Below are 57,671 nucleotides of genomic sequence, written 5' to 3'. Positions count from 1 at the left end.
TTCTCCGTCACGTTTATTAACTTGTCTATAATGTTAACTGTTAATGAAAGCGGTGTCAACAGAATCTTTTCACATTTTCGTCACTTTTTTTGGTAATGTTTCCATAATTCTTTTTTCGATGTCGTAATCGCTGTCGCACCAGCATGTAAAGCTCTTTCAACATCCTCCACAGTACGAATAAAACCACCCGCTAAAATCGGTACACCTGTACGCTCTTTTACTTCAGCGATCACATCCGTTAGCGCACCAGGAAGCACCTCTATATAATCCGGTTTCGTCTTTTCTAACAAATTACAGCTCTTTTCCATCGCACTAGAATCAATCAAAAAGATGCGTTGAATGGAGACGACACCCTTTTGCTTCGCCTTCATAATTACGCTCGCCTTTGTTGACAATAACCCGTACGGTTTATATTCTTGGCATAAAAACTCCGTCGCATGCCCATCACTTTGTAACCCATGGATCAAATCAACATGTAAAAACACCTTTTTACCGTGTTGCTTCGCGAGTGAAACAACACTCTTCAATTGACCAACATGAATATCTAAAATAACAATATATTCATACGAACTATGTAATAGCTTTTCCAAGTCTTTAATTTGCCTCACTGCTGGCAAAATTTTTTGTTCATGAAATTCCATTCTAAATGTCCCCTTCTTTATATCATCCTATCCTTTATAGTACACAATTTATACGAAAAGAACAGCTAGTGTAGGGAATTTCTTTCAAACCTTTCCTCTATTTATATATTTTCTTCAACTTATCAGAAACCGCGCCACCTATAATCATTAATATAAGAGGTAGAAAGTTCATCACATACGGTGCGTCTGCTACAATTGTAACGCTCGCTCCTGCAAACTTATTTAACATCCACACAATGATTTTTGTAACAAACAAAAATACGCCCATCATAAATAGACTATCGAAAAACACCTTCCATTTTGGATATGCCAATTGCTTACTATCTTCAATAACTTTCTGTGTCAACTCTTCATCACTCCTCAATAGCTCATCAATCGTAATACCGAACAAATCACTTAAATGAATAATAATTTCAATGCTCGGATAGTTCTTTCCCGTCTCCCATTTCGAAACAGATTGCCTACTTACATGAAGTTTTTCCGCCAAATCATTTTGGGACCAATTCCGTTTTTCTCGTTCTTCTTTTAAACGCTCACTAAAGATCATACTGTGTTTATCACCTCTCTACGCCTAGTATGGTCAAATAAATGATGAAGAGTAAAGCTAGTTATCGTTGCATAACCAACGCAACTTATGCGTTACCCCTTAACATAGAGTCATTGCGCACTTTATGTCATGCAAATTTTTTATACTTTTCTTCTATAATAATTTCCCGAACAATAATATACATAATGGATCCCAATAAAAACAGGACTAAACATAAAAACACGCCCTCTGTTTTAGAATAATAAACAGAAAGCGTTCCTTTTTTATAAACTGTATTTAGAAATTATTATTTAAGATATTTCCCCAAATCATCTAAGTTTCTCGTATGATTTAGAATGATTACATACTCAATTTCAACTTCTGTTACTACCATTTCTAATACTTGATGGACTTCAATATAATCATTTTCATATTCTTTTGCCGAAGCTACAATCTCTTCTAAGGTTCTTACAAATGTTTCAGCACTCCAGTCTTTTGTTGACAACGCCACATAGGTTTGAAATTTTTTTGTATTCATGTTAGTTCACATCCTTTTTAAAATTAATAAAATTATATATTAGATAAAAAAAATATAAAATACTCTCTTGTATAAATCAATTACCTTTTTATTTAGTACATCTTCAATTTTAAAATGACAGCTAATAAACGAAGCATACACTTTTCTCTTATACAAATATTTCATACAACAAAAAAGAAGAGAAATAAAATATATTCCTCTTCTTTACAATCTCTATTAAAGTAATACCGAATCTTTATCACTATCCTGATTACGTTTCTCACGCTCTTCTTCTAAACGTTTCATATATACTTCGCCTTCTTTTTCAATAAACTCATTATCCATCTCTTGCTCTTTTTTCGAAGTATATAAAACCATGTAGCCACTTAGTACAATCCCAACAATTACAAGATACACCCACCATGGTAAAATTTCCAAATCACTTCATTCCTTTCTTTAGACAAGCCTTATTAGTTTCACTGTATGAGGAAAGAAGTGGATTTATGCTTAAAAACTTTTTATTGTGGATGCTTTGAGAAAAATGCTTGTACATATTCCATAAATTCGATTGGCTCTTGGCGGAACGGAGCATGGTATCCTTTTTCAATAATATGAAATGTACTATTTGTAAATAACTGATGATACAGCTCACCGTTTTTCCAAGAAACGCTCTTATCATGTCGTCCCCATATAATTAAAGTCGGTACTTTAATTTTATCGGCCTCCATCGCAATGCGGCGCTCTCTCATTTTCGTAAGCTGATCGTAATGCTCTTTATCATCACGACTATTTTTCACTTCATTTTTATTATAATCCGTAATCTCTGTTACTGTTTGAAGATCCGTTGATAGGGGCGGCACTTCATAACTTTCTTTTTGCTGGAAAGACTCGATTCCTGTAGAATCCGCCAAAACGAGATGTGTCACTGCGTCCGGATATAAATACGCTAAATTAAGGGACATCTCTCCCCCCATCGAATGACCAAGTACCGCAAACTGATCGTATCCGAGCTTCTTCATTAACTTATAATATAAATTCACTTGCGCAGGAAACGAATACTGAAAATCAACCGGCTTAGAAGAACGCCCAAATCCTAAAATATCAACTGCAATAATCGTATGATCTCTCGCAAGTTCCGGATAAATATCACTAAACCCATCTGAAGAACCACCAAATCCATGAAGCATAAGTAAAGGCGGCTTCCCCTCACCAATTTGCTTAAAGTAAATCGTCTGCCCATCAATCTGTGCCATACTCTCTTTCGTATTCAGCTTCATCATAACAGTATCTTTCACTTCTCTAACCTTCGCAATCGGCTTATCGACGAAGTTACATACTACTAACAAAACGAGCACAATACCGCTAATCATATAAAACTTAAACCGTTTCAAAATTTCCGTCTCCTTTCTCATGTTGCTATTTAAAGTTTTTACATTTTTTGGTTGTTTTATGATTGATTTTTTAATTGTAACTAAATCAGTTACAATTATATTAAAAAAATATAACTCATCTCTATTACTGATGGTTATTTTGTAACTATTATAGTTACATATTAAAAGTAAGTCAATTCTTTTCTCTGCATGGCCAAAAAATAAAGAAGGGACTTCCATATGAAGTCCCTTCTTTATTTTTATTATAGTTGGCTTACTCCGCCGCCGTCGCCTCTATTATCTGCAGGTGCTCCACCCGTGTCTCCAATGTTAACGTAGTCTGGTCTTGCTGGCGCCCCTCCTGTGTCTCCTATATTAACGTAGTCTGGTCTTGCTGGTGCTCCTCCCGTGTCCCCTATATTTACAGCTTGATTTGTAAAAGAACTATTGAATCCAATTGATAATACCCCTACTAATGCAGCCCCAACAATAGCTAAACGAAATTTCTTCATTATTTTAACGCTCCCTTTTCCAATATATTTTTTTGAGCCTTATTATTCATATAAAAATATTTACTTGCCTTAACATGATCATCAACTTCATAAAATTTCATTGCTAAAATTTCAGTGTATTCTTGAATACAATCCCATAATCTTTCTCTCTCAAAATAAGAAAGGCCTTTTAAAATTACATCTTCAATAATTGATATAGAAGAATTTCCATTGAGTTCTTTCAAAATTTTAAAACGATGTTGAAATTCTTTTTCGCCTAAATCAATACAAATATTTAAACCTTTTTCAACAATTGGATTCGCTAAATTATATTCTCCTAATTTGTAATGTTCACGTGCTTCTACAAACAAGGCTTTAAAATGTTCTGGGTAATTTTTTGTCACCTCAGATATATGGCGAATCGCTAATTCTGAAAGGTTTTGACTGGCATAAAGCCAAGCTAAATTATGTCGAACCATTAGCATATATTTTTTTTGATTTGCTTTTTGCAATACTTCCATAGCAGCATTAAAGTTCTCTTCCGCTAATTCATAGTGATCTATGTCTACGCAACATAGCCCAAAAGCATTTTCACATAATCCTACTTTTATTTCATAACCTGGATATTTCAAAAATGCCGCTTTGGCTCTATTCAAGTAATCTATTGCATGAACTTGGTCATATTTTTGGTAATAAAAATTCCCCATTCGATAATTAAACTCCGCATGCTCTATCGGATCTGCAATATATTTCAATAACTTCTCAGCTTGTTCATACTGTTCTTTCGCTTCGTTATAATTTGAAATTAATGTACAATGAAATCCTTTAAAGAAGTGATAGTAATACGCTAGAAAGCCTTCTGTCGGAATTTCGAAAGATTCCACTTTATCAAAACTATCTTCTCTAACCCTAATCCAATCAACTAATGCATCGTATCTAAAGTTCAATAACGCATGATAAAGTAATACATCTTGATCCACTTCCAAACCACTAATCTTACTATCAATCTCCTCTTTCATTTCCGTAACTTGCTCTATTTGTTGCTGCAACATTACACGATACCAATCATCTAAAGAATGTTTCATTTGCTCCTTCGTTACTATATTCGTTCCCATACCTTCGCCTCTCCCTTGCCAAATTATAAATTTGGGATATTTATACAATTATCCAAATTGTATATTATCACCTCTTTCTATGTATTGAAAAATAATTATCAGAAAATTTATAATTTAAAATCATTATACCAAATATTTCTATTTCGAAAACTTGAGAAACATTTGTCAGAAAATTTTATAAACCAAATAAAAAGCAAGCAATTTCAGCGATCCGCTAAAACTACTTGCTCTTCTACTTATTATATCTAAACAGCAACGTACATTTTTACTCTTTAATAAATTCCTTCGTACTTCTCACTGTATCAATTGGACGAACTAATTTTTCAATTTCTTCACGTTTTGGCTCTAGGAATGGAGGTAAAGATAATTTTTCTCCAAGTGTTTCGTATGGCTCATCTCCCATAAACCCTGGGCCGTCTGTTGCGAATTCAAATAAAATTTGCGGTGCCACTCTTGCGTATAATGACTCGAAGAAGTGACGGTTTACATAACCAGATGAAGGGAGACCAACGCTACCTATTCTTTCAATCCATTCTTCTAATACCGCACGATCTTCTACGCGGAATGCAGCATGGTGAACTGTACCAAAACCTTGTTGTGCTTCAGGAAGAACTGTATTATGTTCTACGATGATAGATGCACCGTTTCCACCTTCGTTCACTTCAAATAAATAGAATTCTCCTTCTTGCGCAATCTCTTTAAATAATAGAACTTTTTCTAACACTTCTTTAAAGAAGCTAAAGTTCGCAATACGAATGAATACAGGTCCTAAACCAGTAATTGCATATTCTAATGGAACTGGACCGTTTTGCCACGGTGTACCTGATTCTATCCCTTTATCAAGTTCATCCGAGATTAATTGATAGTGTTGATCATCAAAATCAACGAAAGAAAGAGTTTTCTTACCAAATTGCTCTTTAATTCCTGTATGTTCCACTTCAAGACGGTCAAAGCGTTTCACCCAATATGATAATGCTGCATCAGTTGGAACGCGGAATGAAGTTTTTGAAATTTCATTTGTACCGTGTACTCCTTTTGGAACACCTGGGAAGTCAAAGAATGTCATATCTGTTCCGGCACTACCTTTATCATCTGCAAAGAATAAATGGTACGTTTGAATATCATCTTGGTTTACCGTTTTTTTAACTAAACGCATTCCTAAAACATGAGTGAAAAATTCATAGTTCTTTTCTGCACTACTCGTAATCGCTGTAACGTGGTGAATTCCTTTTAATTGGTTCATTTTATATTCCTCCAGTGGTTTTCATTTATATATTAAGGTTGTATTTTTTCTTCTATTACTTCTCTTCAATCGGAGCTAAATTTGCTTCAATTTCTGCTCGCTGATCTTCTAAGAACGGTGGTAAATCAAGTTTTTCTCCTAAATGCTCCACATCTCCGTCAACTGTAAATCCTGGTCCATCTGTCGCAATTTCAAATAGAATTCCGTTTGATTCACGGAAATATAAGCTTTTAAAATAGAAGCGGTCAATGATTCCTGAAGAATGGAAACCTCTTTGTTTCACCTGTTCTTCCCAATAAGCAAGCTCTGCATCGTTTTTCACACGAATCGCTAAATGGTGAATGCTACCGCGGCCCGGCTTTTCAGAAGGACCGTCCAAATATTTCACAACGATTTCCCCAAAGGCCTCTCCTTTAATAGACTGAAAAATTGCTTCTTCGTCATTTCGGCTAACCTCTGTATAACCAAACATCTCTGTAAGTGTACTCGCCATTTTATCAAGTCTACGCACTGTCATTTCCACAGCACCCATTCCTTGAATTTGATGCTTTGCAGGAACTTCTGATTTCTCCCACGTCTCCCAATGCTCCACTTTTTCTCCGTTTGAAACGAGTAGTACTAAGCGAAGACCTTCAGCATCCTCAAATTGCAAAGCAGGACGATTTGCATATGTTGTCATTTCACTATGTTTCACATCAAATTTCTCAAATCGTTCTTTCCAGTAATGTAAGCTTTCCTCGGAAGGGACGAGTAATCCAATTCGAGTAATTGCATTCGTACCACGATATGTTTTTCCTACTAAAGGAATTTCAAAAAATGATAGCTCCGTACCTGGGCTTCCTGTTTTATCTCCATAAAATAAGTGATACATTGACGGATCGTCTTGATTTACCGTCATTTTCACACGACGTAAACCAAGCACGTTTTTATAAAAGTGATTATTTTCATTTGCGTTTTTCGTAACCATTGAAATGTGATGATGCCCTTTAATTTCATACATCGGTCATTCCTCCGTTTCATTTTACTAGTCAAGTGACAACAAAAAAATAATATGCTTCTTAGCTTTTCAATTTATTCTCATTATGTTTTTATAACTTAGTCGTAGTGTTTACTAAATAAGCTGCATTGAATTCATTCATAAATTACTTTGTCTTGTAAACCGAAAGTAACTGAGTATATGTTTTTCAGATGACTCATTTGCTTTCGTTACTATCACTTTACAACTCAAGTGATTAAAAAGCAAGTAAAAAATCTCGAATTTGAGATATTTTTTTAGTTAAATAACATTTAGGGTGTAAAATCATTAATTTCTATGTGGGATAGCGTCACATCACTATCAAGCTAAAGACTCCAGGCTCCCCATGCCCCAAAACAAAAATTTTACCTCACCACAGTTGGTTGTTTATGAGAATTCAGTGTACTTTTGTCGTTTTGGAGAATAATGAAATTCTTAATCTGATGGCGATGAGGAGTTATATTATTTTTCTTCCTACCACAAATGAGAGATACTAACTCAGAGAAGATCTTCTGGTGCATAGCCTACTCGTTTTAAAATCACTTTCTTTCATATCAAAGTATTCTAATCCTACTACATCACCCGGCAACGTATCCGATGTAAATTGAACACGCTAAAAAGCCCCATCAATACTTTTCGCAAGAGTTTTGGCTAATGTTATTTTCCCTGTTCCTGGTACGTCTTCTAATAAAACATGTCCATTTGCAACTAATGCAATCATCGCTAAATCAATTACTCCTTCCTTTCCTACAATAACCTTTGAAACGTTTTCTTTAATTTTTTCTAATATGTTCATATTCCTTATCTCCTTTATATTATTTGATTTTTCTGATATTTTATCATGATAAACATTTCCCATAAACTAGAAAATATAGATTTTGTTAGTGCTATCCCTTATTTTGAAGGGCTGTTCTTTTAAGATCTAATAACTAACGTTCTTGGACTAAAAACACGCGAGGTTCTTGGTTTGAGGACATTATAAAATCCATAAGTTGATGGATGTAGGATATCGCCAGCATTTTTGAAAAAACACGCTAAGAGTATGCAAGTACAGTTTTTCAGCTAATTCAGCAACAAACGAGGACTCTAAAGCCGCTCCAGGATAGGAATGTATAAAAAAATGCATAGATCCATAAAACAAAAAAGGAAGTTCCCTTGTGAGAATAGGGGTTCCTCCTTGTCCTTGCTACCGATAATAAGACGTTATGTTAACCTTACATGAATATCACATACAACCAAAATTATACAACATATCACTCCCTCTAAATGGTACAATTAGGAAAAAGGGGAGGGAAGTATGAAAAATAAAATACCTCTAATAACATTCATTTTAGCTGCTTTATTTGTAGCTGGAGGTTTTGCGTTCTTCTACTGGATCAAAATATTCCCATTCAACTAAAGAGACCTAACTACCGATAACACTGATTATATGAACGAAAAGCCCCTTGAGAAAATCTGAAGGGGCTTTTCTAGGTTTCTAGATAGATTGACTCCTCATAATGAGACGTTATGTTAACCCCATATGTATAGAATATACAGTTAACTAAAAATGAAAAGTTTACATTTTTTATTGTTTCTTATAAGTGGATTATTTGCATTCCTGTTTATATAATTTAAACGAATAAATAGCTCCAATAAAGAATACAAAAGCTTCAAATAATATAAAGATTTGACGGAAATTCTCAATATCTTTACCAACTAAAGAAATAAATATAGCATTCATTAGAATCTGAATAGTAAACATACGAGAAGTAATTTTTAAATAAATAGTATTTGTTCTTTCATATGGTTTACCAATTTTTTTGTAAATAATAATAAGTGCAATTACTGAACCCAAAAATAGAAGTGCTGTAAGTCCTACAACGATATTGAAATTGCCTGTACTTTCTAACATCCATTTATTTAATAGATCAATCATTATTATCTTCCTTTCCTACATAAGAGAATATTTCGTTCTTCTTTTTCACTATAATAAAAAAAGAAAAAGGAAAACATCGAACTTTCTTACAAACATTCGTGTATTCTTACAGTTTTGTCATTTTGTAAATGTATTCAGCGCCTTGCCTTTCGCTAACTGGCGGTTCAGCTTGGCGAAAGCTAAAAACCCGCCGAAAATAAGAGCCAGCAAATGAAATTTATATTACCTAATGCTTAAAACTACTTCCTATATCGAGAATTATGTAAATAAGCTGCCCATATGGACAGCTTATTGTATTTTTTGCTTAGCATATTTTTTCTGAAATGCTGGCGGTACTCCGATCTAGTCGAGGAAAGGCACCTTAGGGTGTCTTTTTTTATATAGGGATCCCTCCCACCTTTTAACAAAAATATATGCTAAACAAATTTCAACTCTTATTTTTAGGCCTATTGTACAGGCTGAAGCGATTCTAAGTATCTGCCATATTAAAGTTGATATGCTCCCATTCTAGTGGTGAGATATGTTTTAATCGTTCTTCGTTAACCCCATGCGTACTTCTTAACTATTTCATTTAATTTTTAATACAAAAACAGCCTCACTAAGCTTTTAACGCTTAATGAGGCCATTCTATTTACAATCTTAATTATGGAACGTCGGTTTATAGAATGAACGATTATCAAGTGCGAAGACACGTTCAGTGTATTCACCTGGTTTTGTGCGTCCTAATGCGCGGTCCATCATATTCATTTTTGCATCTAAGTTGTCGATGTAGTGCAGAATTTCTGCTTCTTTTACTAATGGTGGTTTTGGGCTACCCCATTCTGCTTTTCCGTGGTGAGAAAGGACGATGTGCTGCAAGATTAATACTTCTTCTGCATCAATTTGCAATTCGTCTGCTGCTTTCCCAATTTCGTTCACCATGATAGAAATGTGGCCTAGTAAATTTCCTTCTAACGTATACGTTGTAGAAATTGGACCAGATAGCTCAATTACTTTACCAAGGTCATGTAAAATAACGCCTGCATATAGTAAGTCTTTATCTAACGATGGGTATAGAGCCGAAATAGCTTTCGCTAAATCTAGCATCGATACGACGTGATAAGCTAGTCCAGATACGAACTCGTGATGATTTTTCGTCGCTGCTGGATATTCTAAAAACTCATTTTGATGCTTATTTAATAAATGTCTTGTTAGACGCTGAATGTTCGGGTTTCTCATTTCAAATATGTATTGCGTAATTTTCTCAACCATATCTTCTTTTTTCACGGGTGCTTTTTCTACGAAGTCCGAAATATCTGTTACTTCATTTTCATTCGCAACTCGAATTTGTTTCACACGTAATTGAATACGTCCTTTGTAGTTTAAAATATCTCCAGCTACTTTAACGATTGTTTCTGCTACATATTGTTTCTCAACTTCTGGTGATACATCCCATAGCTTCGCTTCAATATCTCCACTTGGATCTTGTAAGATTACTGTTAAAAACGGCTTTCCATTACTTGCGAGACCTTTTGTCGCTGTTTTAATTAACAAGAAAACATCGACTTGTTCACCAACTTCATATTCTGCAATTTTCTTTTTCATTCGAATTCCTCCACCAAATCAGTTACTTTTAGTATAGCACACTACAACTCATTTTCTTTACGCTTATGCGTTAATTTTATAATCTGTTCTTCTGTGAAATACGTTAACAAATGCGCATGACATGTAAAGAAGATGACTTGTCTATCTTTCGCAATTTCCTTTATTAGTTCAATCGTTCGATTCGTCCTTACCGCATCAAAATGCACGAAACTATCATCAATAATAAATGGATAATCATGCTCAAATGTTTTCGCTAATGCAAATCGTAACGATAAATACAATTGCTCCGCTGTCGCTTGGCTTAGTTCATGACTGTAAAAACGTATACCGTCGTTACGTTCAACAATGAACGGCTCCGCCTCTGACGGTGAAAAGATTTTACTATAGCGCCCGCCCGTTAAATAGACGAAATACTCTTCTGATTTTTGTAAAATACGAGGCAAATGTACCTCATGATAGTATTGCTTCGTTTTCGTTAACACCGTCTTTGCTGCCGCATAAGCAGCCCACTTTTTCACTTGTTCGCGCACTTGCGCTTTTTTCATTTCCCATTCATGCATTAAATCACCGTACGTACTGCCTTCTTCTAAATTCTCAATTTCCATACGATGTTTCGCAATGCGCTCTGTCAGTTCTTTCTCTTTTGCAAGACAGTTTCGCACGACTGTCATTTCTCGCTTTAATTTTTCCTCATAACCTTCAGCTTCATAATGTTCAGCTAATGACAAACTCGTTAAACGCTGCTCTAAAAGCTCAATTTGCGGTAATAAACGCCCCACTTGTTTCTCTGCATCTTCACATTTCTCTGCCAGTTTACCTGCTTCTAAAAACATCTCTTCATCTGTAGCCTCTGCAATATTCCATAATGCATTTCGTTCTACTAGCAGTTGTTTCAATTGCTCTTGCATGAACTCATATTCTTCTTGCCATTCCGTCAGCTTCTCTTTTAGTTGCTTACAAGTTTGGCGCTTTTCTTTCTCATTTTGCATACGACTTTGTGCCCCGTGCAGCTTATTATACTCCGCGCTACCGATAACAGTTTCTAGTTTATGTTCAAAGTGCGAAATCATTTCATATAATGAAGATTTCCTCGTGCTTTGTTTCTCTACTTCACGATACAGTTGCTGCATTTTTTCAATCCGCTCAAATGCCGGCAATATGTGTGCATACGTATAAAATTCAGGGAACATATAGCGCGTTTTATACGCATCGACTTGTTCTCCTGCGCGGAACGTTTCTCTCTCCCATTCCTCATACGATGAAACGACTTTATCATAAGCTCGTTCCATTTGCTGTAACTTATATGACTCGCGCTCAAATAGCTTACGGATCTCTTCATCTTTTTCTAATTGATAGCGAACGGACATCGCTTCTTCACTTTGTCTTCCGCCAGCACTTTGCTGAAGAGTAAGAAGTTCTTCTTGTAATCCACTTGACGGATCTTTATACAAAACAAGGGCGAGAACAATCCCTACAAAAACAATGACACTAATAAATAAAAGCTGGCGGTTATCTATAAATAAGCTCGTGAATAAAACACCTGTGTTAATAAGAAGTAACAAAAGACAAACTCTTTGCCACTGCTTTTTCTTTTGCATAGCCGCTCCTGCTTTTTCCTCATACTTACGCTTCATTCTCTCAGCACCCATACCGATAAACGCCGCATCTTGGAACGATTTTTCTTTCTCAGCTAACGTATTTCGCTCTTCATCAGCTAACATTTGTTGCTTAATCTGTCTTATGTTTTCCTCTTGTTCTTCTAATTGCTCCTGCGCTACTTTAAAGCGATCATCAAGCTGTGCTTTTTGCGTTTCTAATTCACGCGCATTTTGCACTGCTTGCGTAATTAACTCTTTCGTTGCCAAACTCATATCAAACGAAAGGACTGTTTCTTTTTCAAAAGTAGCACCGATTTGTTGCTCTAATTCTGCTATTTCTTCTTTTATATTCGCAATATTCCCCGTCATATCTCGCATTTCTTGGCGTGCATTTTCATACGACATATGCTGCATGCGAAGTTCTTCAACATAACTTTCTTTTTGTAAAAACTCTTCATCTATTTGAATCGAGGCAATTTCCAATTGCACATTCTCGATTTTCTTATGGAGCGAATCAACTTGTAATTGAATTGGCTCCATCTTCGCCTTTATCGCTTCATAGCGCGCCGTTCCGTTTACAGGAAATTGCCTTTTTTCATATTCTAACACTTTCTCATGCGCATGCTTTTCAATAACGAGAGGCTCAAGCGCTGCTAATATTTCATAATCTTGCTTTCGCTTTTCCGCGTTCTCCTTCTCCGCACGAACAGAGGCAAGCTTCTCTTCATCCTCTTTTAACTGCTCGACCTGTTTTTCATACGTGCCAATTTTCCCTTGCCACTCTTTCATCTTCTCTTCAAGCTTCTTCATCTCTTGCAGTGACATATTAATCTCTGGCTTACGACCACTCGGCTTAAAGCGCTGATCCATTTCTTTCTCTAGCTTTTTATCGAGCTGTAATAACGCATCGCTTCCAACTGCGCTTGCTGAAAATAAATAATTGCCGATATCCGATTCGCCGAGCTGATGAATATTTTGAAGACCGTGCATATCAAATGAAAAGACCGATTCAAATAAACTTTCATTCATCCCACTTAATATATCGTGTAAAATCTCCTCGCCGCCCGTTTTCCCGTCTTCAAAATAAACGGTCACCTCGCCAGCTGCCGTCTTTGGCAATCGTTCAATTTTCAAACGGCCATACTTCTCTGTTTGTACAGTCATGGCACCGCCATACTTGCCGCCTTCTTTCGGCTCATAACGGCGCTGTCCTCTCGTTGGAAAACCGAATAAAATACTTTTCATAAATGAACGAATTGTTGATTTCCCAGCTTCATTTTCACCGTATAGCACCGTCAGCATCGACAGATCCAGATCCATTTCCACATTTTCTAATTTTCCGTATCCATAAATATGGAGTTTTTCCATTCTCATTTCTTATCCCTCTCTTGCTGGAATAATTGTTCTAAAATAATATTTTCCGCTTCCTTTTGAATCTCTTTCTTCTCTTCTTCTGTAAAAGATTCAATACTATTACGCGCTACAGGAGATGTCCAAATGGTGCGCAACACGCCGTCCATATTTGTGAAAGCTTCTAACTCTTTCAGTACACTACCGACAAAATGATTTTCTTCTTTCAAACGCTCTATTTCTGCAAAAGAAACCGTCTCATTTTTCCACTTCATCGCATATACGAAATCTTTTCGCTCTTCTCCAGATGCTAAAATGTGAAAGATCTCTTCCACACGCTTTTCGTCACGCAAATAAGGAGAAAGCGGCCCTTGTCCTGTAAATACGACAGTTAGTAGCGTCCCTCCCTCTTCTCTTCGACACTCATTCATCGCAGTAGATATGCTCGTCATAATTTCATCAACAGTTTCAAGTCCATCAATATTCACTTCTATTTCATCCCATACAACATCTGCCGTATGGAAAAATGAGCAATGCGTTCCTTGTTTCGTAAGTTCAATAAGGTACGCACCCTTTTCCCCTGTCTCTTTACGATGACGCCCTTGTATGTTACCTGAATAAATAATGTACGGCTCTTCTGATAAAATTTCACGTTTATGTATATGGCCAAGAGCCCAATAGTCAAACTGCTTTTCTTTCAGCTCACGAATTTGAAACGGTGCGTAGCGATTATGCTCTGCATCTCCTTCCACACTTCCGTGAAGCATGCCAATATGAAAAGGCGCATCACTCATTTTCGTAAACTGCGCTGTCATATTATCCGTTACTGCTTGCTGCAAATAACTAAATCCGTAAATAGAAGCTAACAGTTCACCATTTTTATAAAATGATTTCTCTTCTACATAAGGCTCCGTAAACACATGAACATTTTCTGGAAACTCAATTGCAGCCCAGCTCCCACCTAAATGGTCATGGTTACCATGAATAATAAAAACAGGGATATCGTACTGCGAAAGTCTCTTCATTTGCTCACGCACAAACACTTGCGCCCGCAAACTTCGCGTCTCCGCATCATACAAATCCCCGGCTAGTAATACGAAATCAACGCGCTCTTGAATCGCTTTATCAATAATACGTTCGAACGATTCAAACGTACTTTGCTTCATTCTCTCCCAAACAGACTGCGGTACATTCATTTCCATCCCTTTAAACGGACTATCCAAATGCAAATCAGCCACATGTATAAACTTCACTTGTTTCACAAATAACGATCCTTTCTATATTTCAAAAGTTTCATTTTATCCTGTACTAACGGGCAATAGGCAAAGAAGGCAATCTGAAAGTTAACTGCCCTTAAATACCCGATTGGCTCCACTAATAATAAGCAGGGGATGAAAAACTCCCCTGCTTATTAAAGTGTCACTTTATTGTAACATGCAATGTCATATATTTCTTTGCATATTCTAGTGATTTATGCCAAAATAGTTATAAGATTCTGATTTTAATTTTTGGAGGGAATTTTCATGGGAGTATACGTTCTAACAGTCTTTGAAAAAGATGGTTCAAAAGCATTGGACGAATCATTTGAGGCGGCAACTGAAAAAGAAGCGAAAGCAAAAGGTGAATCTATTTTACAAGAAAAAGGATTGCACGAAAAAACACATCGCTGCACATCTTCTGCGGGTAAGCTCGTTTTATTCCAGCGCTAAAAAAAGAAGCGTCATCCGCTTCTTTTTCACTCTACTATATCTTCGTCGCACCACGTAAACTCCACATCTAGAATGCGATTACCGATACGTACGCGTTTATTCCATTTACCTGTTTGGATCTGATGTTGCAATTCTGCCTTCATCTTTTCCGTCCAGTTATGAATCGTTTCACTACCGTCGTACGGATATACACCCGGAAACTCTTCCTGCAGAAGGTGTAAGCTCTCTGCATCAAAATGAAAATGGAAGAAGTAGTTTGCTGTAAGCGATGGTTCTTGTAAACGTAAAAAATGATCATCAATTTGCTTTCTATTTCTATAGAAAGTAAAGATATTCACTTTACCGCTCGTAATTTGGTCAATTTGAATTTCGTGCTTCTCTATAATCACGTCTTGCCCACCTCGTTATATACTACCTTTAGTATATATGTCTTTTGCAACAAAGTTAACCATTTTCGCACGAAATTCATTTCCTTCATTATATTACCTGTACCTCCAAGTACAATCAGAACAAATAAAACAAAGTTGAAGGGGAACGATCACATGTATTTCGGAAGCAAAGGTTGGTATGTAAAAGAACTTAAAAAGTTAGGCATCCGTACTTATGAAGGTAAAAAACTAGAATCTTATCGTACGCATATTTTATCTAGTTTACTTGAGAGAATGAAAAAGGCTTCGGCTTAATAGACAAATAGAAGAAGCTACTTTAAAAGTAGCTTCTTTGGCATTTTTTTGTAATACATTCATACTCACAAGGGCTATCATGATCACAACAATCCCTAAAATTCCCCAGATTATCTTTTTATTCATGCTGACTCCCCCATTTATGTATAATCTTTAAATTATATTGGTAAAAACAAAATAAAAGCACTCGTTCGGGTGCCTTTAACTTTAGTTTTTATTGGGCTAATTCTTCATGTTTACTCCCTCTTTAAAATTTCTATTCCCTTATATATATATAATGAAATAAGTAGCCAAGCTAAAAATGCTATAATACATTTGACTACATTAAGGAGGAACCATTATTTTGCGCGGAACATGCATTCAATTTCATAAGTTTGGTAGCCCAAAAGATGTATTACAAGTTGAATATAAAAATATAGAACCAGTAAAAGATAATGAAGTGCTAGTTCGTATGTTAGTTAGACCGATTAATCCATCTGACTTAATTCCTGTAACTGGAGCGTATGCACATAGAATTCCTTTACCTAACATACCTGGTTATGAAGGTGTTGGTATTGTTGAAGATGTTGGTGCGAGTGTTTCTAGAGACCTTATCGGTAAACGCGTGCTACCTTTACGCGGGGAAGGTACTTGGCAAGAATATGTGAAGACATCAGCTGATTTTGTAGTCCTTATTCCCGATTCAATTGATGATTTTACAGCTGCACAAATGTACATCAACCCATTAACAGCTTGGGTTACGTGTACAGAAACGCTAAACTTAAAACGAGATAACGTTTTATTAGTAAACGCTTGTGGATCCGCTATAGGTCATCTTTTTGCACAGTTATCACAAATTTTAAACTTCCGACTCATTGCAGTGACTAGAAATAGTAAACATACAGAGAAATTACTTCAGCTCGGTGCTGAATATGTAATAGATACTTCCACTGTTCCGCTTTATGAAACCGTTTTGGAGTTAACGAACGGGATAGGCGCAGATGCTGTGATTGATTCTATTGGAGGATCCGATGGAAATGAATTAGCATTTTGTGTACGTCCAAATGGACACTTTTTAACTATCGGTCTTCTATCAGGCGTACAAGTAAACTGGGCCGAAATTGTTACGAAAGCAAAGGTGCATGCTAACATATTTCATTTACGACATTGGAATACAGACGTGTCACCGTATAAATGGCAAGAAACGTTTCGTCACTTAATTCGTTTAGTTGAGGATAAAAAATTACGTTTTATGACAGTACATTCTACGTATGACTTAGCGGATGTGAAAACTGCGGTTGCCGTTGTGCATTCTGCTGAAAAAACAAAGGGAAAAGTATTTTTAACGAGTTACAAAAAAAATCCCCTCAAAGCATAAGCTTCGAGGGGGAGCCTGTTTTTTTATTTACTTATATACGTACAGCTGTACCACTTACAGCAACCATTAACATGCCATCACGAACAACTTCATAATCTACGTCAATACCAACGATAGCGTTCGCACCTTTTTGTTTTGCAAGTTCTTTCATTTCATCCATTGCGATATCACGAGCTTCTTTTAGCTTGCTTTCATAAGAACCAGCACGACCACCGACAACATCACGAACAGAAGCGAATAAATCGCGGACAATATTTGCACCCATAATAGCTTCACCATTTACAATATCGATATACTCAATAATTTCTTTACCTTGAATTCCAGACGTTGTTGTTACAATCATGACTGACACTCTCCTAATAACTTATAGTTTTCTGATTAGCTTTCTTATGTCTTTATTATGACATGGAACAAACAACTAATCTATTGAATTACCTTACAGGAATGTGACAGTTTTGTAAGAATGAAACGCGCATTATGTTTCATTTTAATAAAGCGCTTTAATATTTGGATACATAAACGATTCTTTATTTTCTTTCCAGTCCTTTTCTACTTCTTTGAAAGTTGGTCGTCCTAATTTTTCATTGTTCTCATGTTTACGAAACCATTTCTTCACATACTTCTCTCCATTTTTATTTTGAATCGTGCAAAGGAAACTATCGCTACTATCCTTTAATATTTTTACAATCACGAAAAGACACCTCTTTCCTTTTCAATAAAGTGAAACTTTAATCAGTGGTGGGGCGCATCCCCCACTGATTATTAGCCCTCACCAACCGGGCTTTTACGGGCAGCCCGCCCCCCACCTAACTTCTTTGCTTTCACTGAATTTTGAGGTGGGGGTCTTACTGCCCGGCAAATAGCGGGATAACAGAATAGAACTTGATCTTTTACTATAAGCCCTTCCTCTCTTATAGTCATACGACTCCTCGGCCGCGCCAAAGTTGTAAGATCAAAAAACGATATTCACTTTATTTACATTTTCCATTATTTTATTTAAAGAAATCAGAGTTATAGGCATTATGCTTATCAAATATTTTATAGATTTCTAACTTATCATCTAACTTTGCATCTACTAAAATTAATATATTTCCATCGTAAATATATTCTTCATACTTTTTAGCATGTTCTTCTGGAATTCCTAAGCCGATAAATGCTCCTATTAAACTTCCAGCTCCTCCGCCAATACCGGCTCCTCCAATAGCTGCTGCGATTGGTCCTGCTGCTACAATTGGACCCATTCCAGAAATGGCAAGTATACCAAGACCTGTTAATAAACCACCTAGTCCCCCTGCTACTCCTCCTGCTACAAGCCCTGTCGCTGAAAAGATATCTGCTTTATGTGCAGTTTCGCTATTCACTTTTTCACCCGACTTTTCTTCCAGATGTTCAATTTCCTTTTGATCTTTCGCAATAGCTGAAATGTTATCTGCTGAGTATCCTTTATCATTTAATTCATTAATAACGAGTGCCGCATCATCAATTGTTCTAAAAACACCTACTATTTTTCTATCTACATTCATAACTATTAACCTCCTAAATTTTTATATACATATACGCCCTTTTATTTTTATATAATGCATCTTTATCCTTCTTCATTTCTGTATACACTAATCTTCTTATTAACATAACCATTTACGAAAAAAGCGAATAGTAACAGTATTACAAGCGAACTACTTAACAAGTAAATTAAATCAAACGTAATATCAATCATCATTTCATTCATGTATACCAGGCTCCTTTTTATTTAAATTAAAAGTATATTTTGATAGACTAATCTACTAAACATAGACATCTTACAATTCATCTTCAGTCAATCTCTTTGTAGTATATGTATACCCTTCCTAACCTTTTCTAAACGTAAAAAACTATACTTATATTTTTTCTTATTTATATGTTTAACATTTTTTAAAACGGGTATGTTTATATTGTTATGCTTACTATATGGAAAGGAATATTGCAATGAACGCCATTCACTCTACTACTATTTCTTATAATGAAACGCCTACAATAACTCAGATTCATCATTTTTACGCTTTAATGACAACATTTCAAACGAACTTGTTTATAAGTAAACACGGAACACTTACTTCTATTAAAAACTTAAGCACATTAGTATCCTTTTTCCTTACGGTAAAAAAGAGAGAGCTTGTATTATTTATTTTTGAAGGAATAGATGCAAAAAGAGCTTTAAGAACACTCTTCCCTTCTTAGAATGTTTGTTATCCTCTATTCCCTCGTTTACTACCTTTCATATATGTTTTTATATTTCAAAATGATTTCCTCTATTAAAAAAGAACCCCCTAATACAATAGGGGGATTTCTAGTTTGGCCTTATGAAAACTGATATAATATATATTACGTTTTTCATTCTTTAAAATAGAAAAGTTTTAATAACCTTGAAGGTAGGAATTTTTAATGAACTCGAAAGCAAAATTTAGTATTCGCTACAAAATTATGGCTGGTTATTTAGTTATCATTTTGTTCTTACTTGTTTCTTTCATTATGTTAAACAATGAGATTTCCAGCTTACAAAAATCTCGCAATTTTATTATTGATCACGATTTTAAAGTTCTCAATTTAACGAATCAAGTGGAGAAAGAGTTACTAACAATTGAAAATAAAGCGAAAGGGTTTATCATTTCTAATAACCCTACTTACGTGCAATCCCTTAACTCTGCGGAAAAGGATTACGAAAAACATTTTCAAGACCTTTTTTCTTTATTAGAGGATAACCCCTCTCAGCAAGAAAAATTAAAACAGATTAACGAAAACATTACTAGTTGGATTAATAAAGAGATTCACTCACTTATTACAAATAATAATAGTAATAATGTACAAACAATCGACACGACTCAAATTCAGTCATTACAGTCGCAGCTAACTAACTTCCGGAGCACTGAGGAGCAACTAACGAAAAAAAGAGCTGCACAATTAGATATTGAAAATAATAAATTAGAGATTTGGTTATACAGTTTATTGTTCTTACTTTCTTGTATTTCCATTATCGTTTCACTCTATATTTCGAATTCCATTACAAAAACGATTAAAAATGTAATTCAAGCTATTACATCAATTTCTTCTAAAGAAAAAATTACGGAAAGAATTCATGTAAATACACATGATGAAATAAAAGATCTTGCTCATACAACAAATCACCTACTAGATGAAATATCGAAAAGAGAGTGGTTACAAACTGAGCTTGCAGAATTAATTTTAATGTATCAAGGTGTATCTTCTATTGAGATGTTAGGTAAAAAAATTCTTAGTGGAATTATACAAAAAACGCAAACTTCTTGCGGTGCATTTTATGTACGTGAAGAATATGAAGAAACTGTCTACTATGTGAAAAAAGCTTCTTTCGCCGATCAAGGTACTGATATTGGAAAACAATCTATTAAAATGGGTGAAGGTTTCATTGGACAGTCTGCCTTAGAAAAGAAAAGTTTTATTCTCAGGGACATACCAGAAGATTTTCGTTACGTTACTACTGGCTTATTAGAAATACGTCCTAAAAATCTACTAGTCATCCCTATCTTATTTGAGGATGAAGTGATTGCAGTAATGGAGTTAGTAAGTGTAACTGAGATTTCAGACTTACATCAAGATTTAATTCAACAAACTATTGATAATCTAGGTTTAACAATCCATAGCATTATAGGACGTATGCGAATTCAAACTCTTTTACATGAATCACAAGCAATGACAGAAGAGTTACAAGTTCAATCAGAAGAATTACAAACGCAAGCGGAAGAACTACAAATGCAAGCGGAAGAATTACGAACAACGAATGAACAATTAGAGTCTAGAACTGAAGAAGCTGAGCAGAAGACAGCTGACTTACAAATTACCAAATCAGAATTAGAAGAAAAAGCAAGCGAGTTGTTACGCAGCTCAAAATACAAATCAGAGTTCCTAGCAAATATGTCACATGAATTACGCACACCGTTAAATAGTATTTTACTATTATCTGAAATGTTAAGAGAAAATCATGATAATCATTTATCGGATGATGAAATTGAACTAGCAACTGTCATTCATTCATCAGGGAAAGACTTACTTACTTTAATTAATGACATACTAGATTTATCTAAAGTAGAAGCAGGCAAACTAGACATCATTTTTGAAGCAACGAACATAAGTGACATGGCAGCCAATATGCATCAAAACTTTTTACATATAGCTGCAAAAAAAAATGTCGAATTTACTATTGAAGACAGTGACACGATTCCAGATTTGTTTTATACAGATGCAAAACGGATTGAACAAATTATTAAAAACTTACTATCCAATGCATTTAAATTCACGGAAAAAGGATCCGTTTCTTTACATTTCGATTCAATAGAAACAAACAATTTAAGTCATGATATGCAGTCTATAAGTAAAGATTGGATTACAATTTCAGTAAAAGATACTGGTATTGGTATCGCTAAAGAACAGCATCAACTTATTTTCGAAGCCTTTCAACAGGCAGATGGAGCAACAATTAGGAAATATGGTGGTACAGGCTTAGGGTTATCTATTTGTAAAGAGTTTGCTAGATTGTTAGGTGGTTGGATTACATTAGAGAGTAATGTAGGAGAAGGTAGTACTTTCACGGTATATATTCCTAACCTTCCAAATGGCTTAAATGAAATCCAAGTATCCAATTTAGAAGTCGCAGCAACGATAGAAGATGTTATTCCTGCTGAAGTTATTGAGGAAACTATCGTTACTACCGAAACAAATAACGTCTTCCAAGAGAAAACCATTTTAATTGTCGATGATGATCATCGAAATATATTTGCGTTACAAAATGCATTAAAAAAACAAAATGCCAACATTATTACTGCCCAAAACGGCATAGAGTGTTTAAAAATACTAAAAAGCAATACAAATATTGACCTTATTTTAATGGATATTATGATGCCGAATATGGACGGTTATGAAACGATGGAAAATATCCGAATGAATTTAGGGTTAAATGAAATACCTATTATCGCATTAACTGCTAAAGCAATGCCAAATGATAAGGAAAAATGTTTATCTGCTGGCGCTTCAGATTATATAAGTAAACCATTAAATCTACATCAACTCTATTCGGTAATGAGTGTATGGTTAATAAAATAAGTGAGGTTTAGTTGGAGTGGAAAATAAGTATTATAATTTTGATCCATCAGTAGATACGGATGAGCGCACGAACTTAGAAATTGAATTACTATTGGAAGCGGTATTTAAACTATCAGGATTTGATTTTCGTCAATATGCTCGCACATCTATTTATAGAAGGATTTGTAATCGAATGCAGCTCTCTAATATCCCAACCATTTCAAAATTAATTGAAAAAGTAATTCACGAGGAAGGGGTTTTAGAACAGTTATTAAATGATTTCTCGATTAATGTAACTGAGATGTTCCGTAACCCTGCCTTTTTTAAAGCGCTTAGAGAGCATGTTATTCCTGAATTAAAAAAGCATCCTGAAATTAGAATTTGGCATGCTGGATGCGCAACTGGTGAAGAAGTATTATCAATGTCTATCTTACTTCGCGAAGAAGGATTAAGTGAAAAGTCGGTTATTTACGCAACAGATATGAATACAAATGTGTTAGAAAAAGCAAAACAAGGCATCCTCCCGTTAAATAAAATGCAAACTTACACGAAAAACTATTTACAAGCTGGCGGTACACAAGCATTTTCTAACTATTATTCAACAGATAATCGTTTTGCTTATTTTAATCCATCACTTTTACAAAACATTATTTTTGCACAGCATAATTTAGTAACCGATCAATCGTTTAACGAGTTTCATATTATACTTTGTCGTAACGTTTTAATTTACTTTACAAGTAAACTTCAAAACCAAGTTCAGCAACTATTTTATGAAAGTTTAAGTCACAATGGATTTCTATGTTTGGGGAATAAAGAAACTCTTCGTTTTTCAAATATAATGCCGCATTATACCCAATTTAATCCTAGCGAACAAATTTATCAAAAAATACAATAAAAAGCGTATGAAATCCTCTGTTTGGATTTCATACGCTTTTTATTTCGCATTCGTTTTTATCATAATGAGACACATATCATCTGATTGTGTTTTCTTCTGTTCTTCCTTATAAAACCCTTCTATCTCTTCTTCTAAATCTCCCCATTTTCTTTCTGTAAAAGCACGTAATTTCTCTTCAGACTCAAATTCATCATTTGCAATTGCTTCAAGAACACCATCTGTAAATAATAATATTTGAGCGTTCTTATTAAAAGGTATGACTGTCTTTTCTACCTTTATTTCATCAAAAAACCCTACTGCACAACTCCCGCGATTCAGTTCAACTACATTTGTTTCATCAACTAAAACATATCCAGCAGGATGTCCTGCATTCACATATTCAATCGTTCTATCTTCTGTATTAACAACTAAGTATATGGCCGTAAAATAATATGGAATATTATCATTGTCATTATGTAAAAGGGTCATATATTTATTTAATTCTTTAATGACGAGTTCTGGATCAATTAAACATTTAATTGTTTCGCGTAATACAGAAGAAATAAACATACAAACTAATGAAGCAGATATACCATGTCCCATCACATCTAATAATATAATACCGTAGCGATTTTCATCGATTTTGTACCAATAATACATATCTCCAGCTAGTTTGAATGACGGTAAGTAACTTGCTTCAATTTTTATATGATCTTCTCTTAATGGGCTACTTAATAAGTTTCTTTGTACTTGTGTAGCTAAATCTAGTTCATTCCGAAGATTTTCTTCTTGTTCTTTATGCCAATTTAATTCCGATTTCAAGCGTAATGCTACACGCATACGCGCTAATAGTTCAACTTTATTTATAGGTTTCGTAATATAATCCATTGCCCCCATATCAAGAGCTTCGGCTAATTTATTTGCATCCTCTAAAGCTGTAACAAAAATAATAGGGATATCTTTAAACTTCTCCTCTTTTTGTAATCGCCTACAAACTTCAAGTCCATCAATTTCAGGCATCATAATATCTAATAGTATTAAGTCAATTTCATTATGCCTGGAAGAATCTTTTCCAAACTGTATGTATTCGAAGAGCTCTTGTGCAGAATTGAACGATACAAGATCATGATATCCGGCTTGTTTTAAAATTTTCTCAATTACAAATATGTTAACCGGATTATCATCAACAATTAAAATGGACACAAGTTATTTCCCCTTTTCTTATTTAAAATGTAAATCTATTATAATTTTCTATTTTTCTAGTATTACATACTCAGTTACAAAATGAAAATTTCGTACTCAAACATATTTATAGAACAAAAGAACAAACCCCTAGAAATAGGAATTTGTTCTTTCACTCTATAAATTTCCACTTTTAATTTAACACCATTGCTTTATCATTTAAAAGACGATCTAATTCTTCCATATGATTTGTTTCATCTGCAATCATATCTTCTAGTTTTACAACTAACTCTGTCATATTTAATTTCGCTGCCTGTTCTTTTCTCGTTTCATAACGCTTAATTGTTTCATATTCTGATTGTCTAGCGGATTCTAACATTTCTCGAACATCTTCCACTTGTTTCACTGGTAAAGGGATCGTAGTAGGTGTACCACCTAGCGTCTTAATTTTCTCCGCTAAATATAGGGCATGTCCTTGTTCATCGCTAATTTCAGATTCAAAGAAAGGTTTTAACACTTGTCTATATATACCAGAAACTGTAGCAGCATTATGGTTATACATAATAATCGCCGAGTATTCTCCTGCTAAATCTTCATTCAATCCTTCTATTAGTTCTTTCACATCGTGTGACATTTTAATATCTCCTCCTATACTTAATAACTACCCCTTTTCTCATGTTTTAAACATCATTATTTTAATTTTTTATGTATCTAAAAACGCGGCTTGCTTCAATTTACTTATCGCTTGTCTTTTAATACGAGAAACGTGCATTTGTGAAATACCTAATCGTTCCCCTGTATCTTTTTGATTTAAATTTTCTCCAAATATATAATGAATAACACTCTTTTCTGTCTCATTTAATACGTTAAAAATATCCTCTAAAACGAGACGCCTTTCTGTCTGTTCATATCCTTGCTCTACTTCACCTACAGATTCAATTCTCGCTACCGAACTTCCATCAGATGAATTTTCAACTACATCATCTAAGGAAGATACTCGATAATTATTTTTCGCATCCATAATTTCTAGCACTTCCTCTTCGGATAGTCCTAAATGATCCGCAATCTCTATAATCTTCGGTGAACGCTGCAGGTGATCTGTTAACTCCTCTATCGCAAGTTTAATTTTCCCACCCAAATCTTTAATTCGCCTTGGAACGTGAATGCCCCAAGTTTTATCACGTAAATACTTCTTTATTTCTCCTACTATCGTAGGTATTGCAAACGGCTCAAAAGCATTCCCTATCGAATAATCATACCTTCTTATTGCGCCTAAGAGCCCTAACATCCCTACTTGTATAATATCCTCATGCATAGGCCCGCCTCTTGAATAACGATATGCAATGGAATATACGAGATTTTTATAATGATTAACTAATCTTTCCTGTGCTTCATCACATTGGTTTTGTTGGAACTCTGCAATTAGCTTAATAACGTCTTCTTTAGTAAGATTTGTAGGTTGAGATTGGATTTCCATCATTCTCCACCTGCTCTCTTTGTATATATTTTGTCATTAAAACCGTCATGCCCTCATCATGCATGATTTGTATATCATCCATTAACGTATTGATTAAATATAAACCTAAACCATTTTCCGGCAAATGTTCTACTGGTTTACTAATATCATACGGACCAACTTTCCTTTTTAAGTTATTAAAATCAAAGCTAACCCCATTATCAGCAACCATAATTTCTAATCGATCTTCATATAGACCAAAGACAATTGTAATTTCTCCAACATCTTCTTTGTATGCATGTTGTACAATGTTTGTACATGCTTCACTAATAGCAATTTTCATATCTTCTATATCGTCATAAGCAAAGCCCATTCGGTTCGCAACACCAGCCATCGTTAAACGAATAATAGCCACATATTCTGCTTTTGCAGGAATTTTCATTTCTATCTTTTCAAATTTCTCCATCATCCCTAGTCACCTTCTTTCTACTTTTTCAAAATCGGAATTCAAATTTAATATTTCTGTTAGTCCTGTAATATCAAATAATCTTTTTAGTCTTTTAGATACACCAATAAACTCTAGTTTGCCATCATTTTTCTTAACTGCTTTTAATAGCGCTATAAAAACACCTAAACCGGTACTATCCATATAATCTACGTTATGAAAATCTACTACAATATGAACTTCTTTTTCGCTTGCAATAGGCATCATCTTATTTTTTAAATCTGATGCCGTATATGCATCAATCTCACCATTAAGTTGTACCGTATAACCTACATCATTTTGCAAAATATTTATTGCCAAATTCATCATTTCCGCCCCCTTATCTCAAACTACTACTATGTTAATTACCCATAAAAATTAATTTTAAACATATTTTTTTATTTTCATTATAAATAAATTTTCTACACCTTTCTCGGCTTAACACTTAAAAAATACTACTAAATGTTTAAACCTTATAAATTTGTGTATGTATAATGTATAAACATTATTTTTAGGGGGATCTATCTATGGAAGAGCACAACTTTAAAAAGGGAGATTTCGTTCAATTTTCTTATCGACACGATCATGCTACAAAATTAGTTGGTTCCATTATTAACATACTGACGAATACAATTGTAGTTGATATAGGTAATAGTGAGGACTTATCTCATATAGAACCAAGGCAGGTCGTAAGGATAAATAATTGTGAAAAAGTAACGATGGTTTAATACATAATAGAAAGTGTAATTTCAAAGAGTGGGGGTTCTTCATCCCCCACTCTTTCCTATGCAGATTACATAAAAAAAGCATCCAAATTATTTTAATTGGATGCTTTTTTATGTATATTTATCACTCTTTTAACTTTATAGTTATATATAATAAACTTAAGATTATTATTCATTATCATACTTACGCTTTCCGTAGCATTCTAGAGAAGAATGTAACGATTAAAATAAAGACGATTGCACCTAATAACGCTGGAAGAACAAAAATGCCTCCCCATTCAGGGCCCCAGTGACCAAATAACGCACTACCTACCCAAGATCCGATTAATCCAGCAATTACATTACCAACTATACCTAAAGGAAAGTCTTTTCCTGTAATCATTCCAGCTAACGCACCAATAAGTCCACCTACAATACACGTAATAATAAGTCCCACAATTAAACCTCCTATATTGTTTTTATATTTGATTTATCAAGCTTTGGTATGTAACCAAAGCTTGATAAACATGTATTATTCTTTATTATCCAATCCATCACTTATCTTTTGTTTCACTTTTCCGACTTTTTCTTTTATCGTTCCCTTGGTCTTCTCCCACTTCCCTTCATTTTTCAACTCTCTATCTTCTGTAACTTCACCAATTCCTTCTTTTACTTGTCCCTTTTTCTTTTCAACTTTACCCGTAATTTGTTCTTTTAGCCCGCTCTCACTCATATTTCCAATCTCCTTTTCGTAATAGATTTATAGATTTAAAGGATACAAATTTAAAGAGAATATGTGCATCTTCTTTCTTGTAGCCATTCACCGACTCTTTCTAAATCCTTAACGAATAACAAGATTTTTCCTTCATCCAGCTTTTCTTCATAAAAGTTAGCTTCTTCCTCATTAAGTCCTAACTCTTGCATCTTATTTCTTAACTGATCTCCCGTTTTTTGAAAGACATTAATAATGCTTGTCCCAAGTCCCTCCTCTTTTATTCCAATTGTATTCACGTCTGCATTATCTGCGATTCTATCTGTCCTTTCTTTCTCATGTGTTAATACGTAAATATCTTTTTGGTCTATTCCTTTCTTCACGAGATCATTCGCCGCATTCATGACCTCTTTCTCCGTAATAAATTCATATACAAAAGGTTTACTATACTTCGTTTCCATCTTTAACTTCCTCCTTTAAAATGAATTATTTGTTATATTATATGTAGTACACCCATTTTCCCAATGTTAAACATAAAATATGAAAAAAGTTATGTGAATTTTGATTTTAATAGAAAATGAACAACATCATTTACCACTTTAAAACATCTTCTCCTTACAATAACTATATAAATTAACTGAAAATTGTTATAATTAAACTTAAGGAGGGATACTATGAAAAAAATCATATCTATATGCGCTCTATCTTTCACTTTAATAGGCTGTACAAACACCTCTGCTACAGATAAAACTTCGCAGGCTAAGCAAGAACATACACAAAATACATTTCAATCAAATTCCGCTAATATTACAGACATTGAAATAATGAAAACAACAAATAATACTATTTCCAAATCTCAAACAGACAATGAAGAAATGATAAAACCTATCGTTTCGGCAGTTCAAAATGGAACCTCGAAAACAATTACATTAGATCAAAAAAAGCGAGAATCTGTGCATTCTACTATAACCGTTACATATAAAGATGACTCAAAAGAAGAGTTTCTTGTGTGGTTTGATAATAAGGAACAAATTACGATTGCTAAAGATGAAAAGAAAGGTACAGTAGAAGCTGTGACATTAAACATGAAACACTCTAAAATGATGAAAGATTTCTTTAAAAATGATAAAACGTAAAAAGGATCTCCTTTAAGGAGATCCTTCTTCTCTTTATACAATTTGCTTTATACAAGCAAACGAAATACATACTATTGTTATGCTCCTTATCATCCGAAGAAGAAATATTAATTATATATTATGGAGACGGTTATTTACTCTTTAATTATATGACTATCGTTAATATTGATTTGCTAAATCGTGCTGTCCTATGTACCGATGATGACACTAAATTTTTTTATATAGTTGATGTTAAGTAAAGGAAGTAGCTTTACATCCTACTTCCTTTGCTTAACCATTTCCATATTTAGACTTTTATAAAATCTATTTAAGGTCTAATTTTGCTAAATCATGTTGTAAAACATTATTTCCTTCTTGTGGATTAAATACGATTGCACTAAGACCAAAAACATTCGTAACAACATCTCTATCATTTGGATGAATTATTCTTACTTCGTAAGCAAAAAGTCCTGGAGGAAGAGCTGCCGAACGAAAAGTAACATATTGATTAGGTGCTAATGTTCGTGTAGAAGGATCTACTAATGGTAACAATACAGGAGAACCAGATGACCAATCAAACATTTCAACAGTTACTCTATGAGTATCATCTGGATCAACATTCATAGCATCAACAGTAAGAAATAAAGTAGCAGAATGTCTACGTAATACACCCGTTGATAACGTTTCATTGTAATTTTTACAACATTTTTTAGAAGAATAACCATAGCCATAACTCATATCAATTTCCCCCTTTCATTTACAATTAAGGACAAGCATTCCTTATAATATATAATGCTATTATTATTTTATTGAAAGGTATAATAGCGGAATTTCATCTATATTTTCTAATATTTAAGTTTACGTTTGTTCACTCGTATTGAAAATAAAGTGAAACTTTAATCAGTGGGGGTTTTGTTCATCCCCCACTGATTATTAGCCTTCACCAATCGGGCGTTTACGGGCAGCCCGACCCCCACCTAACTTCTTTGCTTCCGCTGAATTTTGAGGTGGGGGTCTTACTGCTCGGCAAATAGCGGGATAAATTTTATATCATTCTTGTCCATGAACTAGTTCCTAAAAGGTCCCTTTTCTACAATAAAAAAAGAGCTGTCCATAAGTCGGTTTCACCAACTTATGAGACAGCTCCTCTTCACTTCACCTTATTTTATCGATGAATCCAAACTGCACCTGCAGACTTGTCTTCTGCTTGGCCTACTACTTCAAACTTTAATCCTAGTTTCGGCAACTTACGTCCTGCATCTGGAATCACGCTGTTGATATACTGCTTAGAATCATCAAATTTCGCAACACCTGGTAATCCTTTATAGTCAAAGATACCGCGAGTTGGCGAATCTACTCTCCATGCTGGTGTTTGATCGAATGAGAATGCAGCATCAGCAATTTGATAACGCGTACTGCTCTTCACAGTCGGTTGTCCATTTAATGTCCCTACGATTGCCTCTGGATGAGAATCTACTACTCCTAAGAATCCTTCACCTGGATGAACCCCTACCCAGTTATCTGTAAAGCTTTGATCCGCATACCATACAACCATTCCTGTATTAAATACTGGACCACGCGCATGTTGTAAAGCCGTGTCAGAACCAGCGTAATTTCTCCACTCTACATAGTAGTTATGTTTCTTCTGTTCAAATCCGTTAGACACCGTAAATCCTTTTAGTGTCATTGCTGGTTGGCCTTCTGCATCATCTGAGAAAACAACTTTTCCATTTACAGTTAATGCAGCATTATCTAATGCAAATCCTTTATAAGCTACTGCAATATCTGTTAAATACTCAAATTGCAGTTTTACTTTTTTCCCTTTGAATTGGCTTAAATCGTATGATTTATCAACCCACTTACCATCAGTTGTATCCACGCCGCCTTTTACATCTTTTTCGCCCATTCTATCAATGCGTGTCTTCGTTCCATCTTCTGCAATCGCATATACGTCAAGGAAATCATACTTCGCTTCCAGTTCGTAGAATGCCTTATAATCAAACTTAGCATCCGTTGCATTTGTTAAGTCAAATACTGGTGTCTCAAGTGTTGTATGAATGTCATTTCCTTTTGTGCTGTAGTAAAACTTCTTACCAAATGCCGATTCAATATTTTTAATATCTTTATCCGGTAAGTTAACACGAACGATTCCTGGTCGTTTTGATTTTGTAACACTTTGATCTAAATATGTTGCAACACCGACTCCCGTGCGAAGTTTATCGTAATCTACCTCAACGATATTCGCCCAATTGCCCTTCATATTCTTTTGGAAAAACTCTTTATTTTGTGGTGAGAAACTTGTTGGCTCTGTTCCTGCAATTTTTCCAGCCCAGCTACCGCCACTCATAATAGACCAAGACTCAACAGGTTCACCTTGTCCTGAGTACTTCGTATCGTACTCATCTGGTAAGCCTAAATCATGACCATACTCATGCGCAAACACACCAACCGCTCCATCTTCAGGCTCGATTGTATAATCGTATGCAGCCATCTTTCCGCCCCAATTTGAAACAGAAGATTTTGTGCCATCAATCGCATATGGTTTTGACCCAAGTTTTGAACGATGAGACCAAATTGCATCATCTTTCAATTTACCGCCACCAGCTTCTTGACCAACACCAGCATGTACAACCATTAAATGATCAATAATGCCATCTGGCTCGTTTTTATTTCCATCACCATCTTGATCGTATTGATCAAATTGATCATAGTCTGCTAAATTGATCCCTTTTGCTACCGCTGCTTTTAATGCTTCTTTCACAAAATCACGTGGCCCTAAAGGACCTTTGTTATCATGACCAGTTCCAGCATCCGCACCATAATCTGAAGCTTTTCCTGGAACAGTAAGCCATTCCGTTACAGTTCCATCAACTGTGTAGCTACCACCAGATTGTTCTTCATAATATTGTTTAAATGTGTTAATCTTCGATCCATCAAATAACGTAAACGGTTCATCACCAAATAACATTTTTTGATAATGTTCACGATTGAAGTCCTTAGAATACATGTATCCTGGCTCTTGATCAATATTGTTATGCTTAAAATCGCTAAATTCTACGAGTAAAACAAGTACTTTATCTTTTCGGACAGCTCCATTGTACTCAGCTTGCTTCGCTGATGTAGTAGGTACTTTTCCATTTAATTTCCCTGGATTTAATCCTGCACCTTGTCCAGCTACTGGTCCTACTTCTGGCTGCTGCGCCTGTTCATTTTCCTTCATTTTTGAATCTTTTACTTTTTTCATAAAATCAGAAGCTTCTTGCGTAAGACTATCTCCTGTCAAGACTTCTTTCCCAGGGTTTTCCCCTTTCTTGTTCTCAACATATTTTTCGACAGCCTTTGACGTCTCCGCTTGTGATGCAGATTGATCAATTACGCCCCGTTGTTTTAGCGCTTCTGCCAAACGCTCCTCCGGTATTAAATGCTCATCTATCGATAGAGATGATGGCGTATCAGCATACGCTGCATGACTTCCAAAAGCAAAACTACTACTTAGTACTGCCGCTGTTGCTAAAACTGATAATGGTTTTAACTTCTTATCCTTTTTCAATGCATTTCCTCCCCAGTGTCTGCAAATTATCGTTTTTTTGTCGATAACAACATAATATTCGTTATAATACGAATATTCAATCTTTTTCAATAGACAAAATGTTGAGAAATATTTTTTTGTGCAGGATGAAATACGTAAGATAGCAAAATACAAAGGTTCTGCTTGTTTATGTTTTTTAAATTTTGCATATAACCATAAAGTGGGATCACTTGTTCTTTCAAATTGATAGCGATGGAGTAAAATGCTTATTTACAATACTAAGGAAATACAACATACAAACAGGCTGTTATTTGTTTTAAGTACAATAGTCATACTTGCTCGATGCACTTATTTTTTGGCAATAAATAAATGATCACCATCTAAGGAATCTTATTTATATTCTAATTACCTTTTAAATTATCAGAAAATTATTGAAAAAGTTTTTTTTGCTATCTATCACTCTATCACACTTAATTTCTTGCTAGTATATACATATCAATATACAAATAAATATAGTAGAAAGCGGGGAGAATTATGGTAAGTCATCTAAAAACAAAAGATATAATCACACAACTTTTAAATAATTGGTATCAAGAGATACGTGCCCAGCACCTAAAAGAAGCAAAACATTTAAAAACAGAGATTGATACACACATAAAAAGTATTAATGAAGATCCAAATTTACTATTCCATTACTCACTTCTTACTTTTCGCTTTAAAGTTTTGCTCGATCATTTAAGCATCACACCCACAAGCTTCCAGGCAATTGATTCACTGGATATACAAAAAAATGAATCGTTGTCTTATTATTATCACTTTTTCAAAGGGATTCATGCCACACTAATTTCCAACAACAATGAAGCCTGGAAATACTACGAAAAAGCCGAAACACTATTACAACATATTCATGACGATCTTGAAATAGCCGAGTTTAGCTATCGTTTTGCTAACTTCTATCTTCATACCTATCAACCTCTATTAGGAATTCAACATGTGACTAAAGCTAAAGAAATCTTCTCTAAACATAATGGCTATGAAAATAATGTTGCCGCTTGTGAGAACTTATACGGTTTAGCATGTATTGATATAAAACAATTCCCTGTAGCAGAAGAAAAATTTAATTCTGCAATAGATATTTTACGTAAAAATAATGAGGATTCCCTAATATTAAGAGTCCGCAATAATTTAGGTTTTTTATATAGTAGCCAAAACTTATCCGCTTTAGCAATTCGACACTTATCAGAAGTAACAACTAAAAATCCAGAGCATTTTAGGGCCATCTTCCTTAAAGCTAGAGAACATTTAAAGATTGGGGAACTTGAACAGTCGGCCGAGTTAATCGAACGAGGATTAGCAATTTGTGAGAAGCTAGACAATAAAGAATACCTATATCATTTCAAACTTTTAGATTGTATAAATAAAGGTGTTTCAGCTGCTATTCTCGAAGAATTATCTTTGGAAGCTATCTCATTTTTCGACACACAACAACTCTATACTTACACACAAGAATACACTGAAAAATTAGCAATCAAGTTTTACGAAGAAAGCGACACTGTAAAAGCTAGTAAATACTTTTATATTAGTCATCAAGCTAAAGAAAAAACTTTTGAAAAAGGAGCGTTAAAATAATGAAAAAACTTTTTGGAACGATTTTAGGTTTATCACTTTCAGTTGCACTATCTATTGGATTAGCATTCCCTTCACAATCAGATTCTAAGAAACAAGTTGATTCGACTAAATCTAGTACAATTATGTACATGCAATCCAGCCACGGTGACTCCTGGTAATACAAAGAGTTTTTTATCTGTTACCATCATTAATTAAGAAAAGGGCACTCCCTCAATGGAGTGCCCTTTTCCTAATTAATAGACAACATATAGCAGACTACTTATTAACTTCAGCCCATTTAACCTTGAACTCCGCACCGAAATCATTTGCGCAACACGTTCGAAAATATAAATCTATGATGTTAGAAACAGACTAATCGATCTGTTCTTGTTGTTTCAATTTCATACTAAAAAGGAATGTGTTGTATCATGTTGAAAACATAATTTATAACCAAATCGATTTACTTTCATTTACTTTTAAATAAAGATTAAAGAGAGCTTTTAAATCCATCTTTATTCTAAAGCTACAAACGAGCATACATTATGCTCGTTTTTCAATTGGTAGTTTAAATGTAAAAGTACTGCCTTCCCCTAATTTACTTTCAACGGTAATTTCTCCTCCGTGTAGTTCGACAATCCATTTTACCATCGACAATCCTAAACCTGTGTTTCCAATATTTGAAGATGTTCGCGCTGCATCAACTCGATAGAAACGTTCCCATATTTTCGTAATATGTTGCTCGCTGATGCCTATGCCATTATCGGAGACTTTACCTATTATGTTCGTTCCATCACGGCACAGTTGTATATTCACACTACCATTCTCTTTACCATAAGCAATCGCATTCGTTAATAAATTCATTAACAAACGCATCATCAATGTTTGGTCTGCTTTCATAAACAGGTCTTCCTCTATATTGGTTGTTATATCAATCGAAGCTTCTTGAACCATTAATGAAAGTTCTTCTACAACGATTTCCGTTAATTCACTCATATTGATACATTCAAATTGAAAAGTATCATGCTTTCCTTGGTCAACTCTTGCTAATAATAACAGTTGCGAGATTAACGAGGACATTTTACGCGATTGTCTTAAAATTACTTCTAACGATTCTTCCATTTCTTTCGGATTATGCTTCTGCGATAAAGCGTATTCGCATTGCGAAATAATAACAGATGTTGGTGTTCTTAATTCATGAGATGCGTCAGATGTAAATTGTTTTTCACTTTCAAATGATGTCTCCAACCGCACAAACATTTTGTCAAAGGTTTGTGCTAAATGATACATTTCGTCTTTCGATGAACCTTGTAAGTTAATCCTCTTCGAAAGGTCTTTACCATCACCAATTTCACTCGCTGAATCACTCATTTGTTTCACAGGTCGAAACGCTCTTTTCGTAATAAAATAGCCGCCCACTGCCGCAATGAGAATAAGTAATGGAAAGGTAATGAGTGTTACCAAAACAATCGTACTCATCGTTGATGACAATTGATTCATGGTCATGATTCCACGAACCCAGACTTGCTCATCCCCGCCCGCATGATAGAGAAAATCATATACGATCCATTCTTTATTACCATTTTTAATGATTTGTATTTCATCGGATTTAAGCAATCCCTTTTTATTAAAGCCGGCCGGATTATGTCCTGCCAGTAGCTCACCTTGCTTACTATAAATGAGTATATTTACTCCATCTTCTAAAGTTTCAAATTCATCGTCAATCTTTAACTGTCCATGCTTATATTTAATATCTTCAATGCTATCTTTCACCGTGCTCTTTAATTGATTTTTCATATTAAAAAGCACAACTTTATCTGAAGAAGTTAAAATAAAAGCTAACACGAGTGCCATAATAATTACAACTAACCCCGTATACCACAGGGTTACTTTCATTTTTATTGATAGTTTTTTCATGATTCTACTCGCAATACGTAACCAGTGCCTCGCACCGTATGAATTAACTTCGTTTCAAACTGGCTATCAATTTTTTTACGAAGGTATCGAACGTAAACATCAATAATATTTGAGCCACCTTCATAGTCGTAATTCCACACATGTTGCTCAATTTTATCTCGTGTCAACACAACTTCTTTATTACGAATCATATATTCTAAAATAGCAAATTCTTTACTGGAAAGATTAATAACCTGGTCTCCCCTTGTTACTTTATGCATATTGCAATCCACCACTAGATCCGCAATTTCAAACACATTAGAGGTATTCCCTGTTTTTCTTCGCATCAACACTCGAATTCTTGCTAATAGTTCATCAAAAGCAAATGGCTTTACTAAATAATCATCCGCACCTAAGTCGAGTCCTTTTACGCGATCATCAATTGTATCTTTAGCTGTAAGAAGCAAGACAGGAGTTGTATTATTGTCTGCGCGTAATCTTTGTAACACTTGTAACCCATCTATTCGGGGAATCATAATATCAAGCACAATCAAGTCGTAAGTAGCCATGCTTATATAATCCAAGGCATCTGCTCCATTCCCACATCCATCGACACTATAATATTCTGCATTTAATCGTTTTACTAATATATTTTGTAAGTCTTGTTCATCTTCGACAATAAGAACTCGCATTAGCATCCTCCTTTTTTCTTATTATATATATCACTATAGTTCCAAAACATTAAAGAAAGATTAGAAACGATTTAATTATATCATTTTATTTTTTGGCACATTAATCTTCCTTTAATGTTTGTTCAGTAATATAAAGGCAAGGATCAGGTGCTCAATTAAAGGGAGGCAAACATAATGAGAAACTGGATGATAATTGGAGCCATGTCTTGTTTATTCTTAACAGCTTGTTCTACTCAAACTGATAAAGATACAGAAGTACAACAACTGAAAGTAGAAAACGATACGTCACAAAAAGAAAGTGCTCAACTACAACAAGAACCAAACAAAACAGGGCCTGCTACGAATGATACTACGCAAACACAAGATTTCAAAAACGAAGTCTCATCTATTGTAGAAAAGGCAAATAATACGAAACCAGTTGGAGCAAAAGAAGAGAACTTAAATACGTACTTAGCAGCAAAAAAAGAAATTGACCAATTAGATGACAAAATAGATCTATCTGATAATCAGCTAGAAGCAGATTATCGCGCTGGAACGATAACTGTTGAACAATATCAAACACAAGAAAGAGTACAAGATATACTTGAAGATCAATTAGAGCAAGCAGAAAATGCACTTGAAGCAAGATTTGGAATAGATGATTAATCATTAAGGAGTGAATGAAAATGTTAAAACATAAAAAGAAAATAATGATAAGTGTAATTGCTACTTTAGTAATTGGTATCGCTATTGTTGGTGGATATTTTGGTATGGGTTACAATTATGCAAAAAAGAATGACAACTACACAGAAAAACAAGTTCGTGAAATTGCTTTAGCACAAACAAATGGAGAAATTATTCATGTGAAAAAAGAATTTGAATTAGAAGATGACAACTTAACACAATCTCAATTCGAATATGAAGTGGAAATCAAGACACCTGATAATCTATTAAATGTTTTAAAAATTAGTGCTAGAACAGGCACAATAGAAATCGATCACGAAGATTAAAAAATATAATTAAGCAACGTGAATTCCATATTTTTAGGAACTCACATGATGGCATTCATGTTAAAAAACAAAAAAACTCTAACTAATTCGTCATGGCGATTTAGTTAGAGTTTTTTTGTTTGAAGTATTCACGAGTATCTACCCTTATCTTTTCAGGTAAAACAATATCAAGTTCTTTATCTAACCATGCAAGAGTCTTTTTACGAAGAAACTCACGCATATGTTCTTCTGCTTCAAGCATTACTAAGTTAATTGTACAAGAAGAATTGCTAGGTTCACAAGAATTGCAAGCCTCGGCCTCGTCTCGATATAGTAGACCATTCTGTACAATATTTTTACATTGAAAAATAGGTTTTGGACCTTCGACAGCTTCTATTACATCCCAAAAAGAAACATCTTCTGGAGACTTAGCTAACCTATACCCGCCCTTTACACCTGGGACAGAATTTACAATGCCAGCTTTAGATAATTTACCGAAAACTTTTGAAAGAAATGTTTCAGAAAGCCCTTGGAACTCTGCCAAATCTTTTATTCCGACACTTTCCTTGGAAGGAGTGTTAATTAAATAAACTAGGCAATGCAAGGCATATTCAACCCCAACACTATACTGCATATACAAATCACCTGCTTTTTATTTTAAGGGTTATCAAATTGTATCTTAGGACCATTTAGAATTTTAGTCAAATAAAAAAAGGCTCTTTTCGAATAGTATGTATTTCGTTTGACAAAAATAATTTCAGAGCTTATATTAAAGACAAAATTAATCGACGATTAACTTTGTCGACAATTAAAACATAAAAACTTTTAAAAAGGGGAAATACAAATGAACAAAACACTTATCATAAACGCACATCCAAAAGTGGATGATACATCATCAGTCAGCATTAAAGTTCTTAACCATTTTTTAGTATCTTATAAAGAATTAATTCCTAATAATGAACCGATTGAACAAATTAATTTATACGATGATATAGTACCAATGATAGATAAAACTGTTTTAAGTGCATGGGAAAAGCAAGGAAATGGACAAAAGTTAACTGATGAAGAACAAAAAGTAACAGAGCGTATGTCCGAAATTTTACAACAATTTAAAAGTGCAAATACGTATGTTATCGTATTACCTTTGCACAATTTTAATATTCCATCAAAGTTAAAAGATTACATGGACAATATCATGATTGCACGTGAAACATTTAAATATACTGAAACTGGATCAGTGGGACTACTTAAAGATGGAAGAAGAATGCTTGTTATACAAGCAAGTGGAGGAATCTATACAAATGATGATTGGTATACAGAAGTGGAATACTCTCATAAATATTTAAAAGCAATGTTTAATTTCTTTGGTATTGAAGATTATCAAATCGTTCGTGCACAAGGAACAGCAGTACTAGATCCAAATGAAGTATTACAAAATGTGTATAAAGAAATTGAAGAAGCAGCTTCTAGATTGGCTAACAAATAAAATTTTTCACTGGAAGAATGATGATTATAAATAAAGATCCCCTCCACCTTAAGGCAGAGGGGATTTTCTCATTCCTATTTCAAACTACCCGCAATCTCCGTAAAGATAACCCCAAGTGCATGTGCACCTGCATCCGGATATCCTAAACTTCTTTCGCCAACTGTACCAGCGCGGCCCATGCGAGCTACGATTTCTTTCGTATACTCTGCTCCTTTAACCGCTGCTTCTGCTCCTTTTTCAAAGGCAGTTTTCACGTCTACTTCGTTTGAAGCGCTATCTAACCAAGAGTCTACACATGGAGCAAGTGCGTCAACAAGTGTTTTGTCACCAACTACTGCTCCTCTACCGAACGATCTTTCACCGATAGATTGTATGCCTTGAAGTGCGGCTTGTAGCATTTCAGCGAATTCTTTCACTGTTAGTTCACGTTTTTCGCCTGCTGCTTTACTAGCTGCACGGAATGCACCACCCCAAATTGGACCAGATGCGCCGCCGCAATGTTCCATAATAATCATCGAACAACCGTCAAGGAATGATCCGATCGTTACATTTTCTTGTTCTACAATAGAATGCCACTCACGTTTTAATTGCTTAAATCCTTTCGCAACACTCATTCCGAAGTCGCCGTCACCTGCATGTGTATCTAACTCACAGAACGGTACTTCATTTTTAATAATAATGTCGCTCATTTTATCAACGAGATAAATCATGTTGTTTAATGTAATGACATTATCTTTAATCACAGCGTGCTCTTCCGCTGTTTCTATTTCAAATGAAACTTCTTTCTCTTCTGCCTCTTCAAGTACATTCACGTACTCTACACTTTCAACTGGTCCATCTACTTTAAACGCTGGTGTATTACATTCTTTCGATAGTAATGTTTTTAGCTCATCATCTAACTTCATCACTGTTAAAGACATACCAGCCATATCAATACTCGTCATATAGTTACCGACGAATACTCTATTAATTTTAATGTTTCTAGCAGCTAATTCTCTCGTAACTGCGTTATTAAATAAGTATAGTTCTTGCAGTGGTGTACCACCAAAACCATTTACTAGAAGCGCAATTTCCTCGCCATCTTTTACTCCTAAATCTTTTATTAAATCATTTGTCATACGGTTAGCTAACTCATCAGCTGACATCGTTTTTTCACGCTTAATTCCTGGTTCGCCGTGAATACCAACGCCGTATTCCATTTCATCTTCCGCAAGTGTGAAAGTAGGTGATCCGCTCGCTGGAACTGTACAAGACGTTAACGCTAAACCGATTGTACGCACGTTAGCCGCTGCTTTTTCCGCTACAGCTTTCACCGCGCCTAAATCCATACCTGCTTCCGCTGCTGCGCCGGCAATTTTATGAACGAGAATAACGCCCGCAACGCCGCGGCGTCCTACTGTATACAGACTATCTTCTACCGCAATATCATCGTCAACTTTTACGTAATCGACTTCAATTCCATCTTCCTTCGCTAAATGCGCACCGTTTTTAAAATTCATAATATCGCCGCTGTAGTTTTTAATAATTAATAACGTACCTTTTTTACTAGCTGTCTCTTTAATTGCTTGATATACCTGAATTTGCGAAGGAGAAGCAAACACATCTCCGCACACTGCCGCATCTAACATTCCTTTTCCGACTAGTCCTGCATGTGCTGGCTCATGACCACTACCGCCGCCACTAATTAACGTTACTTTATTTTCATTCATTTCTTTTTTCTTAATTACTTTATATTTTTTCAAAAGCTCAAGCTCTGGGTGAGCCATAACCATTCCGTTACACATTTCCATAACTAATGTTTCTGGTTTGTTTATAATCTTTTTCATTGTGATTCTCCCTCAATTCCTTTAATATATTGTGATATATTTGAAATCTTCTTCTTACTAACCATGTTAAAATGAAAGCGTTTTATAGTAAACGGACAAAATGGACAATCTGTCTAAAGACACCGCTCTCATTTATAGATAGGATTTTTATATTAATAACATTCTAGGGATGATTCAGATGACCTCTTCTATAATTTCTAAAAAGATAATCGCGAACTCATTGAAATATTTAATGGAAACAGAGTCGTTTCATAAAATATCAGTAAGCGATATTATGTTACACTGTCAAATGCGTAGACAAACTTTTTATTATCATTTTAAAGATAAATTTGAACTATTAAGCTGGATTTATAGAGAAGAAACGAAAGAAAACATTATCGACTTTCTCGACTATGAAACGTGGGAAAAAATTTTCGATTTATTATTTGATTACTTTTATGAAAATCAAAAATTTTACCGAAATGCTTTTAAAGTCATTGAACAAAACTCGTTTAATCACTATTTATTTGAGCATACGAAAAACTTATATATGAAGATTATTGATGAACTATCCGTGAGCTGTGGATTCAGCCTTTCTGACGAGACAAAAAATACGATTGCCTCCTTTTATAGTCACGGCTTCGTTGGAACGATAAAGGATTGGATTGAAAGCAAATGCGAAGTAGATCCTTCCATTATGTCTTCTCTCATGAAAAATATGATCAACAATCAATTACTACTATTACTGGAGCAATCAGCAAAGTAATTAAAGGGTGGCAAAAGCAATGAAAAAGATTATGAATGATGTACAACATATCGTTCAAGATATGCTGCATGGCTTTTATTTTGAACATAACGACAAAGTAAATTATGACGAAACAAATAACATCATTTATGTAAAAGATATCGACAAACTAAAGCAAGACGTCGCTATTATAAGCGGCGGTGGTAGCGGACATGAACCTGCTGATATTGGTTATGTAGGAAAAGGAATGCTTACGGCGGCAGTTAACGGAAGTATCTTCACTCCGCCTACAGTCAAACAAATCGTGGCAGCAACTCGCTTAATACCAAAGGATAAAAGTATTTTATTCATCATTAAAAACTTTAAAGATGATGTTGAGAATTTTCTAGCGGCGAAGCAAATTGCCAAAGAAGAAGGAAGACAAATTGACCACATCATCGTAAATGACGACGTTTCAATTGAAGATGATGCTTCTTTTAATAAAAGAAGACGCGGCGTCGCTGGTACTGTTTTCGTTCAAAAAATACTTGGTGCGGCCGCTCTTGAAGGTCATTCTTTAGAAGAACTAACAGCAATTGGCCGTTCTATCACCGAAAACTTACACACATTAGGAGTCGCCCTTTCACCTGCAAACGATCCAGTACAAGGAAAAGCTTCCTTCTCATTAAACGACGATGAAGTCTTTTACGGCGTCGGTATCCACGGTGAACAAGGTTACCGTAAAGAATCGCTATCCTCTTCTGAAATATTAGCGATCGAACTGATGAACAAACTAAAAAGCATTTATCGCTGGAGAAAAGGTGACAATTTCGCCATTCTCATTAATGGACTCGGTGCAACTCCGCTAATGGAACAATACATTTTCGCAAATGATATTCGCCGTTTATGTGAGCTGGAGGGATTACAAATTACATTCGTAAAAGTTGGTACGCTACTTACTTCTTTAGATATGAAGGGTGTTTCGCTCAGTTTGCTTAAGGTGGAGGATTCGGATTGGGTGAAGTGGTTGAAGGAAAATACGGAAACTGCTAGTTGGTAATACAAATAGGATGGCTTCAATTGGCCATCCTATTTTTGTACGAAATTCAGCTATTAAAAAAATCCTGCCCTCAATATGACAGCAAATTTACATTAAAAATGTAAATCCTCATTTCCCTCGTATTTTCTTTTATTAAATCTTTTTCTTATGAACAATTCTGCAACAAGTAAATTGGGTACCCATGCTAACCAAGCAATAATAGCGTAACTAAGTTCAAACCGCTCTATTCCAAATAGAACTATAAACAACGGTAGCCAAATTCTTAATGTAACTGCTCCAAAGGTTAAAGAATAATTCCTAATCATCCAGTTCCGATGCTCTTTAATTTTTTTATTCTTAACTCTATGTAACGCTTGATATGCTGATGTTAGCCAGAATACAGATAACAAACCAAAACCTAGCTTCGCTACCAATCCTCCCGTAGCATAAAAGGATAGATATAGTCCAGAAACGCCTCCTAATAATACACCAACCAGATAGATTCTCCCAACTATTCGATGACGGTTGATATTCCTTTCTCTAAATCTAGTGGATAATGTAAAAGGACCAATTACTAATGCTACTATACTAGTTGTAATATGTATAAATAGCATCATATACCAGAACGCACTTAATTTAGATCCAAACATAAGCTTCGCTTTTACAAGCCCTGTTTGAAATCCATCCATAATAAAATATTGGACAACAACATAGCCAGTTACTAAAAGAGCAAAAAAAGTAACTACAAACCAAATTTTCCTGTTCAAATTTTACTGCCTCCTTATTACATTAAGGAATTAGATTATTCATTACTGTTCATTCTAGGGAAAAATAGAAAAGCCTTCTTTACTGATTTATTCAACACATTGTTTTTATAAAGTGAAACTTTAATCAGTGGGGATTTTACGGGCAGTTGACCCCCGCCCTAACTTCTTTGCTTTCGCTGAATTTTGAGATAGGGATCTTACTGCCCGGCAAATAGCGGGATAAACGAGATCGTATCTCATTGAAGGATTACAGGTCCCCAGGATAATAAATGAACATCATACCTACAAATGAACACACTAAACAAAAAACAGCCTCGTATTTTATAACTAAAGAAGAGTTGGTATCAAACTTTTTTTCTTCTTTTGTAAATATCATTTTAAATAAAACTCTATATAATACATACCCAATAATCGCCCCGAGAGTATTCGTAAATAAATCATCGATATCTGTAATTCTATTATTTAGTAATTGATTTAACTCAATTGCCAATGAAAAAAAGAATCCCGCACATACGGTATTTTTCATTTTTCTAAACTGCGACCAAATAGTCGGTAATAAAAAACCTAACGGCATAAACAGTACAATGTTCAAAAGGTATGCAGTACTACCTGCAGTATCAAATAAAGTCAAGTTAATTTGACTTACACGAATCCACGTTTCGTACCTACTTATATCCCATACAGTCGCGATCTGCGTCACCCCATACACTAGCGAAAGGTAAAACAGAAAAACATACACCCATAGAAAATGCCGAATAGATATAATTCTTTTCGCTTTAAAATAAAATCCAATGTGAAACACAATACAAAAAATGGTAGTAAAAAAATAAGTATACAAATAACTAATCAAAACTCCTGTATGCATGTAGAATCCCCTAACTTTACATTTTCATCTATGACTTTGTCGTTTTTAGTCTCCTTCTTGATGTAACTCATTTATAGGATAGGAAAAACTTTTAAAATAAAAAGTGGGGGAAACATAAAATTTTTCTTAAATCTTCAGTTGAGTTTTATTATTACTCTTCTTAGGAATCTGCCATTGATAGCTAGGCAACAACATGCTTGAACGTAACAAGATTATCATTTTTGCACATAATCCTCGTAGTACTTTAATCGATGAAACATATATAAAATCATGTGAATCGTTTGTTCAGTTAAAACATGAAATTAAGAAATATATGACGTACTATAATCACTCTTGCTATCAATAGAATTTAAAGAAGATGACTCCTGTTTGCATACAGAAATCATCTTTTTTAGGTTACCTAACTTTTTTTAGAATGTCCTTTACAAAGAGTACAGATCAAGAACACCTTATGCCTATTCAAAGGGATCAACTATACATTCTTTCCTTAAAATCACCAAAACCTATTTACAAATCTATAAAAGTAGATATAATATCCTTATGGAACCTTTATTAATTTATAAAGCATTGTCAAATGAAACAAGATGTCAAATTTTATCATGGTTGAAAAATCCAGAAAACTATTTCGATGAAAAACCTTATCTAGAGCAAGGCCTTAACTTTCAAGTTGGCGTATGTGTAGGAGATATCCAGCTTAAAACTGGCTTAGCCCAATCGGTTATTTCTAGTTATTTATTAACTATGAAAAAAGCAGGACTACTAGACTCTGACCGAATTGGAAAATGGACTTACTATCGTCGAAATGAAAAAACAATACGAGAGTTTTCTGAATACGTCCAAAACGAATTATAAAGTGAAAGCTAATAATCAATTAGCATACCAATTGATTATTAGCCTTCACACATTCTGCTTTTTTATAAAATTGCAATACCTATAAAAGCAAGAAACATGGAAAGGAGAAATTTTTTTAACACATCATATCTAGTTATTTAGATATCTGTTATTGTATTTTAAATTACATAGTCCTAATAATATTGACATCCAATAATGCTTCTTTGTTAATGAATTTACTTTCAAAATACTAGTACGAATGGAGAGTTTTATAAATGAAAAAAGTAAATCCTTTACTTATTCTGACACTCGCAATAGGTGTGTTCGGAATTATTACTACCGAAATGGGTATTGTCGGTGTATTACCACAAATCACTCAGAAATTCGGCATTTCAACTGCACAAGCAGGATTTTTAGTAAGTATATTCGCACTAGTTGTTGCTATTTCTGGTCCGTTTCTAATTTTGCTCGTCTCTGGGATTAATCGCAAAATAATTTTATTAACAGCAATTTTTACATTTGTTATTTCAAATATAATCTACGCTTATACAATACAATTTGAAATCATGCTTATTTTTCGTATTTTACCGGCTGCACTTCATCCACTCTTCTTTTCAATCGCTCTTGTAACAGCTGCTAAACTTGTCCCTCCTGAGAAAAGTGGTCAAGCCGTTACAAAAGTTTTCATGGGAATTACAGTTGGTTTTGCTCTAGGCGTACCATTAACCTCTTACCTTGCAGACCAATTTTCACTAGAAATTGCTTTCTTATTCGGAGCATTCGTTAACACTCTTGCATTCATTGGAATACTAATCTACCTTCCTTCTATGCCTGTTACAGAAAAAATGTCTTTCGGCAAACAAATTCGTATACTCGGCAAACCAGGATTATGGTTGAATATTTTAACCGTCACATTCCTTTTTGCAGCCATGTTTTCCGTATACAGCTACTTCGCTGAATACCTTGCAACAGTAACTTCCATGAATGGATCTCTCATCAGTATTATGCTATTCATATTTGGTATAGTTATGATTTTAGGTAATCATTTATTTGGTAGTCTCCTGCAAAAAAGTATAGTAAATACAGTACTATCCTTCCCTATTTTATATTCTATCGTTTACATATTGGTTTATTATTTAGGTTCCTACCTTGTTCCAATGATTTTTATGGTATTCATTTGGGGAATCGTACATGCTGGCGGATTAATTGTTGGTCAAACATGGTTAATAAGTGAAGCAAAAGAAGTACCTGAATTTGGTAATAGCCTATTCGTTTCATTCTCAAATCTCGGAATTACTTTAGGAACAACTATTGGAGGCTGGTTCATTTCAAACTTAGGTATTCACCAACTTATTTGGAGTGGATTTCTATTCACACTACTTTCCTTTCTATTAATTATAATAAAACTAAAATTTTTCAATTCTAATAGTCCAGCTTCATTATCAAGCTAGTACATTACAGTTCCAAATTTGATAAAAATATTATAAATTCTTCTCTATATAACATACAGGTTATTCTTCTTATAAGATTTTCCAAACTAAAAAGTATAATGCTCAAAGCCTTTAGCCATAATTACGACTAAAGGCTTTTTTGTATATAAAGTGAAACTTTAATCAGCCGGGGCTTTGTTCATCCCCTCACTGATTATTAGCCTTCACTAATCAGGTTTTTACAGGCAGTTAATGCGGGATAAAAATAAATCTCAAAGGAGCTACTACTTTATGGAGCATAATCAAAATGGAATACTTGCTATAATTGTTTTGGTTTTAGGATTAGTGTTTTTTGTTAGTGGAATGGTTTATCATTTATGGGGTTCTTATTAATAGCATGATTGTAATCACCCATCCCCCTCAAGTATATCGTTCCATACTTGAGGGGGTTTTTAAATATGTTAAAAAACCATTTCTAGGACCGTTGGCTGTATTTGGAGTATCAGCTGTATCTTGCATTTTACTAATCATAACAGGAATGGTATTAGCTCTAAATTTTCATGTGAAAGATCAACATACTATTAGATATCGTTTATAAAGAAACTGATGATAAATCTAAAGAGATTGATAAAGTGAAACTTTAATCAGTGGGGGTCTTACTGCCCGTTAATGCGGGATAAATTAAAAGGGGATATATCACTATTGGAAACGCAAAATAAAACGCTAGATGCTAAAGTGAAAAGATTAAAAGAAGAATTAGCAAAGAAAGAACAACCTAAAAAAAAGAATCAAAACGAGAAACGCAACAACCTGCTGCTCAACCGGAAAAGAAAGAAGAAGTTAAACAACAACAATCTACAGGTTCATTTGCAAATCCAGTGAAGTATAGCAACAAAACCGAAGCAATAAATAGAGTGAAGGAAAAAGCGAAGCAAGACTTCAAAGATGATTACATGACTCAAAACTTTGTTGCTAGTGAGCAAACGAAAGCGTACGATTTCTTATATGGCATTGAAATAAAATCACAAGAAGAATTGAACATGATGAAAAACGCATTAAAAGATTTTCCTAACGATTTTATGAAAGCTAAGTTTGTTTATGAAGAACAGTTGAAAACAAAAAATCAACAATAAACATTTTTAAAGTTCACATTGCCTTTATAAGGGGATTATGAACAAAGTAGTGAAGTAAGTGATAGCACTCGGATGAGTGCTTTTACTATGTAGATCAACAAAAGAGAGGAATAAACAATATGAATAGAAAAGCTTTAATTGGATTTATAAGTACTATCATTATTCCAATTATCAGCATCTACTATCGGCCTAATTAATTTTTCCTTATGACCTTTAGCATCAACCGTTTCAAATTTCTTTAAACTATTACATATGTTTGTACCACGCTTTGTTGATGCGTTCACACTTCACAGTTGTTGAATTTTTAGACTTATCCCTTAGTGTACCCATATTATTAGAACATCCTACCATATTTAGGAAGAATGTAGCCAATACACACGATATTATTAATTTCTTCAAATAGCCAATTCAAACTCTCTTTCGGTTAACGTTTTTTCATAAAATAAGTTCCATACTAATTTTACATTATATTAAAAGTTGAAAAATATTCTTATACTCATAAATTGTTACATTTAAAGGGGAGAAACAGAATTTCATAAGATATTATTATTAAAAAACTTACATATAGTTTAAATATAGCCTCTTATATAAAAAAATCCCAATAAAATATATATTTGAAACATATTTCTCAATGAATAAAATAACTTAACATGGTAAAATAATATTGGGATGAGAATCCCAATATTATTAAAATTAAGATGGTTCAAGTCGAAGAAAGGCACCTTAGGGTGTCTTTTCTTTATTTCTCAATGTAAGAACTTTAAGGATATGCTAGCAAATTCCCTTTTGTACAATGAAGTAGTAACACCTAATAATAAGGCCCATCTATTTCCGTAGGTGGGCTTTATGTAATTTTACACTTATGCATGATGGTTCGATTCGGAAGAAGGAGCCTTTTATAAAAAGGCCTTAAAAAACAATAATTGCAACTATATTAATTTTACATTACATTAAGGATGGAGAATATTATTATACTAATAAAGCGCTAAATAGTAGGGGGAAAAATGGAATTTTGTGATTTGGGTATTACCATTAAAGAACTTCGAATTAAAAAAAATATATCACAATCCGAATTATGTCATGGCATATGTTCACAAAGTCAAATTAGCAAGATAGAAAAAGGTATGATTTATCCATCTAGCATATTGTTATATCAATTATCAGAAAGACTTGGTGTTGATCCAAATAATATATTTGCACTAACTCAAAACAAAAAATTAAAATACGTAAAAAATGTAAAATATGTAATGAGAAATTGTGTAAAGCAAAAACAATATAAAGAACTTTATGAAATAGTAAAAAAAGAGAAAAACGAAAACAATTTCCAATCAACAGAAGATAAACAATTTCTAATATGGTATGAAGCAATTGCTATATATCGTGTGAATAACTCAACAAAAGCGGCTTTAACTCTTCTTAATAATGCATTAAAACTAACTTTAACCAATGTTGATTGTTTATCAGAAAGAGAAATAGATATTATGCAATCAACTGCTATATTGTATGCGGAAAACAAAGAATACGAAAAAAGTATTAATATGTTAAAAAAATGTTTAACTAATTTTAATAAGTTAGATTTTCCTAGAGATAAAGAAATTAAATTAAAAATTATTTTAAATTTAGCAAAATGTTTAGACTTCACCTATCAACATGAAGAAGCAATAAAACACCTTGATAAGGGCATCAAATTAGCTATTAATCTAAACACTTTATACCTATTAGGTGAACTATTCTATTTAAAAGGTCAGTATTTATTAAAGATTAAACAACATGATGAAGAAGATGTTGTGAATAACATGAAAAAAGCATTATTTATATTTGAACTAACAGAAAAAGAACATTATATACAAATGATTAAAGATGAATTGATTGAAATACAAAATAAAAAACACTCATAATTTCGTAAAAACTACTTACAAAGCCCACAGGAAAAATCTCTATAGTTTTTAAACTTACAACGATATTATTAAAATGAAAGTAGTTCAAGTCAGAGAAAGGTACCTTAGGGTGTCTTTTTTTATTTTCAAAAGGACCTGCTCAATTATTGCGTAAAAAACATAAAGTAAATTGAATCCGTTAAAATACATGAGTGACCTTTTGTTTTCCCCTCTTATTAAAAGGAGGAACTATTATGGGATTTGGTGGTAGTTGTGGCGGCTGTGGATTTTCTGGAGGCTTTGCTTTATTAGTTGTATTATTTATTTTATTAATCATCGTTGGAGCTTCTTGCTTCTGCTAAAAAACTATCGGAAAAGACACTCATATATGGGTGTCTTTTCTTTTTACGTTAAAAGGCCCCCTATTTCCGTAGGTGGCCTTTATCTTTATTACACAATATTAAAGTATACTCTCTTTTCCCCGTAAACTTTATGTAATTATACATATTAGTGAAAAAATACACCTAATGAATATTAAATATAGTAAAATATGAATTGTGGACACGTTCTATAAAGCAGATTCTTTTGACAGGCGTAACATATCAATCATTATAGGGGATGTGGCGTTACTCCGATACTGATCTCAAATCTCTTTTATTTTATGAACTAACAATCTGGTGTATATAAACGATTCTGTTTTATAGGGTGTGTTTACATTTATAACAAAGGGGTAATACGGATAGATTCGTATGAAATGAAAATGGTTCAAGTCGGAGAAAGGCACCTCAGGGTGTCTTTTCTTTATAATAAAAAAGCTCTCCATAAAGGAAAGCTTTTACGTTTATACATGTAAGTCATCCAAATTAGTGATTCACACAACTCTTTATTCCTTCACATCTTTCATGCTGTAATATCCTAAATTAATAATAATTAAGAAATACCCAACCATAATTCCAGCAGCAAATGTCCACATGAAATCATGATGTTCAATTTCATACATAATAATCGCGCCGAGTATTGCGGCTGCAAACCGATTTATCATTCCAAGCATCGGCGCTTTTTCTTTTTTCACAATGCTGTCTCCGAACTTTTCAATACGCCTTCCTAAAATCCAGGCGCAATACATACTCACTAAAAGGCCAATGCCCCCCCCTACAAACTGGGCTGAAAAAGGTGTCATAAGCCATCCTAATACCATCACCCCTAGCAAACAATACATTTGTATGTTAAATGATCTTAATGCCATACGAATCATGCAATGCTCCTTACCTTTCTCATTAGTCCCATCTTTCGGAGTTCAAGCTTTCCGATATATCTTTTTTAAAATGAGGAAATTTGATTTTGCTCACCATTAAATAAGCGAGTACGCATGTGCCAAACGCCACGGAAACTGGATTATTCAAAAAGCATAAAATGAGGAGACACATTGCCGCGAATGGTATTGGCATTCCGATAAATGTCGGGAGTTTGCTTTGCTGCGTGTTAAATCTCGCAAGCCGAAGCATGCCACAAATACTGTAAGCAAGCGCACATATCATCCCGATAGACTGTAATTCTTTCAATGCGACACTATATGCAAGAATAGACGGTGCCACACCAAAGGTAACTAAATCCGCAAACGAGTCCAACTCTCCGCCAATTTCCGAAACAGCATCAAGTTTCCGAGCGACCATACCATCAAAAAAATCAAATAACATACCTGTAATAATAAAAACTGCTCCTAAATAAATATCGTGAACGAAAACAGCGTAAATAGCCAAAAGCCCACATACAAAATTTGCTATCGTAATCATATTTGGTATGTAACTCATAACATGCTTCTCCTCCTTTCTACTAATTGCTTCATCTACGTTCTTACTCATTAGAATCAAGATCCTTCTGTTTTTCTTCTAATATAACTTTATTTATTTTCGTTAACGTATCGGTCATTTGCTCTAAAGCATGTATATCGATTTTAGAAAAGTACTTCTCAATTAATACATCATCTAAATCAGACAACCGCTCTATATACTTACTACCGTTTGGACCAAGTGTAAGGAAATACTCCCGCTTATTATTAGGGTTTACTTGTTTCGAAATCATCTTCTGTTTTTCCAATTTCGATAAAACTTGGCTCACAGCACTTTTCGATATATTAAAAGTAGTCGCAATGTGATTCGCTGTCGTATTTTCATTTAAATTAATATGAAATAGCATGCTCTCTTGCTGTCCTGTAAGACCGTACTCATCTTTTAGCTCCTGAAATAGTAAAATGTAAAATTCATTATAAGCCCGGTTCATTTCATTAATTACTTCTTTATACGATCTAGTCATAGCATTCTTCCTCCATGCTGTTATTTCGTTTCGTTATATAGTTAAGTTCACTTAACTTAACTATATAATACCGTTATGTTTGTGTAAAGGGAAATATAGCTCTATCCTTTATTTACAATGAAAAAAGAAGACATCATTTAAGATGTCTCCTTTCCATACTTAAGACTCCAAACTCTCACCATTCGTCTCAATTACTTCTTTATACCAATTGAAACTGTTTTTCTTCGATCTTTTTAATGAACCTTTTCCTTCATTATCTTTATCAACGTATATATATCCATAACGTTTTTTCATTTCTCCAGTAGAAGCACTTACAAGGTCAATTGGGCCCCAGCTTGTATACCCGATAATATCTACTCCATCTTGAATTGCTTCTGACATTTCGATCATATGTTTTTGCAAGTAATCAATACGGTATTCATCATTCACTTCGTCTTCACCATTTAATTGATCGATTGCACCGAGACCATTTTCAACAACAAATAAAGGTTTTTGGTAACGATCGTAAAGTTGGTTCGCTGTAATACGGAAGCCTTTCGGATCAATCGTCCATCCCCACTCTGATTTTTCCAAATATGGATTTTCAACAGAACCGAATACATTCCCGCTCGTTATGCTTTTTAACACTTCTGGATCTGTACTTGTTGCTCGGCTTGAATAGTAGCTAAATCCAATATAATCAACTGTATGCTCTTTTAAAATCTCCTCGTCTTCTTTTTCCATTTCAATTGTTACATTGTTATCTTTAAAGAAGCGTTTTGCGTATCCAGGATATTGTCCTCTTGCTTGTACATCAATGAAGAAGAATGATTCACGGTCTTGTTCCATCGCACGAAAAACATCGTCTGGATTACATGTGTATGGATACGTTGCACCAGCAGCAAGCATACAACCGATTTTTGCGTCTGGAATCATTTCATGACACGCTTTTACAGCTAACGCACTTGCGACAAGTTGGTGATGCGCTGCTTGATACTGAATTTGTTTTTTGTTCTCACCTTCTTTAAATGCTAGCCCTGCACCCATGAAAGGTAAATGTAAAAGCATATTAATTTCGTTAAATGTCATCCAATATTTCACTTTATCTTTATATCTATTAAAAATCGTTTTTGCATACGTCTCAAAGAAAGTGACAAGTTTTCTACTTCTCCAGCTTCCATACTTTTCTACTAAATGAATAGGAACATCAAAATGAGCCATCGTAACGACTGGTTCAATGCCCTGCTTTAACAGTTCATCAAATAAATTATCATAAAACTGTAATCCTGCTTCATTCGGCTTTTCATCTTCACCATTTGGGAAAATACGTGTCCAAGCGATAGATACACGTAGCGCTTTAAATCCCATTTCTGCAAACAGCGCGATATCTTCTTTATAACGATGATAAAAATCAATCGCTTCGTGTGATGGATAAAACTCCCCTTCTGCCGGTGTAAAGGAATGAATATTCCCATTCATAATATCCCAACGTTTTTCACCAGTTGGCAATAGATCAACTACCGTCAATCCTTTTCCATCTTCTAAATATGCTCCTTCAACTTGATTGGCTGCGATTGCTCCACCCCATAAAAATCCTTTAGGAAAAATAACTTTAGACATATAGAAAAACTCCTTTATATAAGAATTAACGAGGAAAGGCATTGTAAGTTTTAAAGAATACCTTTCTTCGTGTGAACCTGTATGAAATGTAACTACTATTTAACTCCTAACTCTAGTAAGGAATCTCCAGCTTGAATCTTTTCTACTTCAGTTTTTTTAATACTATATTTATTATAATTTGTAACAACAACTGGTGTTGTCACAATATAACCCGCCTTTTGAATTTCAGCTATATGAAACTCAATAAGTAATTGCCCTTTTTCTACTCTCGCTCCTTGTTCAATATGAGAGGAGAAAAATTCGCCATTTAATTTCACAGTATCCATTCCAATATGGATTAAAATTTCAGCACCTGAATCCGCCGTAATTCCTACTGCATGATTCGTCGGGAAAAGTGCAGAAATCGTACCTGAAACTGGTGAAAACAACTTTCCTTCTGAAGGCTCAATCGCAACCCCTTCACCTAACGCACCTGATGCAAATGCAGCATCGTCAATATTTTGAAGTGGCATAACGGCGCCATGAAATGGACTCAGAATTGCTTCATCATCGTTTGATGCAGCAATTTTATCAATTGTTTCAGCTGATTCTGTAGAATCTTTCTTTTTAGTAAAACCAAATAAATAAGTAAGAACAAAACCTACTATTAAAGAGACAACCATCGCAATAATCGCGCCCCAAAATCCAGCTGTAATCCCTTCTTTCGGACTAATGAATGTTGGAAGCGCAAATATACCAAGTCCACCTGTCATATAAGCTTGCGTACCGAATACGCCAAGTATTCCGCCGCCAATTCCTCCCGCAATACAACTCATAATAAACGGTTTTTTAAGAGGAAGTGTAACACCATAAATCGCCGGCTCTGTAACACCGAAAATACCCGAAATAAAAGCTGGAATACTAAGTGTTTTTAATTTCCGATCTTTCGTTTTCATCCAAACTCCAAGAACAGCCCCAATTTGAGCAAATGAAGTAGCGAATATAAGCGCTAATATGGGATCAATACCGTGCACTGCTAAATTGTTATATCCAATCGGGACAATTCCCCAATGAAGTCCGAAAATAACGAGCACTTGCCAGAAAGCACCAAGTACTATCCCTGCTACTAATGGACTTAAATGATAAACCCAAAGTGTAGCCTGTCCTAAAAATTGACCTGCCCACGTCGCAATCGGACCAATAACAAGAAATGTAACTGGTACAACGATTAGTAACGTTAAGAATGGTAGTACAAATGTTTTCACAACATCTGGAATGACTTTCTTTAAAGACTTTTCTACTTTCGCTCCAAAATAAGTAGCAAGAATAATTGGAATAACAGATGATGCATAGTTCATTAAAATAACTGGAATTCCTAAAAACGTAATATGAATTGGTGATTCAAACATCGTTCCTGCAAATAGCGTATATAATGGCTCACTTGCTTTTAAACCGGATAGAGCCGGATATACTAACGCTCCCCCAATTGCCATACCAATGAATGGTGATCCTCCAAATTTCTTACTTGCTGTATATCCTAAGAAGATAGGGAAGAAATAAAATAATGAATCGCCAACTGCATTTAATATTTGATACGTTCCTGACTGCGTACTTAACCAGCCTAACGCTACAAATAGTGCATTAAATCCTTTAATCATCCCAGTTGCAGCTAGTACTCCTAAAATGGGAGTGAAAATGCTAGAAAGAATATCTATAAGACTACTCTTTTTCTTCTCACTCGCACTTTCTTCCTCTGTTTCTTGAAACCCTCCAGCAGCAATAACCGCTTTATATACGTCGGATACATGGTTACCAATTACAACTTGATATTGTCCGCCGCTTTTCATAACAGTCACAATGTCTTCCATGCTTTTCAGTACTTCTGTATTTGCTTTCCCCTCATCTTTTAACTGAAATCGTAAGCGAGTTATACAATGTACAACGCTATTTATATTTTCTCTCCCGCCAACATGTTTCAGTATGTCCTTTGCTAATTTTTCATACTTCATAGTTATTTCTCCTCCCTACAATCATCCCATTTATCATTTTTATAAAGTGAAACTGTAATCAGTGGGGGGATTCATCCCCCACTGATTATTAGCCTTCACCAATCGGGCATTTACGGGCAGCCCGACTCCCACATAACTTCTTTGCCTCAGCCGAATTTTGAGGTGGGATAAAAGAAAAAACCTAAACTAACCATAACGGTGCGATACATACGAATCACTCCATTACAAGTCAATTTAGGTTTTGCCTGCCAAACAGTAACAATCCCGTTTATTCAATTACATAATTCATTTCATTTCGCTTCGTTACACGATGAATGTGCAACGTTACATACACTTTTTCATCTTTTGAAAGATGACTATTATGTACTTTTTGCAAATATGCTTCAATTTTTTCTGTACAACAATATGCCTCTTCATACTTATTTTTCACTTGCTCGTATAAAAAATCATCCTCTGCCGAATGCAATTCCTTCTGCATTAAACGCTGGGCAAAGTATCGTAAATGCGTTACGAACCGACTATAATTAAATGAATTTTCATCTAAGTTCATCTTATAGTGATACTTTACAACATTTAAAATATCTTGGACGATTTTCGTCATCGCCACCGTTTGCTGCATTGCCGGCTCTCCTTGCTGCGCATTCACGAAATGCAAAGCAATTGACCCTGCTTCATCTTCAGAAAGTCTAAAGCCAGTCTCCTCTTCAATTATGTTCAAAGCTTGTAGCCCAATTTCAAACTCTTTCTGATAAAATCTCTTAATCTCCCAAAGCAAAGTATTTTTCAGATCCATTCCTTCTTTATGCCGAGTTAAGGCGAAACTTAAGTGATCCGTTAATGTAAGATAAATATAATCACTTAAAGTCCCCGGCAAAACTGTCTTAGCAAACTGAATAATTCTCTCTGTAATCTCTAAATTTTCTACAGGAATTTCAGTTAGTAACCTAGCGAGTTTCTCTGATAATTCTCTTGTTTCTAGTACAAAGGTCTTTTCTATCTTAGATTCATCAATCGCATCGCCTACTTTTTTCTGAAACCCCAAACCTCTGCCCATAAGTACAACTTCTGTCTCATTATCCTTCATCGTACAAACAACATTGTTATTTAAGATTTTATGGATTCTCATATTGTTCCGCCTTCTTCTTCTTAAAGTCACAAAAGGTAATAAAAAAACCTAAACTGATTCCAAAAGCTACACTACACCCGTAGCCTCTAGATCAATTTAGGTTTTGCCTGCCGAACAGTAACAATCCTTTTACTTATTAACTTACTTTTATTATACACAACAAGTAAGCGTTTGCAATGATAAATTATTGAACATTTTTTTACAAGAGAAAACAAAGACTAATCATTTCAAAAAGTATTTTTCCTTTTTCGATATACTAATAGTTTATCAGCTGTTGTTTTAATGTATTTAAAACTTTCTTTCTCTCTTCATAATCTTCTGCATCAGCTTCTTCCCAAAGCTCAAGATCAGCCCCTCGCTCAATTAATGCAATCGCATTGTTGCGAACCTCATCCTGAAGACACCCTTTCTCCAATTGTATTGCCGCAAGACCAATATATACTAAAGACATAACCTCTAAATCTTCATCTATATCAAACTCATCTAAATACTCTTCTAAAATGAGCTTAGTTGCTTCTTCTACACTATTATCTTCTTCTAAGTACTCAATAAACTGCTCTTTCACATCACAAGTTGTATCATCATCAAATAACCCAGTTCCCCAAGCGCCCATATTCCACAGCCCCTTCTTTGTACTTTTCTATTATATTTCAATCTTAAATATAATAGAAATTCATTACAAGGCTAGTTATATACATCATTATATTTTACAATTACTATAGGTAATATGTATATTTTACCACATGTATCATTCTGAATAATTAAACAAAACCATCGATAAAATTCCATATAGACCCATTACTGGTTAAAATGTTATAATTAAATCACCCTACATAGTTACTCATAGTCAGACTGAGGAACTAGCGTCTTATTAAGCAATGCGCATAACTTAAATAAAAAAGACACTTTACAGTGTCTTTTTTATTTACATTCTATTCATTATTTTTTCATAGAAGTTATCTCTTTTATACACAAAATATATCAAACTATACTTATTTAGAGTTTTCCTTCAATCCAACTACCCGATTGGTCAAAATAGTATTTGTTACCACCAATTGATTGCCAACCCGTTAACATTGCACCTTCACCATTTAAGTAGTACCATTTACCACCGATTGATTGCCAGCCTGTTAACATTGCACCTTCACCGTTTAAGTAGTACCATTTACCACCGATTGATTGCCAACCTGTTAACATTGCACCTTCACCATTTAAGTAGTACCATTTACCACCGATTGATTGCCAGCCTGTTAACATTGCACCTTC

The 57,671-nt window shown here is 34.4% G+C and carries 61 protein-coding genes and 4 pseudogenes; 22 read left to right on the top strand and 43 right to left on the bottom strand.

What is annotated here, in order from left to right:
- Positions 1-80 precede the first annotated feature (80 nt).
- The 14 genes and pseudogenes from glpP to JDS98_RS24160 form a co-directional block, all read right to left on the bottom strand.
- A complete protein-coding gene (gene glpP, locus JDS98_RS24230) occupies positions 81-641 on the bottom strand; it encodes a glycerol uptake operon antiterminator GlpP (protein WP_000394289.1) in 561 nt (186 codons plus the stop codon).
- Positions 642-738: 97 nt separating this feature from the next.
- Positions 739-1,188 carry a helix-turn-helix domain-containing protein gene (locus JDS98_RS24225; RefSeq protein WP_016107969.1) on the bottom strand — a complete coding sequence of 150 codons (450 nt, stop codon included), beginning with the start codon at positions 1,186-1,188 and terminating at the stop codon, positions 739-741.
- A 286-nt stretch (positions 1,189-1,474) separates the two neighbouring features.
- Positions 1,475-1,705, bottom strand: coding sequence for a hypothetical protein (locus JDS98_RS24220; protein ID WP_199632831.1), 231 nt, complete (start codon positions 1,703-1,705; stop codon positions 1,475-1,477).
- 216 nt (positions 1,706-1,921) lie between these two features.
- A complete protein-coding gene (locus JDS98_RS24215) occupies positions 1,922-2,122 on the bottom strand; it encodes a sporulation YhaL family protein (RefSeq protein WP_000404439.1) in 201 nt (66 codons plus the stop codon).
- Positions 2,123-2,202: 80 nt separating this feature from the next.
- Positions 2,203-3,075: an alpha/beta fold hydrolase gene (locus tag JDS98_RS24210; protein WP_033663243.1), complete on the bottom strand. Its 873-nt coding sequence runs from the start codon at positions 3,073-3,075 to the stop codon at positions 2,203-2,205.
- Between the two features lie 242 nt (positions 3,076-3,317).
- A complete protein-coding gene (locus JDS98_RS24205; protein ID WP_097958796.1) occupies positions 3,318-3,566 on the bottom strand; it encodes a Phr family secreted Rap phosphatase inhibitor in 249 nt (82 codons plus the stop codon).
- A complete protein-coding gene (locus JDS98_RS24200; RefSeq protein WP_199634433.1) occupies positions 3,566-4,660 on the bottom strand; it encodes a response regulator aspartate phosphatase in 1,095 nt (364 codons plus the stop codon). Before JDS98_RS24200 ends, JDS98_RS24205 begins: the two co-directional genes overlap by 1 nt.
- A gap of 265 nt (positions 4,661-4,925) precedes the next feature.
- Positions 4,926-5,903, bottom strand: a complete 978-nt coding sequence (locus tag JDS98_RS24195; RefSeq protein WP_097958794.1) for a ring-cleaving dioxygenase — start codon at positions 5,901-5,903, stop codon at positions 4,926-4,928.
- 55 nt (positions 5,904-5,958) lie between these two features.
- Positions 5,959-6,903: a ring-cleaving dioxygenase gene (locus JDS98_RS24190; protein ID WP_097958793.1), complete on the bottom strand. Its 945-nt coding sequence runs from the start codon at positions 6,901-6,903 to the stop codon at positions 5,959-5,961.
- A gap of 544 nt (positions 6,904-7,447) precedes the next feature.
- Positions 7,448-7,714: pseudogene (locus JDS98_RS24180) on the bottom strand (AAA family ATPase); the annotation flags it as partial.
- Between the two features lie 792 nt (positions 7,715-8,506).
- Complete coding sequence (locus JDS98_RS24175) at positions 8,507-8,836, bottom strand: 6-aminohexanoate hydrolase (protein WP_097958791.1); 330 nt, start codon at positions 8,834-8,836, stop codon at positions 8,507-8,509.
- Between the two features lie 639 nt (positions 8,837-9,475).
- Positions 9,476-10,420, bottom strand: a complete 945-nt coding sequence (yhaM, locus tag JDS98_RS24170) for a 3'-5' exoribonuclease YhaM (protein WP_000726648.1) — start codon at positions 10,418-10,420, stop codon at positions 9,476-9,478.
- 41 nt (positions 10,421-10,461) lie between these two features.
- Positions 10,462-13,392 (bottom strand): ATP-binding protein, encoded by a 2,931-nt coding sequence (locus tag JDS98_RS24165; RefSeq protein ID WP_199634432.1) that lies wholly within the window; start codon positions 13,390-13,392, stop codon positions 10,462-10,464.
- Positions 13,389-14,630, bottom strand: a complete 1,242-nt coding sequence (locus JDS98_RS24160) for a metallophosphoesterase family protein (RefSeq protein WP_098911712.1) — start codon at positions 14,628-14,630, stop codon at positions 13,389-13,391. The genes JDS98_RS24165 and JDS98_RS24160 overlap by 4 nt, the downstream gene beginning before the upstream one ends.
- Before the next feature lie 261 nt (positions 14,631-14,891).
- Between JDS98_RS24160 and JDS98_RS24155 the strand changes: the two genes are divergently transcribed.
- The gene (locus JDS98_RS24155) at positions 14,892-15,077 is read left to right on the top strand and encodes a YhzD family protein (RefSeq protein ID WP_000539550.1); all 186 of its coding nucleotides are present in this window, start codon (positions 14,892-14,894) and stop codon (positions 15,075-15,077) included.
- A 26-nt stretch (positions 15,078-15,103) separates the two neighbouring features.
- On the opposite strand, the gene JDS98_RS24150 is transcribed toward JDS98_RS24155, so the two are convergent.
- On the bottom strand, positions 15,104-15,466 hold the full coding sequence (locus tag JDS98_RS24150) for a hypothetical protein (RefSeq protein WP_097958787.1): 363 nt from the start codon (positions 15,464-15,466) through the stop codon (positions 15,104-15,106).
- Positions 15,467-15,619: 153 nt separating this feature from the next.
- Between JDS98_RS24150 and JDS98_RS24145 the strand changes: the two genes are divergently transcribed.
- Both JDS98_RS24145 and JDS98_RS24140 read left to right on the top strand, forming a co-directional pair.
- Positions 15,620-15,760, top strand: coding sequence for a YflJ family protein (locus tag JDS98_RS24145; RefSeq protein ID WP_000273535.1), 141 nt, complete (start codon positions 15,620-15,622; stop codon positions 15,758-15,760).
- A gap of 340 nt (positions 15,761-16,100) precedes the next feature.
- The gene (locus JDS98_RS24140) at positions 16,101-17,117 is read left to right on the top strand and encodes a zinc-dependent alcohol dehydrogenase family protein (protein ID WP_374191415.1); all 1,017 of its coding nucleotides are present in this window, start codon (positions 16,101-16,103) and stop codon (positions 17,115-17,117) included.
- 31 nt (positions 17,118-17,148) lie between these two features.
- On the opposite strand, the gene JDS98_RS24135 is transcribed toward JDS98_RS24140, so the two are convergent.
- From JDS98_RS24135 to JDS98_RS24120, 4 genes are all read right to left on the bottom strand, one after another.
- On the bottom strand, positions 17,149-17,460 hold the full coding sequence (locus JDS98_RS24135) for a YbjQ family protein (RefSeq protein WP_000637510.1): 312 nt from the start codon (positions 17,458-17,460) through the stop codon (positions 17,149-17,151).
- Positions 17,461-17,604: 144 nt separating this feature from the next.
- Positions 17,605-17,808, bottom strand: a complete 204-nt coding sequence (locus tag JDS98_RS24130; RefSeq protein WP_097958786.1) for a DUF4028 family protein — start codon at positions 17,806-17,808, stop codon at positions 17,605-17,607.
- Positions 17,809-18,109: 301 nt separating this feature from the next.
- On the bottom strand, positions 18,110-18,640 hold the full coding sequence (locus tag JDS98_RS24125) for a general stress protein (protein ID WP_001100089.1): 531 nt from the start codon (positions 18,638-18,640) through the stop codon (positions 18,110-18,112).
- Positions 18,641-18,702: 62 nt separating this feature from the next.
- Complete coding sequence (locus JDS98_RS24120) at positions 18,703-18,843, bottom strand: hypothetical protein (RefSeq protein WP_001004563.1); 141 nt, start codon at positions 18,841-18,843, stop codon at positions 18,703-18,705.
- Between the two features lie 236 nt (positions 18,844-19,079).
- Here JDS98_RS24120 and JDS98_RS24115 point away from each other — a divergent pair, with 236 nt between their 5' ends.
- From JDS98_RS24115 to JDS98_RS24105, 3 genes are all read left to right on the top strand, one after another.
- Positions 19,080-19,331: a hypothetical protein gene (locus JDS98_RS24115; RefSeq protein WP_000991353.1), complete on the top strand. Its 252-nt coding sequence runs from the start codon at positions 19,080-19,082 to the stop codon at positions 19,329-19,331.
- Between the two features lie 204 nt (positions 19,332-19,535).
- Entirely contained in the window at positions 19,536-22,226 is a 2,691-nt protein-coding gene (locus tag JDS98_RS24110) for an ATP-binding protein (protein WP_097958784.1), read from the top strand.
- A gap of 16 nt (positions 22,227-22,242) precedes the next feature.
- Complete coding sequence (locus JDS98_RS24105; RefSeq protein ID WP_097958782.1) at positions 22,243-23,100, top strand: CheR family methyltransferase; 858 nt, start codon at positions 22,243-22,245, stop codon at positions 23,098-23,100.
- Positions 23,101-23,139: 39 nt separating this feature from the next.
- Here JDS98_RS24105 and JDS98_RS24100 read toward each other — a convergent pair whose 3' ends face one another.
- The 5 genes from JDS98_RS24100 to rsbV all read right to left on the bottom strand — a co-directional run bounded on the left by JDS98_RS24100 (position 23,140) and on the right by rsbV (position 26,531).
- Complete coding sequence (locus tag JDS98_RS24100; RefSeq protein ID WP_199634430.1) at positions 23,140-24,282, bottom strand: fused response regulator/phosphatase; 1,143 nt, start codon at positions 24,280-24,282, stop codon at positions 23,140-23,142.
- A 172-nt stretch (positions 24,283-24,454) separates the two neighbouring features.
- The gene (locus JDS98_RS24095) at positions 24,455-24,895 is read right to left on the bottom strand and encodes a ferritin-like domain-containing protein (RefSeq protein WP_000017755.1); all 441 of its coding nucleotides are present in this window, start codon (positions 24,893-24,895) and stop codon (positions 24,455-24,457) included.
- Positions 24,896-24,964: 69 nt separating this feature from the next.
- A complete protein-coding gene (gene sigB, locus JDS98_RS24090; RefSeq protein ID WP_043321481.1) occupies positions 24,965-25,741 on the bottom strand; it encodes an RNA polymerase sigma factor SigB in 777 nt (258 codons plus the stop codon).
- Positions 25,704-26,186 (bottom strand): anti-sigma B factor RsbW, encoded by a 483-nt coding sequence (gene rsbW, locus JDS98_RS24085; RefSeq protein ID WP_097958781.1) that lies wholly within the window; start codon positions 26,184-26,186, stop codon positions 25,704-25,706. Before rsbW ends, sigB begins: the two co-directional genes overlap by 38 nt.
- A gap of 6 nt (positions 26,187-26,192) precedes the next feature.
- Positions 26,193-26,531, bottom strand: a complete 339-nt coding sequence (gene rsbV, locus JDS98_RS24080; RefSeq protein ID WP_002038093.1) for an anti sigma b factor antagonist RsbV — start codon at positions 26,529-26,531, stop codon at positions 26,193-26,195.
- A 197-nt stretch (positions 26,532-26,728) separates the two neighbouring features.
- Here rsbV and JDS98_RS24075 point away from each other — a divergent pair, with 197 nt between their 5' ends.
- Positions 26,729-26,929, top strand: coding sequence for a hypothetical protein (locus JDS98_RS24075; RefSeq protein WP_000391008.1), 201 nt, complete (start codon positions 26,729-26,731; stop codon positions 26,927-26,929).
- 181 nt (positions 26,930-27,110) lie between these two features.
- Here JDS98_RS24075 and JDS98_RS24070 read toward each other — a convergent pair whose 3' ends face one another.
- From JDS98_RS24070 to JDS98_RS24060, 3 genes are all read right to left on the bottom strand, one after another.
- Entirely contained in the window at positions 27,111-27,362 is a 252-nt protein-coding gene (locus JDS98_RS24070) for a GlsB/YeaQ/YmgE family stress response membrane protein (RefSeq protein ID WP_000522903.1), read from the bottom strand.
- 75 nt (positions 27,363-27,437) lie between these two features.
- Positions 27,438-27,638, bottom strand: coding sequence for a CsbD family protein (locus tag JDS98_RS24065; RefSeq protein ID WP_000004263.1), 201 nt, complete (start codon positions 27,636-27,638; stop codon positions 27,438-27,440).
- Positions 27,639-27,688: 50 nt separating this feature from the next.
- Positions 27,689-28,078 (bottom strand): YflT domain-containing protein, encoded by a 390-nt coding sequence (locus tag JDS98_RS24060; protein WP_000448810.1) that lies wholly within the window; start codon positions 28,076-28,078, stop codon positions 27,689-27,691.
- A 213-nt stretch (positions 28,079-28,291) separates the two neighbouring features.
- On the opposite strand from JDS98_RS24060, the gene JDS98_RS24055 reads away from it, so the two are divergent.
- Both JDS98_RS24055 and JDS98_RS30380 read left to right on the top strand, forming a co-directional pair.
- Positions 28,292-28,753 (top strand): hypothetical protein, encoded by a 462-nt coding sequence (locus JDS98_RS24055; RefSeq protein ID WP_097958779.1) that lies wholly within the window; start codon positions 28,292-28,294, stop codon positions 28,751-28,753.
- Between the two features lie 71 nt (positions 28,754-28,824).
- A pseudogene (locus JDS98_RS30380) lies at positions 28,825-28,992 on the top strand (YolD-like family protein); the annotation flags it as partial.
- 64 nt (positions 28,993-29,056) lie between these two features.
- Here the strand turns inward: JDS98_RS30380 and JDS98_RS24050 are convergent.
- Positions 29,057-29,470, bottom strand: a complete 414-nt coding sequence (locus tag JDS98_RS24050) for a BtaA family protein (protein ID WP_000120220.1) — start codon at positions 29,468-29,470, stop codon at positions 29,057-29,059.
- Between the two features lie 427 nt (positions 29,471-29,897).
- Positions 29,898-32,282: an immune inhibitor A domain-containing protein gene (locus JDS98_RS24045; RefSeq protein ID WP_097958778.1), complete on the bottom strand. Its 2,385-nt coding sequence runs from the start codon at positions 32,280-32,282 to the stop codon at positions 29,898-29,900.
- A gap of 513 nt (positions 32,283-32,795) precedes the next feature.
- Between JDS98_RS24045 and JDS98_RS24040 the strand changes: the two genes are divergently transcribed.
- Positions 32,796-33,890, top strand: a complete 1,095-nt coding sequence (locus JDS98_RS24040) for a response regulator aspartate phosphatase (RefSeq protein WP_199634429.1) — start codon at positions 32,796-32,798, stop codon at positions 33,888-33,890.
- The gene (locus tag JDS98_RS24035) at positions 33,890-34,048 is read left to right on the top strand and encodes a hypothetical protein (RefSeq protein WP_000732343.1); all 159 of its coding nucleotides are present in this window, start codon (positions 33,890-33,892) and stop codon (positions 34,046-34,048) included. Before JDS98_RS24040 ends, JDS98_RS24035 begins: the two co-directional genes overlap by 1 nt.
- 361 nt (positions 34,049-34,409) lie before the next feature.
- Here JDS98_RS24035 and JDS98_RS24030 read toward each other — a convergent pair whose 3' ends face one another.
- Together JDS98_RS24030 and JDS98_RS24025 are read right to left on the bottom strand one after the other, a co-directional pair.
- Complete coding sequence (locus tag JDS98_RS24030; protein ID WP_097958775.1) at positions 34,410-35,783, bottom strand: sensor histidine kinase; 1,374 nt, start codon at positions 35,781-35,783, stop codon at positions 34,410-34,412.
- On the bottom strand, positions 35,780-36,454 hold the full coding sequence (locus JDS98_RS24025) for a response regulator transcription factor (RefSeq protein ID WP_001264538.1): 675 nt from the start codon (positions 36,452-36,454) through the stop codon (positions 35,780-35,782). Before JDS98_RS24025 ends, JDS98_RS24030 begins: the two co-directional genes overlap by 4 nt.
- Before the next feature lie 174 nt (positions 36,455-36,628).
- Here JDS98_RS24025 and JDS98_RS24020 point away from each other — a divergent pair, with 174 nt between their 5' ends.
- Both JDS98_RS24020 and JDS98_RS24015 read left to right on the top strand, forming a co-directional pair.
- Positions 36,629-37,099, top strand: a complete 471-nt coding sequence (locus JDS98_RS24020) for a hypothetical protein (RefSeq protein ID WP_097958773.1) — start codon at positions 36,629-36,631, stop codon at positions 37,097-37,099.
- A gap of 20 nt (positions 37,100-37,119) precedes the next feature.
- Complete coding sequence (locus JDS98_RS24015) at positions 37,120-37,443, top strand: PepSY domain-containing protein (RefSeq protein WP_000912146.1); 324 nt, start codon at positions 37,120-37,122, stop codon at positions 37,441-37,443.
- 100 nt (positions 37,444-37,543) lie between these two features.
- Here the strand turns inward: JDS98_RS24015 and JDS98_RS24010 are convergent, their stop codons facing one another.
- Positions 37,544-38,056: an RrF2 family transcriptional regulator gene (locus tag JDS98_RS24010; protein ID WP_001200345.1), complete on the bottom strand. Its 513-nt coding sequence runs from the start codon at positions 38,054-38,056 to the stop codon at positions 37,544-37,546.
- 210 nt (positions 38,057-38,266) lie between these two features.
- Between JDS98_RS24010 and JDS98_RS24005 the strand changes: the two genes are divergently transcribed.
- A complete protein-coding gene (locus JDS98_RS24005) occupies positions 38,267-38,908 on the top strand; it encodes an FMN-dependent NADH-azoreductase (protein ID WP_097958771.1) in 642 nt (213 codons plus the stop codon).
- Positions 38,909-38,982: 74 nt separating this feature from the next.
- Here JDS98_RS24005 and dhaK read toward each other — a convergent pair whose 3' ends face one another.
- Entirely contained in the window at positions 38,983-40,734 is a 1,752-nt protein-coding gene (gene dhaK / locus JDS98_RS24000) for a dihydroxyacetone kinase subunit DhaK (RefSeq protein ID WP_097958770.1), read from the bottom strand.
- Between the two features lie 178 nt (positions 40,735-40,912).
- Between dhaK and dhaS the strand changes: the two genes are divergently transcribed.
- Positions 40,913-41,479, top strand: coding sequence for a dihydroxyacetone kinase transcriptional activator DhaS (gene dhaS, locus JDS98_RS23995; protein WP_199634428.1), 567 nt, complete (start codon positions 40,913-40,915; stop codon positions 41,477-41,479).
- Between the two features lie 19 nt (positions 41,480-41,498).
- Positions 41,499-42,497: a DhaKLM operon coactivator DhaQ gene (dhaQ, locus tag JDS98_RS23990; protein ID WP_097958768.1), complete on the top strand. Its 999-nt coding sequence runs from the start codon at positions 41,499-41,501 to the stop codon at positions 42,495-42,497.
- Between the two features lie 92 nt (positions 42,498-42,589).
- Here dhaQ and JDS98_RS23985 read toward each other — a convergent pair whose 3' ends face one another.
- Complete coding sequence (locus JDS98_RS23985) at positions 42,590-43,243, bottom strand: DUF2306 domain-containing protein (protein WP_199634427.1); 654 nt, start codon at positions 43,241-43,243, stop codon at positions 42,590-42,592.
- A 247-nt stretch (positions 43,244-43,490) separates the two neighbouring features.
- Positions 43,491-44,108: a VanZ family protein gene (locus JDS98_RS23980; RefSeq protein ID WP_142345882.1), complete on the bottom strand. Its 618-nt coding sequence runs from the start codon at positions 44,106-44,108 to the stop codon at positions 43,491-43,493.
- A gap of 244 nt (positions 44,109-44,352) precedes the next feature.
- Here JDS98_RS23980 and JDS98_RS30375 point away from each other — a divergent pair.
- From JDS98_RS30375 to JDS98_RS23955, 6 genes and pseudogenes are all read left to right on the top strand, one after another.
- Positions 44,353-44,454, top strand: a pseudogene (locus JDS98_RS30375) (TetR family transcriptional regulator); the annotation flags it as partial.
- 194 nt (positions 44,455-44,648) lie between these two features.
- The gene (locus JDS98_RS23975) at positions 44,649-44,960 is read left to right on the top strand and encodes an ArsR/SmtB family transcription factor (RefSeq protein ID WP_000433545.1); all 312 of its coding nucleotides are present in this window, start codon (positions 44,649-44,651) and stop codon (positions 44,958-44,960) included.
- Between the two features lie 254 nt (positions 44,961-45,214).
- A complete protein-coding gene (locus JDS98_RS23970; protein WP_199634426.1) occupies positions 45,215-46,390 on the top strand; it encodes an MFS transporter in 1,176 nt (391 codons plus the stop codon).
- Between the two features lie 657 nt (positions 46,391-47,047).
- A pseudogene (locus JDS98_RS23965) lies at positions 47,048-47,502 on the top strand (Branched-chain amino acid permease); the annotation flags it as partial.
- 1,004 nt (positions 47,503-48,506) lie between these two features.
- Positions 48,507-49,400, top strand: coding sequence for a helix-turn-helix domain-containing protein (locus JDS98_RS23960; RefSeq protein ID WP_199634425.1), 894 nt, complete (start codon positions 48,507-48,509; stop codon positions 49,398-49,400).
- Between the two features lie 233 nt (positions 49,401-49,633).
- On the top strand, positions 49,634-49,741 hold the full coding sequence (locus tag JDS98_RS23955; protein WP_000505673.1) for a YjcZ family sporulation protein: 108 nt from the start codon (positions 49,634-49,636) through the stop codon (positions 49,739-49,741).
- A gap of 521 nt (positions 49,742-50,262) precedes the next feature.
- Here the strand turns inward: JDS98_RS23955 and JDS98_RS23950 are convergent.
- The 8 genes from JDS98_RS23950 to JDS98_RS23915 all read right to left on the bottom strand — a co-directional run.
- On the bottom strand, positions 50,263-50,634 hold the full coding sequence (locus JDS98_RS23950) for an ATP synthase subunit I (protein ID WP_000620621.1): 372 nt from the start codon (positions 50,632-50,634) through the stop codon (positions 50,263-50,265).
- A 22-nt stretch (positions 50,635-50,656) separates the two neighbouring features.
- Positions 50,657-51,241, bottom strand: a complete 585-nt coding sequence (gene pssA / locus JDS98_RS23945; protein WP_199634424.1) for a CDP-diacylglycerol--serine O-phosphatidyltransferase — start codon at positions 51,239-51,241, stop codon at positions 50,657-50,659.
- Positions 51,234-51,692 (bottom strand): MarR family winged helix-turn-helix transcriptional regulator, encoded by a 459-nt coding sequence (locus JDS98_RS23940; RefSeq protein ID WP_000198623.1) that lies wholly within the window; start codon positions 51,690-51,692, stop codon positions 51,234-51,236. The genes pssA and JDS98_RS23940 overlap by 8 nt, the downstream gene beginning before the upstream one ends.
- Before the next feature lie 159 nt (positions 51,693-51,851).
- Complete coding sequence (locus tag JDS98_RS23935) at positions 51,852-53,291, bottom strand: 6-phospho-beta-glucosidase (RefSeq protein ID WP_199634423.1); 1,440 nt, start codon at positions 53,289-53,291, stop codon at positions 51,852-51,854.
- 95 nt (positions 53,292-53,386) lie between these two features.
- Complete coding sequence (locus tag JDS98_RS23930) at positions 53,387-55,279, bottom strand: beta-glucoside-specific PTS transporter subunit IIABC (protein ID WP_199634422.1); 1,893 nt, start codon at positions 55,277-55,279, stop codon at positions 53,387-53,389.
- A gap of 268 nt (positions 55,280-55,547) precedes the next feature.
- The gene (gene licT / locus JDS98_RS23925; protein WP_199634421.1) at positions 55,548-56,405 is read right to left on the bottom strand and encodes a BglG family transcription antiterminator LicT; all 858 of its coding nucleotides are present in this window, start codon (positions 56,403-56,405) and stop codon (positions 55,548-55,550) included.
- Positions 56,406-56,661: 256 nt separating this feature from the next.
- Positions 56,662-57,018 (bottom strand): DUF4259 domain-containing protein, encoded by a 357-nt coding sequence (locus tag JDS98_RS23920; RefSeq protein WP_000501498.1) that lies wholly within the window; start codon positions 57,016-57,018, stop codon positions 56,662-56,664.
- A gap of 383 nt (positions 57,019-57,401) precedes the next feature.
- A partial coding sequence (locus tag JDS98_RS23915) for an N-acetylmuramoyl-L-alanine amidase family protein (protein WP_199634420.1) occupies positions 57,402-57,671 on the bottom strand: 270 nt, incomplete at its 5' end.

Origin of the sequence: Bacillus cereus group sp. N11 (assembly GCF_016483605.1) — a bacterium.
In the GTDB taxonomy this organism is placed as follows: Bacteria; Bacillota; Bacilli; order Bacillales; family Bacillaceae_G; genus Bacillus_A; species Bacillus_A toyonensis.
Note: the sequence above shows the minus strand (reverse complement) of the source record. Positions and strands in the feature narration are given on the sequence as shown.

Excerpts from the sequence above, each read along its gene's own strand:
- glpP (WP_000394289.1), bottom strand. The coding sequence starts at position 641 with ATGGAATTTCATGAACAAAAAATTTTGCCAGCAGTGAGGCAAATTAAA.
- JDS98_RS24225 (WP_016107969.1), bottom strand. The coding sequence starts at position 1,188 with ATGATCTTTAGTGAGCGTTTAAAAGAAGAACGAGAAAAACGGAATTGG.
- JDS98_RS24220 (WP_199632831.1), bottom strand. The coding sequence starts at position 1,705 with ATGAATACAAAAAAATTTCAAACCTATGTGGCGTTGTCAACAAAAGAC.
- JDS98_RS24205 (WP_097958796.1), bottom strand. The coding sequence starts at position 3,566 with ATGAAGAAATTTCGTTTAGCTATTGTTGGGGCTGCATTAGTAGGGGTA.
- JDS98_RS24200 (WP_199634433.1), bottom strand. The coding sequence starts at position 4,660 with ATGGGAACGAATATAGTAACGAAGGAGCAAATGAAACATTCTTTAGAT.
- JDS98_RS24195 (WP_097958794.1), bottom strand. The coding sequence starts at position 5,903 with ATGAACCAATTAAAAGGAATTCACCACGTTACAGCGATTACGAGTAGT.
- JDS98_RS24190 (WP_097958793.1), bottom strand. The coding sequence starts at position 6,903 with ATGTATGAAATTAAAGGGCATCATCACATTTCAATGGTTACGAAAAAC.
- JDS98_RS24175 (WP_097958791.1), bottom strand. The coding sequence starts at position 8,836 with ATGATTGATCTATTAAATAAATGGATGTTAGAAAGTACAGGCAATTTC.
- yhaM (WP_000726648.1), bottom strand. The coding sequence starts at position 10,420 with ATGAAAAAGAAAATTGCAGAATATGAAGTTGGTGAACAAGTCGATGTT.
- JDS98_RS24165 (WP_199634432.1), bottom strand. The coding sequence starts at position 13,392 with ATGAGAATGGAAAAACTCCATATTTATGGATACGGAAAATTAGAAAAT.
- JDS98_RS24155 (WP_000539550.1), top strand. The coding sequence starts at position 14,892 with ATGGGAGTATACGTTCTAACAGTCTTTGAAAAAGATGGTTCAAAAGCA.
- JDS98_RS24145 (WP_000273535.1), top strand. The coding sequence starts at position 15,620 with ATGTATTTCGGAAGCAAAGGTTGGTATGTAAAAGAACTTAAAAAGTTA.
- JDS98_RS24135 (WP_000637510.1), bottom strand. The coding sequence starts at position 17,460 with ATGATTGTAACAACAACGTCTGGAATTCAAGGTAAAGAAATTATTGAG.
- JDS98_RS24125 (WP_001100089.1), bottom strand. The coding sequence starts at position 18,640 with ATGAATGTAGATAGAAAAATAGTAGGTGTTTTTAGAACAATTGATGAT.
- JDS98_RS24120 (WP_001004563.1), bottom strand. The coding sequence starts at position 18,843 with ATGAATGAAATGATGATTGATATTACGTTTGATTTAATTTACTTGTTA.
- JDS98_RS24115 (WP_000991353.1), top strand. The coding sequence starts at position 19,080 with ATGAACGCCATTCACTCTACTACTATTTCTTATAATGAAACGCCTACA.
- JDS98_RS24110 (WP_097958784.1), top strand. The coding sequence starts at position 19,536 with ATGAACTCGAAAGCAAAATTTAGTATTCGCTACAAAATTATGGCTGGT.
- JDS98_RS24095 (WP_000017755.1), bottom strand. The coding sequence starts at position 24,895 with ATGTCACACGATGTGAAAGAACTAATAGAAGGATTGAATGAAGATTTA.
- sigB (WP_043321481.1), bottom strand. The coding sequence starts at position 25,741 with ATGATGGAAATCCAATCTCAACCTACAAATCTTACTAAAGAAGACGTT.
- rsbW (WP_097958781.1), bottom strand. The coding sequence starts at position 26,186 with ATGATGGAGAAATTTGAAAAGATAGAAATGAAAATTCCTGCAAAAGCA.
- rsbV (WP_002038093.1), bottom strand. The coding sequence starts at position 26,531 with ATGATGAATTTGGCAATAAATATTTTGCAAAATGATGTAGGTTATACG.
- JDS98_RS24075 (WP_000391008.1), top strand. The coding sequence starts at position 26,729 with ATGGAAGAGCACAACTTTAAAAAGGGAGATTTCGTTCAATTTTCTTAT.
- JDS98_RS24065 (WP_000004263.1), bottom strand. The coding sequence starts at position 27,638 with ATGAGTGAGAGCGGGCTAAAAGAACAAATTACGGGTAAAGTTGAAAAG.
- JDS98_RS24060 (WP_000448810.1), bottom strand. The coding sequence starts at position 28,078 with ATGGAAACGAAGTATAGTAAACCTTTTGTATATGAATTTATTACGGAG.
- JDS98_RS24055 (WP_097958779.1), top strand. The coding sequence starts at position 28,292 with ATGAAAAAAATCATATCTATATGCGCTCTATCTTTCACTTTAATAGGC.
- JDS98_RS24050 (WP_000120220.1), bottom strand. The coding sequence starts at position 29,470 with ATGAGTTATGGCTATGGTTATTCTTCTAAAAAATGTTGTAAAAATTAC.
- JDS98_RS24040 (WP_199634429.1), top strand. The coding sequence starts at position 32,796 with ATGGTAAGTCATCTAAAAACAAAAGATATAATCACACAACTTTTAAAT.
- JDS98_RS24035 (WP_000732343.1), top strand. The coding sequence starts at position 33,890 with ATGAAAAAACTTTTTGGAACGATTTTAGGTTTATCACTTTCAGTTGCA.
- JDS98_RS24030 (WP_097958775.1), bottom strand. The coding sequence starts at position 35,783 with ATGAAAAAACTATCAATAAAAATGAAAGTAACCCTGTGGTATACGGGG.
- JDS98_RS24025 (WP_001264538.1), bottom strand. The coding sequence starts at position 36,454 with ATGCGAGTTCTTATTGTCGAAGATGAACAAGACTTACAAAATATATTA.
- JDS98_RS24020 (WP_097958773.1), top strand. The coding sequence starts at position 36,629 with ATGAGAAACTGGATGATAATTGGAGCCATGTCTTGTTTATTCTTAACA.
- JDS98_RS24015 (WP_000912146.1), top strand. The coding sequence starts at position 37,120 with ATGTTAAAACATAAAAAGAAAATAATGATAAGTGTAATTGCTACTTTA.
- JDS98_RS24010 (WP_001200345.1), bottom strand. The coding sequence starts at position 38,056 with ATGCAGTATAGTGTTGGGGTTGAATATGCCTTGCATTGCCTAGTTTAT.
- JDS98_RS24005 (WP_097958771.1), top strand. The coding sequence starts at position 38,267 with ATGAACAAAACACTTATCATAAACGCACATCCAAAAGTGGATGATACA.
- dhaK (WP_097958770.1), bottom strand. The coding sequence starts at position 40,734 with ATGAAAAAGATTATAAACAAACCAGAAACATTAGTTATGGAAATGTGT.
- dhaS (WP_199634428.1), top strand. The coding sequence starts at position 40,913 with ATGACCTCTTCTATAATTTCTAAAAAGATAATCGCGAACTCATTGAAA.
- dhaQ (WP_097958768.1), top strand. The coding sequence starts at position 41,499 with ATGAAAAAGATTATGAATGATGTACAACATATCGTTCAAGATATGCTG.
- JDS98_RS23980 (WP_142345882.1), bottom strand. The coding sequence starts at position 44,108 with ATGCATACAGGAGTTTTGATTAGTTATTTGTATACTTATTTTTTTACT.
- JDS98_RS23975 (WP_000433545.1), top strand. The coding sequence starts at position 44,649 with ATGGAACCTTTATTAATTTATAAAGCATTGTCAAATGAAACAAGATGT.
- JDS98_RS23970 (WP_199634426.1), top strand. The coding sequence starts at position 45,215 with ATGAAAAAAGTAAATCCTTTACTTATTCTGACACTCGCAATAGGTGTG.
- JDS98_RS23960 (WP_199634425.1), top strand. The coding sequence starts at position 48,507 with ATGGAATTTTGTGATTTGGGTATTACCATTAAAGAACTTCGAATTAAA.
- JDS98_RS23955 (WP_000505673.1), top strand. The coding sequence starts at position 49,634 with ATGGGATTTGGTGGTAGTTGTGGCGGCTGTGGATTTTCTGGAGGCTTT.
- JDS98_RS23950 (WP_000620621.1), bottom strand. The coding sequence starts at position 50,634 with ATGATTCGTATGGCATTAAGATCATTTAACATACAAATGTATTGTTTG.
- pssA (WP_199634424.1), bottom strand. The coding sequence starts at position 51,241 with ATGAGTAAGAACGTAGATGAAGCAATTAGTAGAAAGGAGGAGAAGCAT.
- JDS98_RS23940 (WP_000198623.1), bottom strand. The coding sequence starts at position 51,692 with ATGACTAGATCGTATAAAGAAGTAATTAATGAAATGAACCGGGCTTAT.
- JDS98_RS23935 (WP_199634423.1), bottom strand. The coding sequence starts at position 53,291 with ATGTCTAAAGTTATTTTTCCTAAAGGATTTTTATGGGGTGGAGCAATC.
- JDS98_RS23930 (WP_199634422.1), bottom strand. The coding sequence starts at position 55,279 with ATGAAGTATGAAAAATTAGCAAAGGACATACTGAAACATGTTGGCGGG.
- licT (WP_199634421.1), bottom strand. The coding sequence starts at position 56,405 with ATGAGAATCCATAAAATCTTAAATAACAATGTTGTTTGTACGATGAAG.
- JDS98_RS23920 (WP_000501498.1), bottom strand. The coding sequence starts at position 57,018 with ATGGGCGCTTGGGGAACTGGGTTATTTGATGATGATACAACTTGTGAT.